Raw genomic sequence first — 57,671 nt, forward strand, 5'->3', positions numbered from 1 at the left:
GAAATCTCAATTCCGCTGCACCGCAAGGGCCATGCGATCTGGACACCGATTGCCACGGAAGGCACCGTTGCCCAGATGGAAGGGCTGAATTACGGTTCCAACTGGAAGGGGCTTTACGTCACCAGCCTGATGCGGGCGCAAAGCGACTGGCGCGATCATGCGGCGGATTTTCCCGATGATGTGAAATCGGTTCTGCTTGCGGCGCATTACTTCCGGGGTCAGTATCATGGGCAGACCTATGGCAAGGCACAGAACCTGGTCCGCCGTCTCAAGGCGGCTTATCTGGCGGTGCTTGCGGATTACGATATGCTCCTGATGCCGACCGTTCCCCTCAAGGCCCCGAAACTGCCCGAACCGGGATGCGGTCCGGCGGAATGGGTCGGACGCGCGCTGGAGATGAACGCAAATACCGCGCCCTTCAATGCCACGGGCCTGCCCGCGATCAGTCTGCCCTGCGGTCGGGCCGAAGGCCTCCCGGTGGGGATGATGCTGGTCGGACGCGATCATGCCGAGGCCCTGCTCTACCGCGCGGCTGCGGCCTATGAAGCGGGTTTTGACTGGAAGACGCTGTGATGCAGCTTCTCAATACGCGGCGGGAAAGCTGGCCGGTCGGACTGCTCTTCTCAGAGACGAGCCAGACTTCGGCAGTCGAACACAGTCAGGCCTGCGCCACCTTGCTGGCGATAGACGAGGTGAATGCGGCGGGCGGCATCAACGGCCTTCCGCTGGAGGCCTGCCGGCTGCCCGTCGGGCCGCACCCGGATGATTACCGTCTCGCGGCGGAAAAGCTGGCCGATGAGCATGGCGTACGGGTGCTGTTCGGCACCCATATGTCGCATTCACGCAAGGCCGTGCTGCCTGTCGTTGAAAGCCGCGAGGCGCTGCTGTTCTACCCTACGCTTTATGAGGGGTTCGAATTCTCTCAGAACTGCATTTATACCGGGGCCGCGCCGAACCAGAACTCGGTCCCACTGGCGCGGCATCTGCTGCGCCATCATGGCAGGCGGGTCTTCTTCATCGGCAATAACTACGTCTTTGCCCATGAATCCAACCGCATCATGCGCGACCTGTTCGAACAGGCGGAGGGGCAGGTGGTGGGTGAGGTTTACCTGCCCTTCGGCGCCTCGGATGACGACCTGGCGGATGTGATCGCAAAGATCGAGGCGCTGCGCCCCGATGTGATCTATTCGACCGTGGTCGGCAGCGACACGATCCGGCTTCACCGGGCTTTTGCCGGCACCCGCAGCCGGGCAGAGGGGGCGGTGATCGCCAGCCTCGCGACCAACGAGGCAGATCTGGCGCAGATGGATGCAGAGCTGTCCGAAGGCTTCCTTGCCGCGGCGCCCTGGTTTTCCACTTTGCAAAACCCGGAAAGCCAGGCCTTCCGCGCCGGGATGGAGGCCCGTTTTGGCGGGGATATTGCGCTGACCTCCGGGGCGGAAGCCGCGTATTTCCAGGTTCACCTCTTTGCACAGGCGGCACGGCAGGCGGAACTGCCTGCGCTGGATGCGGTGCTGGCCCGGCTGGCAGATGTGCGTTTTTCTGCACCCGAAGGCGAGGTTCGCATTGACGCTGCAACCCATCACTGCTGGCTCTGGCCCAGGATTGGCAGGGTTAATGCCCGGAATGCCTTTGAAGTGATCGAAGACGCCGCAGCGCCGGTAAAGCCCGAACCCTATATGGTCGAGCACAGCTTTGGGGGTGATCTGATCAGCCATGCCTAAGCCCAGCGGCCAGCCAAAGATCAGCGATCTGAAAGGCACCAGGGTTCTGGTGCTGCTGCCGCCCGGGCGCGAGGCTGAGGGGCTGATGACCCACCTGATCCGTATTGGCTGCCTGCCGCGTCTTGACTGGCCGATCCCTGCGAGGCTGCCTGAGGATATCGATGTGGCAATCGTCACTGTCGATTCCGATGCGCGCGCCGATGTCCGGGTTCTGATCACCAGTCTGACCGAACTGAGCCCGCCGATCATTGTTCTTGTCGGCTATGAGGATCCCTCGACTCTGCAACTGGTGCTGGAATTGCGCGCGGCTGCGGTGATTGAACGTCCGGTGAAACCCTTTGGTCTCCTGACCAATCTGATGATCAGCCGGGACATCTGGAAACGTCGCCGGAAGAACCTGGAACGGATCGCGGCCGCCGAACAGCGCCAGGCCGCGCTTTCCGTTGTCGATATCGCCAAGACCCTGCTTTGCAGGGTCCGCAATATCGAAATGGGCCAGACCCACCGCTATCTGCAAAAGGCCGCGATGGATGGCCGCATCTCTATCGAAGCTGCGGCAGAGCGTGTGATTGCCGGGATCATGGCAGAGACATCCGGCCAGGGGCCGCCGCACGATCCGCCTGACTGACTTCAGTTAGTTTCCCACGCGATCCTGACCTCTTTCGCAACGTGCCAATGGCGGCCCGTTGCTGCCCCCTCTGTTTGCCCAAAGGACGAAAAATGCCAGTTCTGCAAGACCCCGGCCTGTTGAAATCCGCCTGTCTGATCAATGGTGAATGGGTCGGTGCGGCCTCTGCCGCGATGACTGTGGTGACCAACCCTGCTGATGGCAGCGAGGTAGGTCAGGTGCCGCAGATGGATCCCGCCGGGATTCCGGCCGTGATCGCCGCAGCTGAGGTGGCGCAAAAGGCCTGGGCGGCACGCCCCGCCGCAGATCGCAGCAGGATCCTGCGCCGCTGGTTTGAGCTTATGTTGCAGCACCAGGACGATCTGGGCCGTATCATGACCGCCGAACAGGGCAAGCCACTGGCCGAAGCCAAAGGCGAGATCGCCTATGCCGCCAGTTTTGTCGAATGGTTCGCCGAAGAGGCGAAGCGGGTCTATGGCGATACGATCCCGGCGCCGAAGGCAAATCAGCGCATCACCGTGCTGCGCCAGCCCATTGGTGTGACGGCGGCCATCACGCCCTGGAACTTCCCGGCGGCGATGATCACCCGCAAGGCGGCCCCCGCCCTGGCGGCGGGCTGCGCGATGATCCTGCGCCCTGCCGATCTGACGCCGCTTTCGGCGCTGGCGCTTGGTGAGCTGGCGCAGCGCGCCGGGGTGCCTGCGGGCGTGTTCCAGATCGTCACCGGTTCGGCCACGAAAATCGGCAAAGTGCTGACCGACAGCGATGTGGTGCGCAAACTTTCCTTCACCGGCTCGACCGAGGTGGGCCGGCTTTTGATGGCGCAATGCGCGCCGACCATCAAGAAGCTGAGCCTGGAACTGGGCGGCAATGCCCCGTTCATCGTGTTTGACGACGCCGATCTGGACGCGGCGGTGGAAGGGGCGATGCTTTCGAAGTTCCGCAATGCCGGTCAGACCTGCGTCTGTGCGAACCGCCTCCTGGTGCAGCGCGGGATCCATGATGCTTTTGTCGCGCGGCTGTCCGAACGGATTGCAGGCCTGAAGGTGGGCGATGGGATGCTGCCCGACACCGATGTCGGCCCGATGATCGAGGCAAAAGCCATTGATAAGGTCGAAAGCCATATCCGCGACGCGGTGGAAAAGGGCGCGGAACTCGTCACCGGCGGCCAGCGTCTCGGCGGGCTTTATCTGCAACCCGCGCTGCTGACCGGCGTGACGCCGGACATGGCCGTCGCCCGCGAAGAGACGTTCGGCCCGATGGCACCGGTCTTTGTCTTCGACACCGAAGAGGAGGCCATCGCCATGGCCAATGACACCATCTTCGGCCTTGCCGCCTATTTCTTCACCCGTGACCATGGCCGGGTGATCCGCGTCTCGGAAGCTCTTGAATATGGCATGGTCGGTCATAATACCGGGCTGATCTCAAACGAGGTCGCGCCCTTTGGCGGGGTCAAGCAATCCGGCCTTGGCCGCGAGGGCTCGAAATACGGGATCGAGGACTATCTCGAACTGAAATATCTCTGCAGCGCGTTCTGAGCTGCCAGCCCCCGGGGGCCAGGTGCCCCCTTCCGCTTTCCTCAAGGGAAGGAACGAAAGATGACGGATCTGATCAAAGCCTTTTCATTTGATACCCCCGGCTCGACGCTGGTGGAATGGGGCGGTGCAGCCCGAATGGGTGAATTGCTGTCGGGCTGGTTCCCGGCGCGCAAACTGCTGATCGTGACGGATAAATTCCTGCATGATGGCGGGCTGCTTGATGCGGCGAAGGCCTCGCTTCTGGCGCATGGCTTCGCGGTTTCGGTGTTCGACGATGTGGTCGCCGACCCGCCCGAGGCGGTGCTGATGGCCTGTGTCGCGCAGGGACGGGCTGCCGGCGCGGATATCGTGATGGGGCTGGGCGGCGGCTCTTCGATGGATATCGCAAAGCTGGTGGCGGTTATGCTGGTCAGTGAACAGCCCCTGTCCGAGCTTTACGGCATCGGGAAAGTAACCGGCCAGCGCCTGCCGCTGGTGCAGGTGCCCACCACCGCCGGGACCGGGTCGGAGGTGACCAATATCACCATCCTTACTACCGGCGAGACGACCAAGATGGGCATCGTCTCGCAACAGCTTTACGCGGACCGGGTGCTGCTTGATGCCGCCCTGACCACGGGCCTGCCGCCGGTGCAGACGGCCGCGACCGGCATCGACGCGATGGTCCATGCGATCGAGGCCTATACCAGCCGTCACAAGAAGAACCTGCTCTCTGACATTTTCGCGCGCGAAGCGCTGCGCCTTCTGTCCGCTCATCTGGTCAATGCCTGCCGGAACGGCCAGGATCGCGCCGCGCGCGAGGGGATGCTGATCGGCGCGAATTTCGCGGGTCAGGCGTTTTCCAACAGCCCCGTAGGTGCGGTCCATGCCCTGGCCTATCCGCTGGGCGGCCATTTCCATCTTCCGCATGGCCTGACCAATGCGCTGATGCTGGGCCCGGTCCTGCGCTACAACATGACCGCCGCCGCACCCCTTTATGCCGAGCTGGCAGATGTGGTGACAGATCCCACCGGGGAGGGCGTGCAGGTCCGTGCCGCTGCCTTTGTCGACTTTATGGAGGATATGATGGATCGCTCCGGCGCACCGCGCCGCCTGCGTGATGTCGGTGTGCCGGAAGACAGCCTGCCAATGCTCGCCAGGGACGCGATGCTGCAGACACGTTTGCTGCAGAATAATCCTGTCACGGTGGACGAGGAGGCCGCGCTGGCCCTTTACCGCCGGGCCTATTGAACGCTGCCCTGGCGCGGCACCACGGCCCCTGTATGTTCCGGCAATGGGATATCAGGAGGACCGGGGAAAAGGAAAGGTTGTCGCTGCAGGGGTGAGCCGGGCCAAAGCCTGGTCACTCCCCTGCAGCGGCTCCGGTGCAGACCTGCTCATCAGGGCGGGGCAGGATCAGGCCGAGGCCTGAACCTGGCTTGAGGGCCGGCTCTTCAACCGGCCCCGCGACGCGTGATCAATCGGCAATCATGCTGTCATTATCGCCCAGTTTCGATGCGAACAGGGCCAGCTCGCTGTTGAGTGGAAGTGCATCGAGCCTGATCTTCATATGCGACTCGGAAATGCGGCATTGCAGCACCAAGAGATGCCGTGTGGCGGCTATGGGCCGACCTCTCCGATCTCCCTAATCAGGCGCCCGAGGCCCTGTTCCTTCAGGAAACCGGAGATGCGTTGTGCCTGGCGCTGCGGGCGCCCCGGGTCAGTGGGTGCGGTCTTTGACGTCCCGCGCTCCGGATCCGGCACCGGGGCTGCCGTCTCATCCATGAACAGCCTGGATAAGCGTTTCAGATGTTCGGCCTGCCGGGCGACAATGCGCTCGCCATTCCGGGCGTTGCTATATTGACAAGTTTTACGAAATAATAAAACGTCATGCCAAATAATGAAACGATCATTCGGATCGGCAACACGGGTTTCAATGATGAGCTATGCAGCCTACAGCGAAGATCAGCGTATGGTGGCCCAGGGTGTGCGTGCCTTTGTCGAAAAAGAGCTGATGCCCCATGAGGATCTGATCGAAAAGGCCGATAAGGTCCCGGAAGATCTGTTCCGCGAGCTGAAAAAGAAGGCAATAGATGCCGGATATTACGCGCTGAACATGCCCGAAGAGCTGGGCGGTGGCGGCCTTGGGCAGCGGCTGCGCGCGGTGGCGGAGATTGAGTTCGGGCGGACCACAAGGGCGCTTAACATCATCTGCAACCGCCCTGCGCCGATCCTGAAAGCCTGCACCGGTGATCAGATCGAGACCTATCTGAAACCGGTGATCCGCGGCGAACGCTGGGAATGCTTTGGCCTGACCGAACCAGGCGCGGGTTCTGACGCGCGCCAGATCGCAACCAGGGCGGTGCGCGACGGCGATGATTACATCATCAATGGTGAAAAGATTTTCATCACCATGGCGATGGTGGCCGATTTCATCATCCTTTTCGCCGTTACCGGCGTCGATGACACTCCGAAAGGGCCGCAAAAGCGGATCACCTGCTTCCTCGTCGACAAATGCCTGCCTGGCGTGAGTGTCAGCCCGCTGGAGCTGGTCGGCAACCGGGGTTTCAAATCCTGCTCTATCGCGCTTGAGGATGTCCGCGTGCCGGCCGCCAATATCATTGGCGAAGAGGGCGGCGGATTTGCCATTGCGAAAAGCTGGATCTTTTCGGGCCGGGTGATGCTCTCGGCCAATATGGTGGGCCTTGCCGAGCGCGCCATGGGCATTGCCGCGCAATATGCCAATACGCGCCGCGCTTTTGGCAAGACCATCGGCCAGTTCCAGGGCACCTCGTTCAAACTGGCCGATATGGCGATGGAGATCGAGGCGACCCGCCTTCTGGTGCTGAACGGCGCCGCGAGGATGGAAGATGGGCTGATCACCCAGCGGGAGGCCTCGATCGTCAACCTCTACGGCTCGGAAATGGCGGGGCGCGTGACCGATAACGCGCTGCAGATGCTGGGCGGCATGGGCGTCTCAAAAGAATGGCCGATTGAGCGGATGTGGCGCGATGTCCGCGTCGAGCGGATCTGGGAGGGAACCTCTGAGATCCATCGCGACATCATCTCGAAAGACGTGCTGCGGGAGTTCCCGGCATGAGCCGCATCAGAACCGAAATCCGGGGTCAGGTGCTGGAGATCGTCTTTGATCACCCGCCCGCCAATGCCTTTGACCAGCAGGCCAGCCGCGATTTCGACGCGGCGCTGACGCTGTTGAATGAAAGCCCTGATCTGCGCGTGGGGATAGTTTCTGCGGCAGGGGGGAAGATTTTTTCGGCGGGCTGGGATCTGAAGGCGGTCGCCGCGGGCGATGATGGCGAGGATTTCGGCCCGAACGGGTTCATGAGCCTGAACCGCCAGGACATGGTCAAGCCGGTGATCGCGGCGATTGACGGGCTTGCGGTCGGTGGCGGGTTTGAATTCGCGCTTTCCGCGACACTGGTCCTTTGCACGGAAAAGACCGAGTTTGGCCTGCCCGAACTGCAACGCGGTTTCATCCCTGAGGCGGGCGGGCTGTGGCGGGCACATCGCCGGCTGCCGGTGAATGTCGCCTCTGAACTCTTGCTGACCGGGCGGCGTCTGACGGCGGCAGAGGGGCATAAATACGGTTTCGTGAACCGGATCACCACTTCTGAGGCGCTGATGGATGAGGCCCGCGCCTTGGCCGCGCAGATCGTCTCGGCCGCGCCGCTGGCGGTTGCCGCGCTGCTCGAGGTGACGCGGGAGGTCGAGGGGCTTTCGGACCGTGAGGCTTTTGAAAAGCTTTACTCTGGCCTGCCGGCACGGGACCGCATCCGGGCCTCGGAAGATTACAAAGAAGGTCCGCGGGCCTTTGCAGAAAAACGCGCACCACGCTGGACGGGGAAGTAAGATGGATTTCGAGATTAGCGAAGAACAGCGCCTGATGCGCGACAATCTGCGCAGCTTCCTGACGCGTGAATGCCCGATTGAATATGTGCGCGAATGTGACGAGGCCGAGCGCTTCCCGACCGAGCTTTACGACAAGCTGGCGGCGGAGGGCTGGCTCTCGCTGCCGATCCCGGTCGAATATGGCGGCATGGGCGGCAGCTGCACCGATCTGGTGGTGTTTCTGGAAGAATTCGCCCGCCATTTCGAGGCTGGTGCCAATCTCTACTATACGACCGTGGTCATCGCGACCGATGCGCTGACGCATTTCGCGACCGAAGAACAGAAGAAAGAGCTGCTGCCGAAACTGGCGCGCGGCGAGATCCGTTTTGCGCTCTCGCTCTCCGAGCCGGGCTCGGGGTCTGACGCGGCCTCGCTGGTGACACGGGCCGAGCTGGACGGTGAGGAATGGGTGATCAACGGGCAGAAAATGTTCTGCTCTGCCGCCCAGGTGGCGGATTACATCCTTCTGATGACCCGGACCGACCCCGAGGCACCGAAACATAAAGGCATCACCATGCTGCTGGTGCCGACCGGCACCAAGGGCATGGAAATCCGGCGGCTGAAGAAGCTGGGCCTGAAGCCGATGGATCTGAACGAGATCTTCCTGACCGACTGCCGCATCCCGAAAGAGAATGTGATCGGCGAGGTGAATGGCGGCTGGATGAATGCGCTGAAGACGCTGGATTATGAGCGCTGCTGTCTGACCGGCGTCAATGTCGGTGCCGCACAGTCGGTGCTGGAGAAAATCCTGCAATATACCGATGAGCGCAAGCAGTTCGGTCAGAAGATCAACAGCTTCCAGCTGACCAAGGCGAAGCTCGCCGATATGGATATGGAGATCGAGGCAGCGCGGCTGCTGCTCTATCGCTCTGCAAACCTGGTGGATCGCGGCATTCCGAACAACAAGGAATCCGCGATGGCCAATCTCTACTCGTCTGAGATGTATGTCCGCGCCGCGCTGAACGGGATGCGGATGATGGGCGGCTGGGGCTATCTGATGGAATTCGACATGCAGCGCCATTTCCGCGATTCGAAGCTGGCCGAAATCGGCGGCGGCACGTCCGAGATCCTGCGCATCATCATCGCGAAAGAGCTGACCAAATGACAAAAGCCCCCGCACTTCGCCTGGCCACGATCGCGGTTCACGCCGGTCACGACCCGGCGGAGGCAATGGGGGCGGTTTCGCCGCCGGTCTATCAGACTGGCACCTTTGTCGCGAAAGACACCGCCGAGCTGATGGCGATCAACAGCGGCGAAAAGCGCGGCTATGTCTATTCCCGGGTGCGCAACCCCACTGTTCTGACGGCGGAACAGCGGGTTGCGGCGCTGGAAGGGGCGCAGTCCTGTGTGCTTTACGCCTCGGGCATGGCGGCGATTGCGGGGGCGCTGGCACCTTTGCTGGAAGCCGGCGACGAGCTGGTGGCACTGCCCGATATCTATGGCGGCACCATCCGCTATTTCCGCGATGTGCTGCCGCGCCAGGGCGTCAATGTGGTCTGGGCGGCCTCGGGCGCGGTGGCGGATGTGCTGGCTGCGGTGACAGAGCGGACGAAGGCGATCTATGTCGAGACCCCGACCAATCCGCTGCTCAGGGTGGTTGATCTGCGGGCGATCTCGGAGCTGGCGGCGCAGCGCGGCATTCCTGTAGTGGTGGATGGCACCCTTGGCGGGCCGATGAACCAGCGGCCTTTGCACCTTGGGGCGGCGCTGGTGGTGCATTCCGCCTCGAAATACCTCAACGGGCATGGTGATCTTTTGCTGGGGGCGGTTTGCGGCAGCCGGGATCTGACGCGAAGGCTGCGCAGCAATCAGCAGGCTTCAGGCGCCATTGTCGACCCACATGCCGCATGGCTTTTGCTGCGCGGCATGACCACCTATGCTTTGCGCATGGCGGCCCATAATGCCGGCGGCCAGAAAGTGGCTGAATTCCTCGCTGCGCATCCCAAAGTGGCAAAGGTGCATTACCCTGGCCTCACCTCCCATCCCGATCACGCGCTCGCCCGGAGCCAGATGACCGGCTTTGGCGCGCTATTGTCCTTTGAGGCGCAGAGCGCGGATGCCGCCCGCCATGTGGTGGATGCCACCCGGCTCTTTGGCATCGGGGCATCGCTTGGCGGTGTGGAAAGCCTGATTTCCCAGCCTGGCAATACCTCGCATTACTCGGTGCCGCAGGCGCAGCGCCTTGCGATGGGGATCAGTGAGAGCCTGGTGCGGATCTCTGTCGGGATCGAGGATCCGGAAGACCTGATCGCCGATCTTTCCCAGGCGCTGGAGGGCTGCTGATGTCGATCCTGATCACCGGGGGCCGCGTTGTCACCCCGAATGGCGTGCAGTTTGCCGATGTGCTGACCGAAGGCGAAAGCATTCGCGCTGTGCTGCCGCAGGGGGAGGGACGCCTTGTTGCACCGGATGCAAGGGTGATCGATGCGACCGGCCGGGTCGTTATCCCGGGCGGGGTCGATCCGCATGTGCATCTGATGGTCGGATTCATGGGCGTGCGTTCGGTCTATGATTTCGGCTCGGGCGGGATTGCGGCCTTGCGCGGCGGCACCACCGCAGTTGTCGATTTCGCGCTGCAACGGCGCGGCGGCTCGATCCTGAAGGGGCTGAACCATCGCCGGGGTCAGGCCGATGCCAATGTGACGGTGGATTACGGGCTGCATGTGATCGTCACCGATGTGAATGCGCAGACGCTTGCCGAACTGCCCGCGCTGCGCGCGGCGGGCGTCACCACGCTGAAGGTCTATACTGTCTACGAGGAAGACGGGCTGAAGCTGACTGACGGCGCGCTTTATGCGCTGATGCAGGCGGCGGCGCAGAATGACCTCTCGGTCGTCCTCCATGCGGAGAATGCCGATATTGTCGAACGGCTGCGGGCCGAGGCGGTTGCGGCCGGCCACGAACATCCGCGCTATCACGCGCTGACCCGGCCGAAGATCGTCGAGATCGAAGCCGTTTCGCGGGCCATCACCTTCTCCCGCGCGACCGGCTGCGGCGTTCATATCCTGCATCTGGTCGCCGCCGAGGCGATTGATCTGGTCATGCGCGCCAGGGCCGAAGGGGTAAAGATCACGGCCGAGACCTGCACGCATTATCTGGCGCTGACCGAAGAGGCGCTGGAGCGCGAGGATGGCTATAACTACATCCTGTCGCCGCCGCTGCGCGATCAGGCAAATCAGGATGCGTTGTTCCGGGGGCTTGCGCAGGGCGGTCTCAGCCTCGTGGCCTCGGATGAGGTCAGCTACAGCGCCGAGGCCAAGCGCAAAGGCCTGCCATCTTTCACCACTGTCGCCAATGGCACCACCGGCATCGAATTCCGGCTGCCGGTGCTCTGGACCCGCGGCGTCGATCAGGGCCGGTTGTCGCTGATGCGGTTTGTCGAGCTGTTCTCGACCCTCCCGGCGCAGATTTTCGGCTTTGAAAAGAAGGGTGTTATCGCCCCGGGCTATGATGCCGACCTGGTGCTGATCGACCCGGTGACGCGTCGCACCATCACGCCCGCCAGCGATTACGGCGACATTGGCTACAACCCTTATAGTGGGCAGGAGCTGACCGGATTTGCCACGGCCACGATCCTGCGGGGGAAGCTCGTGGTCGAGGATGGGGTCTTCCTCGGTCACGAAGGGCAGGGTCGTTTTGTCATGCGGGCCTCGCCCCGCCGCCCGGGTTGAGTGATGGACTTCCGGTCGGATTTCGCGCGGCTGAAGGGCTTTGGGGCAGATCCTGACGGTGGCTGGTCCCGGCTTGCCTTCAGCGCGGCAGATAATCAGGCGCATGACTGGCTGCTGGCCGAAGCGCGCGCGGCGGGCCTTGGCGCGCGTTATGACGCGTTCGGCAATGCCATTTTGCGCCTTGAGGGCAGGGGCCCCAAATTCCTGATCGGATCGCATCTGGATTCGGTGCAGCGGGGCGGCGCGTTTGACGGCGCCATCGGGGTGCTTGCAGGCTTTTCGGTTCTGAAACAACTGAAAGCCGAAGGCTGGCAGGGCCGCGCCATCGAGGTTATCGCCTTTCGCGACGAAGAAGGGCGGTTCGGCCCTTTCACCGGCAGCCGTGCCATGGCAGGGCTGCATGATGAGGCGGCCCTTGCCCGCGCCCGTGCGGCCGATGGCACCGAGCTTGCGCCTTTGATGCAGGAGGCGGGGTTCAGGCCGGCCAATGCTCCCTATGATTTTTCGGATGTGGCGGGCTATCTGGAACTGCATATCGAGCAGGGCCCGGTGCTGGAAGCCGCAGGCATTCCGCTGGGGCTTGTCACCGCGATTGCCGGTCAGGAGCGGCTCGCGCTGCGCTTTACAGGCCAGGCCGATCACGCCGGGACCGCACCGATGGATCTGCGCCGCGATGCCCTGGCCGGAGCGTCGCGTTTCGCGACAGAGTTCCGGGCGATGATCCGCGCCGCCAACGACCCGCATCTGCGCGGCACCATCGGCGTCTTCAGCGTTGCACCCAATCAGGGAAATGTGGTGCCGGGTGAGGTGCGCATGGGCCTTGAACTGCGCGGCCCGGATGGCGGGCAGTTGCTGGCCCTGCGCGGCGCGGTTGAGCAATTGGCGGAAGCGGTCGCGACTGACGAAAAGCTCGATCTGCGGATCCGCCGGGTCTATTCGGATCATCCGGTTCCGATGGATGCGGGCCTTGCCGCAGCGATGTCTGCGGCCGCGAAAGCCGAAGGCATCGCGACCTGCGAGCTGCTGTCCGGCGCAAATCATGATGCCGGGATCATCGGGCGCATCGTGCCCGCGCTGATGCTGTTCGTGCCCTCGGTTGGCGGACGCAGCCATTGCCCTGAAGAAGAGAGCGACCCCGCACATATCGAAGCGGCGATCCGGGTGATGTTACGGATGCTGAGACAGGTCTGAACTGTCTTTTGACATGGCTTCAGGAACAGCATGTTCGTTCTGAATTCGGGCATGTTTGGGGATTTTCTGTCTATTCCCTTTTGACCCGTGCAGCAGGTGCTTGTTTCATTATTAGGAACCTGATTTCATATATCAGACCCAAAGGACGTGAACAGCAATGACGCCGAAGGCCGAAATCAGCGACGATACCCCTGCCGCTGCGCCGGGTCCGGAGCCATTGGCCTTCCAGACCGGGCCGCAATCGCCGCATTGGCCGGCCGGGCTTGCTGCTGATCTGCCGGTGACCGGTGAGAATCTTGCCGCTTTGCTTGAACGCAGCGCCACGACCTGGCCGGCGCGACCGGCGCTTTACTATTACGGCACCGTTTTGCGCTATGACGCATTGCAGGCGGATGTCTGCGCGCTGGCAGCCTGGCTTGTCGCCGACGGGCTGCGCCCGGGTGACCGTGTTGTTCTTGACCTGCAAAATGCACCGCAATTCGTGATCGGATTCTATGCCGTGCTGCGGGCGGGCGGTGTGGTTGTGCCAGTCAACCCAATGAATACAGCGGAAGAACTGGGTTGGATCGTCAGCGACAGCGGCGCCCGTATGGCGATCGTGGCGGATGAATTGCTGGAGCGTTTCGCCGTTCTGAGCGGAGCGGGTGAGCTCGACCGGATTCTGCGCCTGCGCTACCTGGACCGGGTTCCGGACACATCCGATACGCTGCCGGACGTGATGCTCCGCCCCGCACCGGCCGAGGTTCCTGCGATCTCGGTCGATTTCGAGGCCGCAATCCGGGCGGGCCGTGGGCTCAGCCTGCCGCCAATGCCGCCCGGGGGCGAGACGCTTGCGATCCTGCCCTATACATCCGGCACCACTGGCCGGCCTAAGGCCTGCTTTACCAGCCATAGCGCTGCCAGTTTTGTCGCCGAGGCGCAGCGGGTCTGGTATCGCACCGATCACAGCTCGGTCATGACCTGCTTCATGCCGCTGTTTCATGTGGCGGGCATGATCGCCTCGATGGCCGAGGCGATCTGTGCCGGGGCGGCGCTTGTGCTTCTGACCCGCTGGAATCCCGATGCGGTGCCCGGTCTCCTGCGCCGCCATAAGGTGACCTGGTGGTCCGCAGCGCCGACGATGATCGTCGATGTGCTGGGGTCGGAGAACTTTACCGATGATTGTTTCGCCTCGCTGCAGGTGCTGACCGGCGGGGGCGCCTCGATGCCGGCCGCGGTGGCCGAGCGCCTGTTCAGAAAATGGGGGCTGCGCTTTTGCGAGGGCTATGGCCTGACCGAGACCATCTCAGCCACCCATATCAACCCGCCGGATGCGCCAAAGGATCAGTGCCTCGGGCTGCCGATACAGAATACCCATTCGATTATTGTCGACCCCGAAACCCTGCTGCCAGTGCCGCAGGGGGAACTGGGCGAGGTGTGGATTTCCGGCCCGCAGGTCATGCTCGGCTACTGGAACCAGCCCGGAGCCAGCGCTGAAACGCTGGTTACGCTGAACGGCAGGACCTGGTTGCGCAGCGGCGATCTCGGTTATGTCGATTCCGAGGGCTATTACTTCATCGTCGACCGCATCAAGCGCATGATCAATGTCTCGGGCTATAAGGTCTGGCCGGCGGAATGTGAGATGCTGCTCTATCGGCATCCTGCGGTGCATGAGGTCTCGGTGATCTCGGCCCCCCATGCCCGCAGCGGCGAGACGGTCCGCGCCGTGATCGCGCTGAAGCCCGAATATCGCGGCAAGGTGGATGCCGATGAAATTATCACCTTCGCGCGCGGGCTGATGGCGGCCTATAAAGTGCCGAGGGAAGTGGAGTTCCGCGATGCTCTGCCGCGCTCGGGATCGCGTAAGATCGACTGGCGCAGCCTGTGGACCGAGGCCTGGAAAAAGACATGACCGAACAGATCTGGTATGAAACCTTTATCCCCGGCACGGTTCTGCAATCAGCGTCGCGGCTGATCACCGTGCAGGATATTGATGATTATGCCCGGCTGACAGGCGAGGATCATCCGGTTCACATGAATGACACCTTTGCGCGTGAGGCGGGGTTCGCGGGCCGTATCACCCATGGCCTGTTCAATCTGGCACTGATCGAGGGGCTGAAGGCCGGGCTGGGCTGCTTTGACCGCTCTGTCACCGCATCGCTGGGCTGGAGCGACATAAAGTTCTCCGCCCCGCTTTACCCCGGTGAAGAGGTCTGTCTGAAGCTTGAATTCATCAGCCGGCGCGAGACTTCTAAGCCAGGACGCGGCCTCGCGACCGAGCGCGGTTATCTCGTCAAGACGGATGGCACCGAAGTGGTGCGGGGCGATCATCTCATCTTTTTGCTGATGCAACCGGCAGGCGTCAGCGGAACAGAGGGTCACAGCTGATGCATCAGATCCCGCTCCGGCTCCTTTCGGCGATCCCGACGCTGTTCGGGGTTGTGCTGGCCACCTTCCTGCTGACGCGCGTTCTGCCGGGCGATCCGGCGGTGTTCTTTGCCTCAAACCCCTCGATGACCAATGCCGATATCGAGGCGGTCCGCCAGAGCCTCGGGCTGGATCAGCCGCTGCCGCAACAGTTCCTGACCTATCTCGGTGCCATCGCGCGCGGTGATCTGGGGCAGAGTTTCTCAACCGGGCAGCCGGTGCTGACCGAGCTGATCAACCGGCTGCCTGCCTCGGCAGAGCTGACGGTGATGGCCTTTCTGCTGGCGCTCGCAGTTGCCATTCCGCTGGGGCTTGCTGCCGCGCTGCGGCCGGGGTCGCTGATCGACCACCTGTCGCGGATCATTGCGACACTGGGCGTCTCGATGCCCACCTTTGTCACCGGGCTTTTGCTGATCTATCTGTTCTATTTCCTGCTCGGCGTCGCGCCGGAGCCGATTGGCCGGCTTGATCCCTTTATGTTCGAGCCTGACCGCGTCACCGGCTTTCTGACCATCGACGCGCTGATTGCCGGTGATCCGGAAATCTTCTTTGCCGCGCTGAAGCAGATGGTATTGCCGGCGGTCACCATGGCGCTGTTTGCGCTTGCACCGCTGACGCGGATGACGCGGGCGGCAATGCTTGAGGCGCTTGGTGCGGAGTTCATTCGCACGGCGCGGGCCTCGGGCCTGTCAAAACGCAAGATCGTGCTGACCTATGCCTTCCGCAACGCGATGCTGCCACTGATCACCACCATGGGCATGACACTCTCCTATATGCTGGGCGCGAATGTGCTGGTGGAACGTGTGTTCGCCTGGCCCGGCATTGGCAGCTTTGCCATGGACAGCATCATCAACCTTGATTACGCGCCGCTCCAGGGGTTCATGCTGATGATGGCGCTGATCTTCATTCTGATAAATCTCGCCACAGATATCCTTGCGGGGATTGTCGATCCGAGGGCCAGCAAATGAACGCCTCCCTCCTGAAAATCAGGCTGCGGGACGCACGCTATGTGCTGGCGGAAAATCCGCTGAACATTCTGGCACTGGTGCTTTTGCTTGTGATCCTTGGGGCAGCTTTGTTTGGTTCGGTGCTGGCGCCGCATGATCCACTGGCCACCAATTCGGCGCAGGCACTGCAACCGCCTTCGGCGTTGCACTGGTTCGGGACCGACCAGCTTGGCCGGGATATTTTCAGCCGTGTGCTGGTCGCCACCAGGCTTGACCTCACCATCGCCTTCGGGGCGGTGATCCTTTCCTGCGTGGTCGGCTCGCTGATCGGCGCGATGATCGGTTATTGGGGCGGGCCTGGCGATGTGGTTGTGTCGCGGCTGGTCGATGTGCTGATGGCCTTCCCGCTTTTCGTGCTGGCGATGGGGCTGGTGGCGGCGCTTGGCAATAGTGTGATCAATATCATTTACGCCACCGCGATCATCAATCTGCCCTTCTATATCCGCCTGTGCCGGACAGAGGTGCGGGTGCGCCGCAACCTTGGCTATATCGAGGCCGCGAAGGTTGGCGGTTCGTCTGACATTCGCATTATGACGCGGTTTCTGCTGCCCAATATCGGTGCGCCGATTGTGATCCAGGCCTCGGTCAATCTGGGCTGGGCGGTGCTGAACGCGGCGGGGCTTTCCTTCCTCGGCCTCGGCGTCAGCCCGCCAACACCGGAATGGGGGATCCTGGTGGCCGAGGGCGCGCGCTTCATGATGTCGGGCGAATGGTGGGTGGCTCTGTTCCCGGGGCTTGCACTGATGCTGACGGTCTTCACCTTCAACCTGACCGGCGACGCGCTGCGCGACCTGCTTGACCCAAGGATGCGGACATGAGCGCACCCCTGCTTTCCGTCAGGAACCTGACCGTCGATTTCGCCACCCGCCATGGTGATGTCCATGTGCTGGATGATGTCAGTTTCGACATCGGCCGCGGCGAGATCATCGGCATCATCGGGGAGTCCGGCTCGGGCAAGTCGGTCACCGCCTATACGATCATGGGTATTCTGGATCATGCCGCCCGTATCCGCAGCGGCGAGATCGCGTTTGACGGGCGCGATGTGCTGGGGATGAGCGGGCCGGAGCGTGACAGCTGGCGCGGTGCCGAAGCCTCGATCATCTTCCAGAACCCGCGCACGGCGCTGAACCCCATTCGCTCCACCGGCGATCAGATCGCCGATGTCATCGCACGCCACAGCCCCGCCAGTGCCGCCGAGATCCGTCGCCGCGCTGTCGCGGCATTGCGCGAGGTGCGCATTCCGGACCCCGAGCGCCGGATGAAGGCGATGCCCTATGAACTCTCGGGCGGGCTTTGCCAGCGGATCGGGATTGCGATTGCCCTCGCCTGCCGGCCGCGGCTGCTGATTGCCGATGAGCCGACCACCGGGCTTGATGTCACCACCCAGGCGGTGATCATGGATCTGATCCGCGATCTGGCGCAGAGCCAGAGCATGTCGGTCGCGCTGATCACCCATGATCTGGCGCTGGCAGCAGAATATTGCGACCGCCTGGTGATCATGCATGCGGGCCATGTTGTCGAGACGGGTCCGACCCCGGAAATCATAACCGCGCCCCGCCATCCCTATACCAGCCGGCTGCTGCGCTCGGTCCCTTCAATGGTGGAGGATCTGAACGAGCTGCATCCGATCCAGGGATCGCTGCCCGATCTGCGCCGCAAGGATCTGCCACCCTGCCGGCTGGCCGAGCGGTGTGATCGCCGTCTTTCGGTTTGTGATGCCGGGCGGTTGCGGCTGGAAGCCTGCGGCCCCGCGCATTCTGTCGCCTGCAGGAACCCGCTATGACCACCCAGCTGATCGCCGCACATGGCCTGAAAATGCATTTCCCGCAGCGCTCCGGCAGGCTGTTTGCGCCAAAGGTGCATCTTCATGCCGTAGACGGCGTCGATCTTGAGATCGCACCCGGCGAGGCGCTTGGCCTGGTCGGGGAATCCGGTTGCGGCAAATCCACGCTGTCGCGGCTGATCTGCCGCCTGCTTGATCCGACCGAGGGCCGCATCGAGCTGGAGGGAGACGATATAACCGCCGGCAGCGCTGCGCGTTTTGGCCGCTCGCCCGCGCGGCGCATGGTGCAGATGGTGTTCCAGGACCCGACGGAAAGCCTCAACCCCCGCTTTACAGTGTTTGATCTGATCGCGGACCCGGCGCGGACGCTTTTGCCGAAAGAAAGCGCCGGGGCCCTGCGGCGCCGCGTAGAGGATGCGGCTGATGCCGTCAGCCTGCCGCATACCTTGTTGCAGCGCTTTCCGCATCAGCTGTCCGGCGGGCAAAAAGCGCGGGTTGGCATCGCGCGCGCGCTGGTGGTCGAGCCGAGGCTGATCGTGCTGGACGAGCCGACCTCGGCGCTGGATGTCTCGGTGCAGGCGACGGTGCTGCAGCTCCTGGACAAACTGCGGCGCGAGCGCGGCATTGCCATGTTGTTTGTCAGCCATGATCTGAATGTCGTGCGGCTTTTATGTCAGCGCATCGCGGTGATGTATCTTGGTCTGGTGGTCGAACAGGGCACTACGGAAGAGGTCTATCACCGCCCGGCACATCCCTATACCCAGGCGCTGCTTTCGGCGATCCCCAACCTGCGGGGCCGCAAAGGCGAGCGGATCAAGCTGGAGGGCGATCCGCAAAGCCCGTTCAATCCGCCACCGGATCGCTGCCGCTTTGCCGGTCGCTGCCCGGTGGAACAACCAGACTGCACCCGCGCCGCGCCGCAGCTTCTGGGCCATGTCGGCAGTCAGCTGGTCCGCTGCTTCCATCCGGTCTCGGCCGCCGCAGACTGAATTTTCCTGGTGGGAAATGGAAAAGGCGGTCCCGACCGGGACCGCCTTTCCTTTTGTCTCTCAGGCAATCAGCCACGTGAGAGTGGCCGCAGATCCAGCTGACGGTGGAAGGTATAGGAATAATTATCGACCGATTTCGCCAGACCCACATCCAGGGTCGGATGCCAGAGCAGGATGATTGGAACCTCTTCCTTCACCAGCTCGATCATGCGCAGGATATCTGCATCATAAACCGCCTTGTCGGTTTCGTAGCGGGTCTTATCGACCAGCGCCCTGAATTCCGGGTTCTGGTAATTGCCGAAATTCCAGCGGGTATCGCCAAAATAGAAGATGCGGAAGAAGTAGTCGGGATCCGCGAGATAAGAGGTCGAGCCCTCGAAGTAGAAGGGAACCTTCTTCTCCTGCAAAAGCGTGCCAAGCTGACCGGCAGGCACTTTTTCAAGGTTCACTTTGATGCCGATCTTGCCAAGGCTTTCCTGCAGCAATAGCGCAACCGGTTCTGCGACGGTGGCGACAGAGAGCTCATAGGCAAAGCTGGTCTCGAAACCATCTGCCAGACCGGCCTCGGCCAGCAGGGCCTTGGCCTTGTCGAGATCGGTGGAATAGCCCAGCGGTTGCGGGAATGTGGTGGTTTCCGGCTTGCCGGGCGTGCCGCCAAACAGCGGCTGGGCGCGGCCGAACAGGGCCGATTGCAACATGTCTTGATAGGGCAGCGCATAGGCAATCGCCTGACGCACCCGCACGTCATCGAACGGCGCCACGGCATTGTTCATGCCGATGAACTGGAAGTTCGACGTCGGCACTCCGACGACCTTGATATCAGGATTGTCCGACAGCGCGATCACGTCTTTCGGCGGCAGATCCTGTACCACATCTGCATCGCCCTTGATCAGCGAGGCGACACGGCTTTCGGCGGTCGGCACGGTCTGCCACAGCACTTGCGCAAAGCCCGGCTTCGGCCCTGATTTCCAGTCATCGAACCGGCTGAAGAGGATCCGGTCGCCGATTTGCGCGCGCTCGATTTTGAACGCGCCGCCGCCTGCGGGATTGGTCTTCAGCCATTCGGAGGCAAAGGGATCCTCAGCGGTTGCATGCTGCGTCGCGAGTTTGGAGTTGACGATGATCGGATAGGTCAGGGCGATGTTGGGCAGCGCGAAACGGTCGGGCTGCGGCAGGTCCACGCGGAATGTATGCGCGTCGACGACCACGAATTGCTCGGACGTGGTCATCGAACCGGTCGAGAACTGGGCCAGACCGATCGGCGAGGCGACGAGACGGTCGAAGGACCATTTCACATCCTCTGCGGTGACCGGCGCGCCGTCATGGAAGGTGGCATCCTTGCGCAGATGGAAGGTGATCTGCTTCTGATCTTCCGACACTTCAAAGCTCTCGGCCAGTTCGGGCTGAATGTCGAAATAGTCGTAATAGAAGGTGCCATCCTCACGCGGCTTATAGGCGAATTTCAGCAGCCGGTCATAGATGTTCCAGGTGATCTGCAGCGAGTTGCGGTTCACCCCGACAGAGAAGCTGTCGAATGAGTTCGCGGCCCCCTCGCTGAGAACCCGCAGCGCCTCTGCCCTGTCCTGGGCATATGCCCATTTCGCCGGCAGAACCGCGGTTGCACCGAACAGGGCCGAGCTGGCCAGAAAAGCACGACGATTCATGATTGCTCCCGATGGAATGTGATTGCCAGTCTATCGACGTTCTGGGGAGATTATTCCACCAGATATAGCAGTTCACGCAAAACTTGGTTGGTTTGTTCTATTTTTTGGGGCAATGTCGGAATATTAATCTACCGCCTTGCCCATTCTCAGATCTGCTGTCCGGCCCTGTCTGCCAGGTTCAGAAACCGACTTTGTCGCCGCCCTTTGTCGCCAGCATCCGCCGCGCATCAGCCGGGGTCGCGACGGTCTTTTTCAGCCCTTCGATCACCGTGCGGATCATGCTGACCTGTTCGGCATTCGATTCCGCCAGCTTGCCGGGACCGGCATAGAGACTGTCTTCCAGCCCGACCCTGACATTGCCGCCCATGGTTGCGGCCATGGTGGCCATGTTCAGCTGATGGCGGCCGCCGGCCAGCACCGACCACTGATAGGTGCCTGCGCCGAACAGGCGGTCGGCGGTTTCCTTCATGAACATGAGGTTCTCGGGGCCGGGGCCGATCCCGCCCAGGGTTCCGACGATCAGCTGCAGGAACATCGGCACCTGAACCAGCCCGCGATCCAGCATATGGGCGAGGTTGTAGAGATGGCCGACATCATAGCATTCAAATTCAAACCGGGTGCCGCCTTTTCCCATCACCTCAAGGATTGTCTCGATATCCTTAAAGGTATTGCGGAAGATGGCATCGCGTGAGGCCTCAAGATAGCCCTCTTCCCAGTCCTCGATGAACTTGCCGCGATACTTTTCGGCCATCGTATAGGTGCCGAAATTCATCGAGCCCATGTTGCACGAACACAGTTCGGGCGAGGCGGTCGAAGGTGCGAGCAGCCGGTCCGAGATCGACATGAACGTCGAGCCGCCGGTGGTCATATTCAGGATGGCATCGGTCTCGGCCCGAATCGAGCGCAGGATATGCAGCCAGATATTCAGGTCCGGGGTGGGGCGATGGGTCTCAGGATCCCGGGCATGCAGGTGGATCACCGCCGCCCCGGCCTTTGCCGCCCCGATAGCCTGTTCGATGATCTGATCCGGCGTCACCGGCAGATATGGCGACATGGTTGGCGTATGGGTTGCGCCGGTAATGGCGCAGGTGATGATGACCTTGTTGCGGTCTTCTTTCGGGATCATTTGCACATCACTCCGTATATTCCAGGCCGCCGCAGATCTGCATCACCTGGCCTGTGACCGGGCGACCGGCCGGGCCGGTCAGATACAGCACCATTTCGGCGATTTCGGCAGGATCAACCATGGTTTTCATGGAAACCGCGCGCAAAGCGATGGCCTCCATTTCCTCATAGCTGATGCCACGGGTCGCGGCCCGGTCGGTGAAAACGCGTTTGATGCGGTCGCCCGCCACGACGCCCGGCGCGATGGCATTCACGCGGATCTGATGCGGGCCAAGCTCGACCGAGAGGGCGCGCATCAGCGAGATCACCGCAGCCTTGGAAGCGGCATAGGGCGAGCGAAGCCCGAAAGCATATTTTCCCGCAACCGAAGCCATACAGACGATCGAGCCGGAGGCATTCTTCTTCAGATGCGGGATAGCGGCATGGGCCATGTAGAACTGGCCATGGACATTCACGTCAAAGCAACGCCGCCAGGCTGCGGCATCCATGTCTTCCACCGAAGCCGCAGGGCCGGCGATGCCGGCATTGTTGATCAGGATATCAAGCCCGCCCATCGCCCCGGTTGCACGTACAACGAAGGCATCACATTGCGCCTGGTCAGCGACATCGCAGATCATTGTGCCGATGCCGGGCAGCTCAGCAGCGGCGGCGGCCAGCACCTCTTCGCTGATGTCGCAGATCCAGACCGCGGCTCCCAGGGCATGATAGGCTCTGGCGATGGCAAGACCGATCCCGCTGGCGCCGGCGGTGATGATCACCCTTTGCGCAGACCAGTAAGTTGTTGCCGTCATGTCGTCTCCTTATCGTCGGTCCGGAGCAGCGGGTGATATGCCAGTCTGCCGTCCTGAATGTGATCGCGTTTAACCCGCGACGGGGTCGATCGCGGCAAGCCCGCCATCAAGCACCGGCGCATCGCGTTCGGCGGCCCGCGCCGTAAAGCGGATGCGGCCAGGCTCCGTCGTCCAGCAGGACAGGCGCAGCGTCTCGCCGGGGAAAAGCGGGCCGGTGAAGCGGGCGGTAAAGCGGCGCATCCGGGCGGCATCCCCGCCTGCGAAGCGGCGGAGCACTTCAAGACAGGCGATGCCGAATGTATTTGCGCCATGCATGATGGGCCGCTCGAACCCAATCTTGCGCGCTGTCTCCGGATCGATATGCAATGGATTGCGATCACCGAGCAGGCGAAACAGCAGCGGACTGTCGCTGCGGGTGGGCAGGTCGTGGGTCTGGTCAGGCTCCCCCGCAGGCATTGCCTCGCTGGCGAAAGCCTCGCCCTGCGAGCCGCCAAAGCCGCCCGCGCCCATCACGAAGAAATTGGAATAAGAGGTAAAGATACGCTTGCCGCCCTGCCAGACCTCGCTGATCTGCAAGGCAAGCGCCGCCTTGCCCTCGCCCTTGTCGGTCAGGCCGCCGATCCGGGTCCTGACCGTAACCTCGCCCGAGGCAGCAAAGGGGGCTTCCATCCGCAGATCGAGCCCGCCATGCACCACTTTTGCGATATCGACCCCGGCAGGTTGCATCCAGTCGTCAAAGAAACACAGATTCTGGCCAAAGCTCGGGACAACCTGCAGCCCGTCCTCGCGGATATAGCGGAAATCGCCTTCGGCCACCGCCCGGTCTGCGCCGCAGCACAGCGCGTAAAGCATGGCGTCGCGATCCTCATAGGACAGGCTGCGATCCGCAATCGGGGTTCCAAAGATGCGGGAAGGATCCAGAGGCATTGGGGATTCCGGGCTGTTGCCGGCGGAGCCTTGCATTGTTCGAAAAAAATTGCAACAGGGGTTCAAATAGTGGAACGTTTTAACCGACCGCTGCATCAGTGCCGGTCGAGGATCTGAGCTCAGCCGCTGAAGGATGTCGAAATGCCTGCGCCCTTGCCCGAAGCCGTCATCGTCAGCACAGCCCGCACTCCTGTGGGCAAAGCTTATCGCGGCGCCCTGAACGATACCTCGCCACAAAGGCTGGCCGGCCATGCGATAACGGCCGCACTGGAGCGGGCAGGCGGGGCCGGGGCAATCGGGCCTGAGGTCGCGGATGTGATCCTTGGCTGCGCGCTGCAACAGGGCGCGACCTCTTTCAATATCGGGCGCCAGGCCGCGCTGGCCGCCGGATTGCCGGTGACGGTGCCGGGCATGGCGGTTGACCGGCAATGCTCGTCCGGGCTGGTGGCCTTGTCGCTGGCCTGCCAGCAGATCCGGCTGGAGGGGCGGCGGATCGTCGTGGCCGGCGGGGTCGAAAGCTGCTCGCTGGTGCAGACGCCGCAGATGAACCTGCATCGCGCCCGTGACCCGGACCTCAACGCCCGCATCCCCGCGCTTTACATGAGCATGATCGAGACGGCCGAGATCGTCGCGCAGCGTTACGGGATTTCACGCGAGGCGCAGGATGTCTTTGCGCTGGCCTCGCAGCAGAAGATGGCGGCGGCCCAGGCAGCGGGCCATTTCACCGCCGAAATCGCTCCGCTCACCGTCCTGCAAAAGCGGACCGACCGGGAGAGTGGCGCGGAGACGCTAGCCGAGGTCCACTTCTCGCAGGATGAATGCAATCGCCCGCAAACCCGCGCCGAAGACCTTTCCGCGCTGCCGCCGGTCCTGAAGGCGGGGCAGCATATCGCGGTGGGAGTTTCTGTCACAGCCGGCAATTCAAGCCAGGTATCCGATGGCGCAAGCGCGCTTGTAGTGATGTCGGGCAGCGAGGCGGCGGCGCGCGGGCTGACACCCCTTGGCACGCTGCGCGGCATCGAAATCGCAGGCTGCGCACCCGATGAGATGGGAATCGGCCCGGTCTTTGCGATCCCCCCGCTGCTGAAACGCTTTGGCCTTACGGTCGCGGATATTGATCTGTGGGAGATCAATGAGGCCTTCGCCGCCCAGGCGGTTTATTGTGGCGACCGGCTGGGGCTGCCTTTTGACCGGCTGAACGTTAATGGCGGCGCTATCGCCATGGGCCATCCCTATGGCATGTCGGGCGCAAGGATGAGCGGGCATATCCTGCTGGAGGGCCGGCGGCGCGGCGCAAAATGGGGCGTGGTCAGCATGTGCATCGGTGGCGGCATGGGTGCGGCCGGGCTTTTTGAAATCTTCTGATCAGGGCGAGCCATCATGCAAAAGATCCCGCTTTCTGCCAGCGTCCATGCCGAGATCCGGGATGGCATCCTGCTGATCATCACGGATAATCCGCCGGTGAACGTGCTTTCTGCCGATGTGCGGCGCGGGCTGATGGCGGGGTTTGACCTCCTGGAAAGCCGCGAGGATCTGCGGGCCGCCGTGCTGCTTTGCGAGGGGAAAAGCTTTTTCGCCGGCGCAGATATGACGGAATTCGGCGGTGAGATCGCGATGCCGGATCTGCCCGCGCTGATCACCCGCCTGTCGCAGCTGTCGCGGCCGGTGGTGGCTGCAATGCATGGCACGGCGCTTGGCGGCGGGTTTGAACTGGCGCTGGCGGCAAGTGCGCGGGTGGCGGTGCCCACAGCCGGCATGGGCTTGCCCGAGGTGACGCTGGGTCTTTTGCCCGCAGGTGGCGGCATCGCGCAGGTGACGCGGCTGGCGGGCGTAGAAGTCGCGCTGGATCTGGTGCTTTCGGGGCGCCGCATCGGGGCAGAAGAGGCCCGGCAGTCTGGGCTGATCGACCAGATCGCAGAAGGAGATCTGCGCGAGGCGGCGACGGCGCTGGCCGCGGCGCTTCCCGTGCGGGCCGGACCCAAGGCCGATCCGGATGCCGTGAGAAAAATTGCGGAATACCGGCACAGGAATGTCGCGAAACTTGCCGGGCGTGACGCGCCCGAAGAGATCCTCCGGCTGGTTGAGATGGCGGCGCAGGAGCCGGATCGCGACCAGGGGCCAGAGGCGCGCGAGGCGTTTTTCCGGCTTGAACAGGGTGAGCAGTCACGCGCGCTGCGTCATGTCTTCGCCGCCGAGCGTCGCCTGAAAGACCTGCCCTTCCTGCCGGCTGAAACGCAAAGCATGCCGGTCGCGACGGTGGGTGTGGTGGGGGCCGGGACGATGGGCAGCGGCATTGCCACGGTGCTGGCAACTGCGGGGTTCAATGTGCTGCTCTGCGATTCCCTGGCCACCGGGCTTCAGCGCGGTCTGCAGGCGGTGGCCGATAATCTTGCGGGCGCAGTCCGGCGTGGCAAGATGGATGAAGCGGCGCGTGCGGCGGCGCTGTCGCGGCTTTCGGGGCATGCGGAGCCGGAGGCGCTGGCCGGTGCTGATCTGGTGATCGAGGCGGTTTTTGAACGCCTTGACGTCAAGACCGCGCTTTTTGCCCGCCTTGACGCGATCTGCAAGCCACAGACGATTCTGGCCAGCAATACCTCATTTCTGGATATCGACGTTATGGCCGCTGCCACCGGACGCCCGGATCGGGTGCTGGGGATGCATTTTTTCAGTCCGGCCCATGTGATGCGGCTGCTCGAGGTGGTGCGCGGCGCAAAGACCAGTCCCGAAGTGATCAGGACTGCGGTCGATATGGGGCAGCGCATGCAGAAAATCACCGTGTGCGTCGGAAACTGCCACGGCTTCATCGGCAACCGTATCCTGCTTGCACGGCAGACGGCCGCGATGGAACTCTTGCTGGCGGGTGCCTCTCCCTATGATATCGACAGGGCAATGACCGGCTTTGGTCTGCCGATGGGGCCGTTCCAGATGGCGGATCTCGCGGGTCTTGATGTCGGCTGGGATCGCGACGGCAGCGCCGGGCGGTCGATGGAGGAGGTGTTCTGCGAAGCGGGCCGCTTTGGCATGAAGAACGGCCTTGGCTATTATGACTATGATGAAAAAGGGCAGGGCAGGCCCTCGGCGGATGCCATGGCGCTGATTGGCGCTTTCCGGGCGCGCCACCCTGAGAAACTGCGCGATGCCGCGCCTGAGGCGCTGCTGGATCACCTGCTGGAGCCAATGCTGGAACAGGTAGACGCCATCATCGGCGAAGGGATTGCGCTGCGGCCCTCAGACATTGATGTGGTCTGGGTGCATGGCTTTGGCTGGCCCCGCTGGAAGGGCGGCCCGGCCTGGCATCGCGGCTATCGCTGAGCGCGCTGCGCGGCTTACGACAGTGGCTGATGACCAAGCTGCGCCGAGAAGCTGATCGCAGCCCGGCGCACCACGTCTGAAATCGCCGCCAGTTTCTCTGTGCTGAGCCTGTAGCTGGGCATCGAGACGCCGATGGTCGCATAGGCTTTGCCATCGGTGCCGATCACCGGTGCGGCGACCCCTGAGATTCCGTCGCGATATTCGTCACGGCCAATCGCACAGCCAGCCGCCCGCATCTCGGCCAGTTGCGTCAGCAGCACTTTCGGGTCGGTGATGGTGTGATCGGTAAATCGCTGCATCACCGGCCCGAGTTCCATGACCTTCGGCGGCTCCTGTTGCATCAGAAACGCCTTGCCGAAGGAAGAGGCGTGCAGCGGCGACCGGCTTCCCAGCGGCGCAATGGCCTGAAGAGGCTGGGCGCAATCCACCTTTTCGATGATGATCACTTCCTGGACATCGGCGCGTGCAAGCAATGCGGTTTCATCCACGGCTGCGGTGATCGTCTGCAGATGCGGCCGTGCCATGATGCGGATATCGCTGCGCTGAAAAGCCCGCACACCGACTTCCCACATCTTCACCGTCATCAGATAACGGCCATTGGGCTCATCCTGGGTGACATAGCCCATCTGCGAGAGGGTTTCGAGCAACCGGTAGGTGGTGCTTTTGTTCATCTCGATAGAGCGGGACAATTCCGCCAGCCGCACCGGCGCATCGTAGCGCGACAGATGTTCAAGCAGAGTTAGGGCTTTGCCGACGGTACCAGACATCTATACGCGCTCAAATCCGACTGAGGGAATTCACTCCTGGGGATGATTAGCCACAAGGTCCGGATGCCGACAAGCAGCTTTTACGGTTTGGCCTTTGGCTCAACCGCCTCAACAGGGTTGCCGGCCCGTTTCCAGTCGCCGAATCCGCCAAGGATATGGGCGACCGGGGCAAGGCCCATATCCTGCGCCGTTTTCGCCGCCAGCGCAGAGCGCCAGCCTGAGGCGCAGTAAAACACAAAGGTCTTGTCTTCCTGAAAGACCGGCTTGGCATAGGGGCTTTCGGGATCAATCCAGAATTCGAGCATGCCGCGCGGGCAGGAGAAAGCCTCGGGGATCTTGCCCTCGCGGGTCAGTTCGCGCGGATCACGCAGGTCGACAAAAACCACATCATCGCGGCCGTAAAGCGCCAACGCCTCTTCGGTTGTCAGGGTTTTGACCTGCTGATTGGCCTCGGCGACCATGTCTTTGATATGCCGGGTGATCGTCGATGGCATGCTGCATTCCTGCTGTAAAAGACGGGGAGAGGCCGAAGCCGGGATCTCGTGGCCGGTTGCCGGTCGGATTGAAAAAAGCCTAGCCTGGACCGCATTATTCCGCAATAAAAATAGAACGACGTTTTGAATAATGAACCACCGTCGCCGGTGCGTTGTCGTCTGGCCTCAGGTCCGCGCTTGCGCAGCCGGGCAGAAAGGTGTTTCGACAGGCAGCAGGCCCAGGTGAAAGAAAAGCGGAGCGGCACCGATGTCTGTCACCCTGAACCATTGGGGAATTGACCGTCCGATAGTTGAAGAGGGCCGCCTCACCGGTATGAGGCCGGCAGAAGGTGATCCCTCACCTTCGCGCATCAGCGAGAATTTCGTGGGGTCGGTCAGCGGTCCGATGCGGATCACGCAACCCATGATCCGCAAGGGGTTTCTCGAGGGCGATGGCGGCGCAAAGCGCGGTGAGGACAGTTTCGTCGCGGTCAGCTGGGATGAGGCGAATGCCCGCGTCGCGAAAGAGCTGCGCGAGATCATTGCCGAACATGGAAATGAGGCAATCTTTGGGGGGTCTTATGGCTGGGCCAGCGCAGGGCGCTTTCATCATGCGCAAAGCCAGATCCACCGTTTCCTGAACCTGCTCGGCGGCTATGTCCGCTCTGTCAACACACACAGTCATGCCGCCGCCGAGGTGGTGTTGCCGCATCTGATCGGCAATCAGGATGGTATGGCCGACAACCAGACTCCATGGGAGCTGATCGTCGGCCATACCGAGCTTTTCGTGGCCTTTGGCGGGCTCGCGGTCAAGAACGCCCAGGTCAGCGCCGGGGGCGTCAGTCAGCACAGGGTGCCCGATCAGCTGCAGCGCGCGCGCGCTGCCGGCACCCGTTTCGTTAATGTCAGCCCCCTGCGTGATGACACGCCTGCGGAGCTTGATCCGGAATGGCTGGCGCTGCGGCCGAATACCGATGTGGCGCTGATGCTGGCGCTGGCGCATGTGCTGGAAGCCGAAGGTCGCGCCGACCATGCCTTTCTGGACCGCTATACCACCGGCTATGACCGCTTCCGGGCCTATCTGATGGGTCAGAGCGACGGGATCGCGAAAACCCCCGCCTGGGCGGCGGCGATCACTGGTCTTGCGCCAGAGGTGATCACCAGTCTCGCGCGCGAGATGGCACAGAAGCGCACGATGCTCTCGATGGCCTGGTCTTTGCAGCGCGCAGATCACGGCGAGCAGCCGGTCTGGATGATCGTGACGCTGGCCGCGATGCTGGGCCAGATAGGCCTGCCCGGAGGCGGTTTTGGCACAGGCTATGCGGCGGCGAACCGGGTGGGAAACATCTCTTTGCCTTTCGCCTGGCCTGCATTTCCTCAGCTGAAAAATCCGGTCCGCAGTTTTATTCCGGTGGCCCGGCTGGGCGATATGCTGGAACAGCCGGGTGCGGCCTTCGATTATAATGGCGCCCGCTATCACTACCCGAAAATCGAGCTGATCTGGTGGGCGGGTGGCAATCCCTTCCACCATCAGCAGGATCTGGGCAGGCTGCACCGGGTCTGGAGAAACCCCCACTGCGTCATCGTGCAGGAGCCGTTCTGGAACGCGATCGCCAAACATGGCGACATTGTCCTGCCCTGCACCCTGCCCCTGGAGCGCAATGATCTGGGCATCACGAAAGGCGAGCCGCATCTTGTCGCGATGAAGCAGGTGGTGGCGCCTTTTGCCCAGTCCCGCAATGACTTTGACATTCTGGCGGGCATTGCCGCCGCCATGGGGATGAATGAGGATTTTACCGGCGGCCTGGATGAGATGGGCTGGCTGAACCGGCTTTACGATGAAAGCCGCGAGGTGGCGGCGCAGAATGGCTATACGCTGCCAGAGTTTCACCGTTTCTGGCAGGATGGCGAATTTGCCTTTACCGCCACCACGCGGCCGCGCGCGTTGCTGCAGGCTTTCCGCGAAGACCCGCTGGCGCATCCTCTGGCAACGCCCTCGGGCCGCATTGAGATCTTTTCCGAGCGGGTGGAAGGGTTTGGATATGCGGATTGCCCTGGCCATGCCACCTGGTTCGAGCCCGGGGAATGGCTTGGCAATGCGCCGCAGAACGGGTGGGGCGATGCCCTGCATCTGATCTCGAACCAGCCAGACCGCAAGCTGCACAGCCAGCTTGACCTGGGCAGTTATTCGCGTGAGGCAAAGATCCGTCAGCGTGAACCGGCCAGGATAAATCCGGCCGAGGCGGCGCGGCGCGGCCTCGTATCGGGTCAGGTGGTGCGGGTCTGGTCAGAGCGCGGTGCCTGCCTGGCGGGGCTGGTCATCTCGGATGCGATTGCGGATGGTGTGATCCAGATGTCGACCGGCGCCTGGCTTGACCTTTCGCACGAGGGGCTGGACCGGCATGGCAATGTCAATGTGCTGACGCGTGATCTGCCGACTTCCAGTCTCGCCCAGGGGCCGACGGCCCATACAACGCTGGTCTGGGCAGAGCCCTGGCTGGGCGAATTGCCTCGTATTGAGGCGTTTTCTCCGCCCGAAATCAGTGGCAACGACCAGCTCACATGATCTGGGCTGGCGTCGGCCACGCTTGCTCCTGATGAGATTTGCGCCAGATCTTCCGGTTCTGTGTATCGACCCGGCGGGATCTGCTTATGTCAGCTGCCAGTCTGCATGCCTCTGCCGCCAGGCGCCTGACGCCGTATGGGCCGTGCGGAAGGGCGTTCCACGCATTGTCGCCATAACGCCCAGGCGACCAAACCTCCTGAGGCGAAATTCCTGAACTCGTCAGGCGGGATTTTCGGGGCTGTTCCGCATTTGACTGGCGATGATCGGATTGCGCAAAGGGCAGATGGCCAATTCGTCGGGCATGACGAAGTCGAGACGTGTGAGGCGCCCGGCAATACGGGCTGCTGCCGCCGCGGGTCACCTGCTGTGCAAGATCCATGCTGTGGGGAATGATGCTCTCTCCGGCCTCAATCAAGATCGCAACGCCATTTACGCCGACTTCAGCCAGCCTCAGGCGCAGAAATTAACTTGACATACGGTATACCGTGTCTTGTATGTAAAGCGCGGTCCCCGTGACGACCGGCCTTCGGGAGATTCCCGACTGGCTCGTTCACCACGGCCCGTACTGACAGCGGGCTCAGATCTGCGGGTCTGAAACCTCCTTATTCATGCCGAGGCGCATATGAGAATTTCGCGAGTGGAGGCCATCGGCCTCTTTGGAAAATCCCCGAAAGGCGGCTGGTCGAATGAAATCAGGCCGGAAGACTCGATCCATGCGCTGATCCTTGTGCAGACCGATGACGGACAGGTAGGGATCGGCTCGGTCTTTACTGACGCGCGGCTGGTCAGGGCCGGACTGGATGTGCTGCGCGCATTGCTGATCGGCGAGTCGGCCCTGGAGCCGATGCGCGTCAGCGAGAAGCTGCATCAGAACACGTTCTGGATGGGACGCGGCGGCACGCTGACGCATGTGATCTCGGGCATCGACATCGCGCTTTGGGATCTGTTCGGCAAGAGCTGTGGCCAACCGCTGGCCCGGCTTTTCGGCGGCAGCTATCGCAACCGGGTGATGGCCTATGCTTCGATCCTGATGGAAGAGCCGGATCTGATGCGCGAGCGGACCGCTTATTACCGCGCGCAGGGTTTCCGGGCGATCAAGATCGGTTGGGGGCCGTTCGGGCGTCGGAATGACCGAAAGCTGGATGAGGCCATCATACGCGCCGCCCGCGAAGGGGCCGGGGATGACTGCCGGCTGATGGTGGATGCAGGGGCCAGCGATGCCTATTGGCCGAACGGTCTGAAATGGGCGCTGAACACAGCACAAATGCTCAGAGATTACGACGTGACCTGGTTCGAAGAGGCGCTGCATCCTGATGCTCTGGATGATTTTCGTCAGCTGCGCCTGCAAAGCCCGGTCCCGATTGCCGGCGGCGAATGTCTCACCCGGCGGCAGTCCTATCTGCCGTGGTTCGAGGCACGGGCGCTGGATATCGTGCAACCGGATGTGACCAAAGTCGGCGGTATCACCGAACAGCTGCGCATTGCGCGGATGGCGAATGATTTCGGCATTCAATATATCGGCCATGGCTGGAACACGGCGGTGGGCCTTGCCGCAGACCTGCAACTTGCGGCTGCCTTCCCCGATACCGATATGGTCGAGTTCATCGGCGGATCTCCCTATATCGATGATATTGTAGAGAAACCCTGGGCGTTGGATGACGAGGGCCTGCTTGAGATCCCGGACGCGCCCGGCCTGGGTCTGCGCCTGCTGCCGGATGCGGTGGCCGAGCTTTCGGCTGATGCCGAGGCGGCAAAACTTCTGGCAGGTGCAGCATGAAGATCGAAGCAGTAGATTTCTTCTATGTTGCCATGCCAGAGGTCACCACGGCGGCGGATGGAAGCCAGGACGCCCTGGTCGTTCGGGTGCAAGCCGGTGGATTGACCGGCTGGGGGGAATGCGAAGCCTCGCCCCTGGTGTCAATCGCGGCCTTTGTGACCCCGATGTCCCACGGCGCCTGCCAGCCGGTATCGGCTTCGGTGCTTGGGCAGATCTTGGAAAAGCCTTCCGATATCGCAGAGATAGCGGCGCAGGTGGCTTACAGATCAATGGATTTGCTTCAGGCGGCGCATACCTGGTCCGGTATCGAAATGGCGCTCTGGGACCTTTTGGGTAAGGCGCGCGGGGAGCCGGCCTGGAAATTGCTGGGCTATGAAAGGGCCTATCCCAAGCTTCCCTATGCTTCGACACTGTTCGGCACGACCCCGGAGGAAACCTTTGAACGCGCCCGTGCAATCAGGGCCAGGGGGTTCCGGGCTGCTAAGTTCGGTTGGGCTCCCTTTGGCGATTCACTCGCGGGGGATCTTGCCCAGGCCGACGCGGCCCGTGAGGGACTGGGAGAGGAAGGTGTTCTGCTGATCGACGCCGGCCAGATCTTTGGCGATGACGTTGAAAGAGCGGCGGCCCGGCTTGAGGCCCTGTCCCGTAACAGAGTGACCTTTTTCGAAGAGCCCTTTGGCGGTGCCTCTCTGGTCGCCTATCGGGGTCTGGTTGAAAAGGCCCGGGGAACCGGGGTGGGGATCGCGGGGGGCGAAGCCGCGCATAACCGTGAAATGGCTGAACATCTTATCGAATTCGGCGGGGTGAACTTCATCCAGATCGACTGCGGTCGGATTGGCGGCCTTGGCCCGGCCAAAGCAGTGGCGGACTACGCCGCTGCCCGGGGCGTGACCTATGTGAACCACACCTTCACATCGAACCTGGCGCTTTCAGCCTCGTTGCAACCTTTCGCAGGGCTGGAAGAGCACCGCATCTGCGAATTCCCCACCGAGCTGCGCGACGTGGCACGCGACCTGACCCTGACCAAAATCACACCGGATGCTGAGGGATTGATCCATCTGCCCGAGGGACCAGGCCTTGGGGTTGAAATCGACGTTTCGGTACTCGAGCGCTACCGCGTTCCGGTTGAGATCCGGGTGGGTGGCAAGACGATCTTTTCGGCCTGAGAGAGGACTGCGCGGAATGAACAACATTGATCTGAATGGAAAAACGGCAGTCGTCACCGGTGGCTCGCAGGGGATTGGCCTGGCGGTCGCAAAGCGGCTTGCCGCCTCGGGTGCGAGGGTTGCGGTCTGGGATCTGAATGCCGATACGGCTGCCGTCGGAGGGGCCGTAGCGATCAGGGCCGATGTGGCAGATGCGGCTTCAGTCGCTGCTGCAATGGCACAGACCGAAGCCGCGTTGGGCCATGTCGATATTCTGGTCAATTCTGCCGGAATAGCGGGTCCGAACCACCGTTTGACCGACTATCCCGACGCTGACTGGCGTCGTGTGGTTGAGATCAACCTGATCGGCACCTTCAATGTGAACAAGGCCATCGTGCCCGGAATGGAAGCGCGGAATTACGGGCGGATCGTGAACATCGCCTCTATTGCGGGCAAAGAGGGCAATCCCAATGCCTCGGCCTATTCTGCGTCGAAAGCCGGGGTTATCGCTTTGACCAAATCGCTGGGCAAAGAACTGGCCGGCAAGAATATTGCGGTGAACTGCATCACCCCGGCCGCAGCCCGCACACCGATCTTCGACCAGATGAGCCAGGAGCACATTGATTACATGCTCTCGAAAATCCCGCGAGCGCGCTTCCTCGAGGTCGATGAAGTGGCCGGGATGGTGGCCTGGCTGGTCTCGGAGGAGAACTCCTTTACCACCGGCGCGGTTTTCGACCTGTCCGGCGGTCGCGCTACCTATTGATCCTGATCTCGCGCCGTAAGGCGCGCCGCAAAAGCTTCTGAGGAATACCGCCTATGAAACTGCAACGTTTAGAACAATCCGGTCGCATCATCCCCTGTTTGCTGGACGGTGCGGGGGCTGCGCGCGATGTCTCGGGCATCGTAACGGATTTTACCGCAGAGAATGCGGCTGATCTGGCATCGGTTCTCGCTGCAGTCGCAGTGGATAGCCTGCCTGTCATTGACAGCGCCACTGCGCGGCTTTTGCCGCCCATCGCACAGCCGCCGAACATCTGGTGCATCGGGTTAAACTATTCTGATCACGCCGCTGAATCTGGCATGCCGGTCCCGAGCGAACCAATCCTGTTCAGCAAAGGTTCGACAACCTATTGCGGCGCGGATGATCCGGTCTATTGGTCCGAATCCATGACCAAACTCGACTGGGAGGTGGAGCTTGGCATCGTCATCGGCAAGGGGGGCCTGAACATCGCCCGCAAAGACGCGCTCTCGCATGTTCTGGGCTATACGATTGTCAATGACGTGTCCGAGCGAGCCTGGCAGATCGAACGCGGCGGGCAGTGGATCAAGGGCAAAAGCTATCCGCACTTCTGCCCGACCGGTCCATTTATCGCCTCGGCTGATGAACTGGGCGACATCGCGGCGCTGGATCTTTGGCTCAGCGTGAATGGTCAGCGGATGCAGACCGGCACGACCGCGAAGATGATCTTCGATCCTGCCACGATCATCTCTTACATGAGCGCCTTCTGCGAGCTGAGGCCCGGCGATCTGATCTGCACCGGCACCCCTCCTGGCGTGGCCCTGGGCATGAAAGAGCCACGCTGGCTGAAACCCGGCGATGTGATGGAAGTGGGCATCAAGGGACTGGGTGTGCAGCGGCAGATTGTGACCCCGATCTCGCAAAGGGGCGCGAAATGACCGGCGCTTTGAACCTTGTCCCGACGGAGCGTCTGGCCGGCAAAGTGGCGGTTGTAACGGCGGCGGGGCAGGGCATCGGCCGCGCGGTCGCCGAGCGGCTGGCAGCCGAAGGCGCGCGGGTTTTTGCCTCGGATCTGAACGAGGCGGCATTGGCGAGTTTCTCGGCTGGCGAACGCAGTAAACTGGATGCAACCGACGCGAATGCTGTCGCTGACTATTTCGCGGGCTTTGAACAGGTCGATATTCTGGTTCACGCGGTTGGCTATGTGCATCAGGGCAGCATCGAAGAATGCGAAGCTGAGGAATGGCATCGGTCCATCACGATAACCCTGAACAGTGCCTTTCACGTCCTTGGCGCGGCAGTCCCCAGGATGAAACAGGCCGGGGGATCGATCATCACCATTGGCTCGGTGGTCTCTTCGATCAAGGGCTTCCCGCGTCGGGCGGCTTACGGTGCCGCCAAAGGCGGCGTCATCGCCCTGACCAAATCCATCGCTGCGGATTATGTCGGGCACCGGATCCGCGCCAATTCTGTCTGCCCCGGAACGGTTCATTCGCCATCTTTGGAAGAGCGGATCACCGCGTTGGGTCAACAGATGAGCTCTCGTGAGGCCGCGCTGAAATCCTTTGTCGATCGTCAGCCCCTGGGCCGTCTTGGCACGCCAGAAGAGATCGCGGGGATCTGCGCCTTCCTGGCCTCGGATGAGGGGGCCTTTATCACCGGTCAGGCCATCAATGTCGACGGAGGCATAACCATCTGATCCCGGGCCCGGGACGATTACGATGATTTCACCATCCTCTTGAAGAAGAAAGGAGGCGTGACGCCGCCATAAGCCCGGCTACGGTCCGACCGTAATCTCTGTCCAGTTAAAAATAACCGAAACCAACAGGAAAGTATGACCCCATGACCACGGCAATCAAACTAGGGTTCTCCCTTGCCGCGACGCTGACCTTCGCGGCCCCCGTGCTGGCGCAGGATGCAGCCGCCCGCTTTGAATTCACCCCGGGTTTTGAGGCCTGCGCCGGCGACACCTCGCTGTCGGATGCGCAGACCAATGGTATCACCCTCGGGATCAGCCCCAGCCCGCCCTATACCTCGCTTGATCCTGCGACGGGCAAGGCGTCGGGCATCGATGTCGAAATCGTCGAGGCAGCACTCGGCTGGCTTGGCATTGACAAGATCACGTACGAAGTCGCGCCGTTCCCTTCCCTGACGCCGTCGCTGATTTCCGAGCGGATCGACATGGTTGCGGCCAACATCCACGTCACTCCCGATCGTCTTAAGGTTATCAGCTTCACCGGCCCCGGCTGGTGGTATGGTCCGGCAATCACCGTCGGCAAGGGCAATCCCAAGGCGATCCACTCTTTTGAGGATCTGAAGGACCATAGCGTGGGTGCCATCGCGGGTTCGGCGGCTGATGAGTACCTGCGCTCGCTGGGCGTTGACGTGGTCCCGTTCCAGACCGACGCTGACCAATTCATAAGCCTGTCGCAGGGCCGCGTCGACGTGATCCTGGAAGACGACATCAAGGTGGCGACCTATATCGCCGAAAACAAAGACGAGTCGATTGAGATGGTCGCAGGGGTGGAAATCCCGGATGAGCTGATCTTCCAATACGGCTATGGCTATGCGCGCTACGGTATCCGCATGGAAGATTGCATGCTGCGCAGCGCCATGTCGATGGCGCTGGCCGAAGTGCGCGGCAATGGGCAAGTATCGGGCGTGCTGAGGAATTATGGTCTGACTGACCGTAATCTCTTCTACTTCCCGGTTTCCAACTAACCCCTAAATTACGGGGCGCGCAGACGCGTTTGCGTGTGTCGCGCCCCGGTTCACCGAGGTGGCCCGATGGATCTTCTGAATTTTTCAGTGGTGGCGGAATATTATCCCACCCTGCTGAAAGGCTTCGCCGTCACGATTGGCATGACGCTGGTTGTGATTACCCTGAGCTTGACGCTTGCCATACCTGTCGCACTCGGCCGGATGTCCGAGAACTTCCTGATCCGCTTCATTTCAGGGGTCTATGTCGAAGTGTTGCGCGGCACGCCGCTGGTGCTGCAACTGGTCTATCTCTATTTCGTGCTGCCCGGTGTGGGCATACGGCTAAATGGGCTTACGGCCGCCATGCTTGCGCTGACGCTGCACTACACGGCCTATCTCAGCGAGGTCTATCGTGCAGGCATCCTGTCGGTGCCAAAGGGTCAGTTTCAGGCCTATGCCGCCCTTGGCATGTCACGGCAGCAGGGTTTCATCCGGATCATTCTGCCTCAGGCCATCCGCACGGTAACACCGGCCCTGGGCAACTATTTCATCTCGCTGTTTAAAGATACCGCCCTGGCCTCGGTGGTGACGGTTCAGGAGTTGTTATTCTCGGGCCAGATCATCGCGGCGCGTACCTACCAGTATTTCACCATCTATACGGTCTGCATGATTATGTATTTCAGCGTCGGCTATCCGGCTGCAATCTTTGTCCGAAAACTCGAGGCCCGCATTTCCAGGGGTTATGCAGGCACGAAAAAGCGCCGCGCAAAGGGAGGCCGGGTATGATCAGGCTTGAAGGGATTGAGAAATCTTACGGCCCGCTCAAGGTTTTGAACGGGGTCTCTCTGAATGTCGCGAAGGGGGATGTGGTTTGCATCATCGGTCCGTCAGGATCGGGCAAGTCCACGCTGCTGCGCTGCGTGAACTATCTGGAGCAGCCGGAGGCAGGCCAGATCACCCTTGATGGAAAACTGGCCTACCGTGACTTCAGGAATGGTCGGATGATCTCGCGCTCAAGAGCCGAGATTGATGAAACAAGGCGCGAATTCGGCATGGTGTTTCAGGATTTCAACCTGTTCCCGCATATGGATGCGCTGGCGAATGTCACCGAAGCTCCCATGCGGGTCCGCAAGCTGCCGCGGGCGCAGGCGGAGGCGAAGGCGCGAGATCTGCTGGAGCGGGTGGGCCTTGGTGCCAAGATCGATGCATGGCCCGAGGAACTGTCAGGTGGCCAGAAACAAAGGGTTGCCATTGCGAGGGCCCTGGCGATGGAGCCAAAGGCGATGCTCTTTGATGAGCCGACCTCCGCACTTGATCCCGAACTGGTGGGTGAGGTGCTGGAGGTTATGAAGGCGCTTGCGGCCGAGGGCATGACGATGCTGGTGGTCACCCATGAGATGGGTTTTGCCCGTCAGGTCGCCGATCGGGTGATCTTCATGGATCAGGGGGTAATCGTTGAAGACGCCCCACCTCAGGAATTTTTCGACACCCCAAAAATGGAGCGGACCAGGGCTTTCCTGCGTGTGACACAACGCGAATAGAAGCAGGGTTTCGCGGTTTTTCAGGCTGCGCTTTTCATTTTGGTGCTGCCGCCGCATAAATGGCCCAAGAGTTCAGTACGTGTAATCTAGAAATACTCAATGAGGGGTTCCCGGTTTGGAGACCAGAATTCGGCCGCGAGATGCCCAGGTGACAGCCTCAGCGCGACCAAGCGCGCTTTCGGCGATTCCCCGGCCCCGAACCACCGCAGACGAGGTCGAGGAACGCATCGTCCTGGCCATTGCGCTTGGAGAGAAAAGCCCGGGCGACCGGATCACCGAAGCCGAGCTGGCAGCCACGCTGAATGTCAGCCGGATGCCCGCGCGGGAAGCCTTGCAGAAACTTCACCTGCGGGGCGTATTGGTCGAGAGCGATCAGCGGGGCCTTAAGGTTGCCGATTACTCGGATGCGTTCATTGATAATCTTTATGAAGTCCGCCATTCGATCGAACGGGTGGTATTGCGGCGCGTCATGTCTGAGAATTTTGACCGCTCTGAACTTTTGGAGGAGCTGGAAGAGCATATTTCCCAGATGCGTGACCTGGCGGGGTCTGACGATACTTTGCTGCTTGGGAAGACAGACCTTGCCTTCCACCGTGCCATTCTGAGACATTCCGGCAACGAGCTCGCGGCAAAGATCTGGGAAGGCCTGGCCCAGCATTGTCTGATTGTCTTTCTGCGCGATTGGGCGCGTGTCGCAGACCGTACCAGCGAAGTTGCGCTCCACCGTCACTTCGCAGATTTCATCGCCAATGGCGAATTAGAGGATATCGATGTCCTTCTGAGGGAGCATTACACCCCGGCGCATGACCGGGAGTAAAGCTTCAGCAGCATAAGCGCGGCATCGGGGTCACCGATGAGACCCGGTTGATCTGGTAGGTGCCATCGGCTGGGCCGGCTGTGTCAGGGGAACACCACTGCTCAGATTATCTGGCAGTTACCCGAGCTTCCAGCAAGCGCAGGGCAACACGGCCAGGACCTCAGGCAGCTTTACCCGGATGAGAGCCAGGGCCGGTTTCAGAGCGAGCCATGAGACGACGTAATGCAGACCTGCGATCGACCTGCTGAAGTTTCATTCCGCAGCAATCGGAGCCGGTAGCTGATTTGATCCACTTCCCAGGGTCGGATCGCTCGCGGGCAGAGTTTTCCGACCTCGTGCTTTGCCCCCGCGTCTGGACCGCCGCGATCCGGAGTTTCGCTGCTCTGATCCCGGGTCGGGCAGGTTGCGCTGCGGAAATACGGTGCGGAGCTGGCATTTCTCCGGACGGGCGAGGGGCAGGCTGCGACTCACCCGATACGGATCTGGTAAGCCCGCGATCCTGTATTCGGTAACATACAGAAATCATGTGATAATATTTCTCGCTGCCCCGGCATGTCAGATCCTGGCCGAGGCGCTGATCTGGCCCTGAGCCGTGGTCTGACCTGATCGAAAATTTAACTGCTTGACCCGAAGAAAGGAATCATCCTTATATGCAAACGTTCCCAGAGAACGTTTGCATTAGTCTGACGCAAACTTTTCCGGGGCGAGGGAGGAGATCTATGTCTGATGCGACCGGCCGCGAAAGCGGCAGCCCGGCATTTGCGGGGGCGGTGGCGCTATGTGCCGAAAGCCTGCGTAAGGCTTACGGGGCGACCGTTGCGCTGGAACATGCCGATATTTCGCTGGCAGCGGGCCAGGTCCATGCGCTTCTGGGCGAGAATGGCGCTGGTAAATCGACGCTGGTGCGGATCCTGACCGGCGCAGTGCGTCCGGATCAGGGCGAGATGCAGATCGGCGCGGCGGCCTATGCGCCGGGCTCGATCCTTGCGGCCCAAAGCATGGGCGTGGCGACCGCGTTTCAGGAGCTGAGCCTCGTGCGCAACCTGACCGTGGCGCAGAACCTGCATTTGCCACATCAGCCAAAAGGTGGCTTTGGCATCAATTCCCGCCGCCTTGGCGAGGAAAAGGCCGCGGCCACCCTGGCTAAATACGATATGGGCCGCATCAGCCCGCGCAGTCTGATCGCCGATCTGCCGCTGGCCGAGCGCCAGCGCATCGAGATCCTGCGCGCGATGGAACATGCCTCAAAAGTGCTGATTCTTGACGAGCCGACTGCTTCGCTGGCTGAGACCGACTGGCTGTTCGATCTGATCCGCAAGAGTACCGCCCGCGGCCTTGCGGTGCTCTATATCTCGCACCGCCTGCCAGAGGTGCGTGAACTGGCGACGCGGGCCACCGTTCTGCGGAACGGGCGTTCGATTGCGAGCGTCGATCTGGCGGCGGCGGATGATGACGATATTTTCGAGATGATGGTCGGCCACAAGGTCGATCACGCCCGCCCGGCCCGCGCGTCACGTGCGACGGCCACGCACCGGATTGAGGTGAAAGACGTAACAGGCCGGGGCGTGAACGGCGCCGGTTTCACGCTCGGCACGGGCGAGGTTCTGGGCGTCGCGGCGCTGGAGGGCCAGGGCCAGCGCGGGCTCTTCCGGATGCTTGCCGGGCTGGAGCCGGTCAGCAGCGGCGAGATCCGTGTCGATGGAAAGCCCGTCACGCTGCGCAGCCCGCGCCAGGCGCTGGCCGCCGGCAGCGGCATCGCCTTCCTGCCCGAAGAACGCAAGACCGAGGGCATCCTGGCCGGCCTTTCTACCGCCTCGAATGTGGTGCTGCCGGTCTTGGGCCGTATCTCGCGCGCACTGATTGTCGGGCCGAAAGCAGAGGCAAAACATGCGCTTGAGACGGCTTCGAGGGTCGATCTCAGCCCGCGTTATCTGGGTTTCGCCATCGGAGACCTCTCGGGTGGCAATCAGCAGAAGGCGCTGATCGCGCGCACCATGGCGACGGGCGCCCGCACATTGGTGCTTTACGACCCGACGCGGGGCGTCGATGTCGGCACCAAACAGGCGATCTATGACGCGATCCGGGCCTTTGCCGATGAGGGCGGCTCGGTGCTGTTCTACTCATCCGAACTGCCCGAGATCGTCCAGCTCGCCGACCGCGCGCTGGTGTTTTACGGCGGCCGCGTGAACGGCATTTTCGAGGGCGAGGCGATCACCGAACAGCGCCTTGTCGCGTCCATGTTGGGCCAGGGAGCGGAACATGCTTCCCGCGCAAAAGGGGAGGCGGCATGAGTTCCGCGACTGAACAGAGACAAATGAAACGAAAGCCGGTGCTCAAAAGCCTTCTGACCGAGGGCGCGGTGCTGATCGTGCTGATCTATGTGATCCTTTACGCGATCAATGTCTGGCAGCAGCCGCGCGCCTGGTCTCTGGGAGCCTTTGGCAATCTGGTGAACAATTCGGTGCCGCTGGCGCTTGCCGCCGCGGGCCAGACCCTGGTGGTATTGTCGCGGGGCTTTGACCTTTCGCTCGCCGGGGTGGTCTCGCTCACCAATGTGGTGATGGCGGTCTATCCCCTGCAGGGACCAGGAGGGGCGCTGGCCTCGCTGGGGATCTGTCTCGGCATCGGTGCGGTGGTTGGCGCGGTCAATGGCTGGCTGGTGGCGGGGCTGCGGCTCCAGGCCATCGCGGCGACTTTGGCGACGATGATCATCTGCCAGGGCATTGCACTGGTGATCCTTGATGCGCCCGGCGGCCAGGTGGCCGACTGGGTGAGCTATGAGCTGACCGACCGGCTCTGGGGTGTGGTGCCGGTTTCGGGGCTGGTCGTGCTGGCGGTGATCCTCGTATGGAGCTTCGCCCGCCGCACCGACTGGGGTGTCGCGCTTTACGCCATTGGCGAGGATGAGCAGGCAGCGCGGCTTTCCGGCGTGCCGGTGGCGCGGGTGCGCTTCCTGACCTTTGTCGGCGCCGGAATGCTTTACGGGCTGGCGGGTTATATGCTCTCGGCGCAGACCGCGACCGGCAACCCCAATGCCGGGACGCCATTGCTGATGCTGGCTTTTGCCGCCGTGGCGCTTGGCGGCACCGCTTTCACGGGCGGCAAGGGCGGGCTTTTCGCCTCGGTCATGGGGGCGGGCACCCTGATGCTGTTGCAAAAGGTGCTGTTCTCCAGCGGCGTCGCCTCTTTCTATACCGGGATTTTCCAGGGCGCGGTGCTGATCCTCGCGGTGGTCTTCAGCGGTGTGCTGGCGGGGATCGGGCGCGGCACAGGCATTGGGAAGCGCTGAGATGAAACAGATGAGTACTTCCACTTCAGCCGAAAAATCCGCAAGTTACGCAGCCGCCCCCGACCGGCGTGGCGCGGCCAGGATCTCGCGCGAGACGATCTCGACGCTCGTGGTCTTTGCGATCTGCATCCTCATGCTGCTTGGCTCGCGCTTCATCAGCCCGAATCTCGGCTCCTGGGCGCAGGTGCAGACCGTGATGGTGCTGGCCTCCTTCCTGGTGGTTCTTTCGTTCGGCCAGGGGCTGGTGATCCTGACCGGCGGGCTTGACCTGTCACTGCCCGCGCTGATCACCCTTGGCGGGGTGCTGGCGACCAGTCTCGTGGGGGCGGGAAATCCCGGTGCCTGGTATCTTCTGCCGCTTGTCGTGGTGATCTGCGCCGGGGTGGGGCTTGCCACTGCCATCGGCGTCGTCTGGCTGAAAGTGCCGCCCTTCATCATGACCATGGCCACCTCGATCATCGTGGCATCGGTCGCGCTTGGCATGACCAAAGGGACGCCGCGCGGGGCCTCGCCGGAAGCGCTGACCTGGCTGATGAAATCGCAGCTTGCCGGCGTGCCGCTGCCGGTGGTGTTCCTGATCCTCTTCGTGGCGTTCGGCTGGCTGGTGCAGTCGCGCTCCACGCTCGGCCGCTATCTCTACGCGCTTGGCACCAATCCCGAGGCCGCGCGCATCGCCGGCATCCCGATGCTGACCGCACAGGTGGCGCCCTATGTGATCAGCGCCGCCTGCGCCGGTTTCACCGGCATGATGCTGGCCGGCTACTCGAACGGTGCCACGCTGCGAATGGGTGACAATTACATGCTGCCCTCGATTGCGGCGGTGGTGATCGGCGGCTCGTCGATCCTTGGCGGCTCGGGCTCATTCCTCGGCACCGTCGGCGGCGCGATCCTGCTGACGACGCTCGGCACCATCATCTCGGCGATCGGGCTGCAATTCGGCCTTCGCACGATCATCGAAGGCGCCATCATCCTCGTCGCATTGCTGCTGCTGCGCGACGAGGTGTTCGAGAAGATCCGTGGCCTGGTCCGCAAGGGCTGAGGTCAGGGGAGGGCGGCGCCTGCCTGAGCGGGCGTCGGATGCAGAGACCAACAGATTTTCAGGAGGAGAAACGAAACCATGACCACCACATTCGCGAAACTCTCGCTTTCGGCGCTGGCTCTGGCCACTGCAGGTGTGCTTGCCGCCGGCCCGGCTGCGGCAGAGGGCAAGAAATACAAGATCTATCTTTCGCTCTCCTATTCCGGCAACTCCTGGCAGTCGGAGGCGGCGAATATCGTTAAGGCCCTTGCGGCAACAGCGCCCTATAACGAGACGGTCGAGCTGATCGAAGTGATCTCGGGCACCGATCCCCAGGCGCAGATCTCGGCCTATGAGAGCATGATCGAGGATGGTGCCGATGGGATCATCACATTCCCGATCTCCTCGACCGCGCTGAACCGCACCATCAAACGCGGTTGCGATGAGGGGGTCCTGTTCTTCACCTATGACGCAACCGTCACCGAGCCCTGCGCTTACAATGTCAGCTACATCACCTCGGGCTTTGGTGAGAACTCGGCTCAGGCGCTGGTCAACGAACTGGGCGGGAAGGGCAAGATCTTCCTGTCGCGCGGCGTGCCTGGCAATTCGGTCGACAAGCGCCATACCGATGGCGCAATGCATGTCTTCAACCAGTATCCCGGTATCGAAGTTGTAGCGGAATACTATTCCTACTGGGACGACCGCACCACGCAGCAGGAAACGGCCAAAGCGCTGGCCGCGCATCCGGATGTCGACGGCATCTGGGCCCAGGCCGGTGAATTCGGTGCCATCCAGGCGCTGCTTGATGCAGGCGACCGTCTTGTCGCGATGACCGGTGAAAACTCGAATGGCTTCCGCCTCGCGCTGGCAGATCCCGACATGCAGGCCAAGGGCCTCAAAGGTGTCTCGGCTGGCTCGCCACCGGCGCAATCGGGCTATGCGTTCAAACTGATGATGGAGATCCTTGAAGGCAAGCGCGAGCTGGAGCCGATGAATATCGAATTCCCGCTGCCCTGGGTGCCGGCTGCCGATGTGAAGATCTGTGAAGGCGAGAAATTCGAGAATGGCTGCAACGCTTTCCCGGCCGACCGCGTTCCGTCTTCCTTCGTCACCCAGGTGCTGGACCCGGTGCTGCTGCCCGAGCTTTCCATCGACTCGGCGCTGAACGGCACCCCGGTTGAGGGCGCAACCATCCAGGCACTGCCCGCAGATGTGCCGGCAGGCGCCAACGAGCCGGGCATCAACTGCCAGGACTGCGAGCCGCCCGCTGATCTCTACAAGCTGACCAAGGTCGAGCCGACCGTTCAGCCCTGACCCTTGTCGGGCCGGCTGAGCCCGGCCCGCAACCCCTGCGCGCGGGGACCGCTCCCGTCCCCGCGCGTGCCTTTCCCGACTGGCCACCACACAGGAACCGGACCACCATCATGAGATACCTCAAGCAGGGACAGACGGCCGAAGCGATCTCGGCGAATGATGCCGTCGTTAAGGAAACCGTCGAGACGATCCTTGCCGATATCGAGGCGCGCGGTGATGCCGCCGTGCGCGAGCTGGCAGGCAAATTTGACGGCTATGCGCCGGCAAGCTTCCGCCTCTCAGACGCTGAAATCCAGCAGGCGATTTCGGAAGTTTCGCCCCGCGATCTGGAGGATATCCATTTCGCGCAGACCCAGGTCCGCAACTTCGCAAAGGCGCAGCGCGATTGCCTGAAGGATCTGGAGGTCGAAACTCTGCCTGGCGTCTTCCTTGGCCATCGCAATGTGCCGGTCGAAGCCGTGGGCTGCTATGTGCCGGGTGGTAAATACCCGATGGTCGCCTCGGCACATATGTCGGTTCTGACGGCCAAGGTTGCCGGCGTGAAGCGGGTGATCGCCTGCGCGCCGCCCTTCCATGGCAAACCGCATCCGGCCATCGTCGCGGCGATGCATTTCGCCGGCGCCGATGAGATCTATTGCCTCGGCGGCGTTCAGGCCATTGGCGCCATGGCGATCGGCACCGAGAGCATCGCGCCAGTCGATATGCTGGTCGGCCCCGGAAATGCCTTTGTCGCCGAAGCAAAGCGTCAGCTTTTCGGCCGCGTTGGCATCGACCTCTTCGCCGGCCCGACCGAGACGCTGGTGATCGCCGATGACACCGTTGATGGCGAGATCTGCGCGACCGACCTTCTGGGCCAGGCCGAACATGGCCCGACCAGCCCGGCGGCGCTGATCACCACCTCGGAAAAGCTTGCCAATGACACCCTGGCCGAGATCGAGCGCCAGCTTGGCGTGCTCCCGACCGCCGATATCGCCCGCAAGGCCTGGGAGGCTTACGGCCAGGTGATCCTGTGCGACAGTGAAGAGGAGATGCTGAAAGTCGCCGATGATCTGGCCTATGAGCATGTCCAGGTCATGACCCGCGACCCGGATTACTTCCTGAAAAACATGCAGAATTTTGGCGCGCTCTTCCTTGGTCCGCGCACCAATGTTGCTTATGGTGACAAGGTGATCGGCACCAATCACACGCTGCCAACCAAAAAGGCCGCGCGCTATACCGGCGGGCTGTGGGTCGGCAAGTTCATCAAGACCTGCACCTATCAGCGCGTCACCACCGACGCCGCTTCGGCGATGATCGGTGAATATGCCTCGCGACTTTGCATGCTTGAGGGCTTTGCGGGCCATGCAGAACAGGCGAATATCCGCGTTCGCCGCTATGGCGGTTCAAACGCAGCCTGAAGACCGGAGGAAGGGTTATGAGTGACGACAGCATTAAGGGTGGTTCGCGCAAGCGGGTGACGGTCAAGGATCTTGCCCGTTCACTCGGGATGTCGGTTTCGACCGTCTCACGCGCCTTCTATCCCGATGCCATCGTTGCCCCGGAAACCCGCCGCCAGGTTCTGGAAGCCGCGGAAGAGATGGGCTACCGGCCCAACCCTTTCGCACGGTCGATGATCACAAGGCGGACGCGGATCGTCGGCCTTGTGGTCGCGGGCATCACCAACCCCTTCTATCCGGAGGTGATGACCCGGCTGACCACTGCGCTGCAGGAGATCGGCATGAATGTCATGCTGGTCTCCGCCGAAGCGCCCGAGCGGATCGACGAGGCGGTGGAACAGGCGCTGACCTATCAGCCTGATCTGATCATCATCCTCGCGGCCACCATGTCGTCGCGCGCGGTGCAGGAATGCACCGCCGCCGGCACCGCCTGTATCTTTTTTAACCGTTTGTCCTCGGACCCGGCCGGACATGGTGTCACCTGTGACAATATCACCGGCGCCCGCATGGCCGCCGATCACCTTATCGACAAGGGGCACAGGCGGCTTTGCTATGTCGCGGCTTTTCCCGATGCTTCGACCAATATCGAACGCTGGCAGGGCTTTCGCGACCGTGCGCTGGAGCGCGGCCTGGCCGAGCCGCAAAAGGTTGAGGTCGGGAATTTCAGCTATGAGGCCGGGTTCTCGGGCGCTGAGGCCTTCGCCGCGCTGTCGGAACGCCCGGATGGCGTATTCTGCGCCAATGATATCGTCGCCATCGGCTTTGTCGAAGGCGTGCGGGCGCGGCTGGGGATCGGGGCCCCGCTAGATATCTCGGTGGTCGGTTTCGATGATATCGCCATGGCCTCCTGGCCATCGCATTCGCTGACAACGATCCCGCAGCCGATTGACCAGATGCTGGCGGTCACCGTCGATCTGGCGGCGCGGCTGGCGGCTGATCCGGCGACGCCGGTCGAATTGCACCGCATCGCCCCGAAACCGCTGATCGAACGTGGCACCACCGCGGGGAGACAAGAATGAGCGGCCATCCTATCCCCCGCCCGCAGGGTGCCGCGCTGTTTGAGCGGCTCGCGGTGCTGCACCGCCCCGATTGCACCGCCCCGATGCAGCCGCCGCCCACTGAGATCCTGCCTGACGAGGGCGAAATAGCGCGGGCGCTCGCCTCCGACGCTGCCGGGCGCTACGGCGTCGCGGCCCGCGCCGTTTTCAACGATCTGCGTCGGCTGGTCGGGCAGCTGGCCGGACTTCTGATCCTCGCGCGGCTCACTTCGCGCCCCGATCACGCCGGTCTGCCCGAGGTGAAAGCCTGCCGCGAGCGCGAAGCGGAGATTGCCGCGCAGCTCGCCGCGCTTGCCGCCCCCGGCCCGCTTGCCCCTCATCGCGACCGGCTTTCTGCCAGCGCCGGACTTTGCCGTGCGATCCTTGACGGGCTGGTTGCCTGGCGGGCGGATGCGCCGGGGGCGGACGCCACTTTCGACGCGCTCAATGCGCAGATCCGCCGTGCATATGCCGTGTTGGAAACCTGCGCCGAGACGCGCGCCGGACTGCAGATGATTGATTTCAGCCATGCCTGCTGCGCCTGCGGCGGGCATTGATCCGGGACAGTTCAGGGAGGAAATGATGTCCGATTATTCGATCTGGGTTTGCGAATATTCGTTCGTGAAAGACTATCACAAGAGCGGCGTGCTCTATGGCGCCCATAACCAGGGCTATGTGAAGCTTCCCTATTGCTATGTCGTGATCAAGGGCAAGGATCACGTCGCCATGGTCGATGTCGGCTATAATGACAAGGCTTACGGCAAGACGCTGGGCGACCGCTTCAAGGTCGAGAACTGGCGCAGCCCGCGTGAGGTTCTTGCCGGGATCGGGCTGACGCCCGAAGACGTCGATACCGTCTTCATCACCCATGCGCATTTCGACCATTTCGGCAATGTAGAAGACTTTCCCAACGCCAAATTCTACATCCAGGAGCGCGAGATCGCGAAATGGGTCTGGGCGATGTCGCTGCCGGAGCGGATGCGCTGGATGATGGTCGCGGTCGATCCCGGCGATATCGTACGCGGGGTGGAGCTGGCACGCGACCGCCGGCTGATCACCGTCAATGGCGCCGTCGAGAATGTTCTGCCGGGGATCGATCTGCATCTGGCCGAAGACAGCCACACCTATGGCTCGATGTGGGTCACGGTCCGGAATGACGGTCAGACACAGTCGGCAGACCCCTGGGTGCTGGCCGGAGACCTGGTCTATGTCTTTGAAAACGTGAAGGGCCCGGGTGCTGCCGTCGATGCCGGCGAGATCTATGTCCCGGTCGGCCTCGCCGTCGGCAGCCAGACCAATCTGGTGCTGGCGACGGAAGAGATGATGAAGCAGGCCGGCTATGACGCTCATCGTGTGATCCCGGTCCATGAGGAGCGGCTGCGCGACACCTTCCCCTCGCGCATCACCAAAGACGGGCTGCGCATCTCGGAAATCTGCCTCGCCGATGGTGAGGCCTCGAAAGTCGCATAATGTCAGGAAAAGCTGTAATAGGGATTGTCGGGGCCGGGCTGGTCGGCTCCGGCTGGGCGGTGGTCTTCGCCCTCGCCGGGCATCAGGTGCTGGTGTTTGATCCGTCGCCCGAAGTGCGTGCGAAGGTGATCCCCTGGGCGCAGACCGCGCTGAGCGAGCTGGCTGAGGTTGGGCTGGCCGATGATGCAGGCGCTGCGCTGGCAAAGATCAGCGTGGTGGAAAGCCTGTCGCAAGCCGTCAGCCCCGCCGATTATATCCAGGAATCGGTCTTTGAGCGGGTGGATGTGAAGACAGAGGTCTGCCGTCAGATCGGCCCGCTGCTGAAACCGGGTGCGGTGGTAGGCTCGTCGTCTTCCGGAATTCCGGCCTCGGCTTTCACCGAAGACTGTGCGAACCGCAATCGCTTCCTGATCTCGCATCCGGTCAACCCGCCACATCTGGTGCCGGTGGTGGAACTGGTGCCGGCGCCCTGGACCGACGCGGATGCCGTCACCTCGACCCGCGCGCTGATGGAGGCGGTGGGCCAGGTCCCCGTCTCGCTGACGCGCGAGATCGAGGGCTTTGTGCTGAACCGTCTGCAAGGCGCGCTGCTGAACGAGGCCTGGGCGCTTTATGACGCGGGCTATGCAACGGCGGCGGATATTGATGCGACCGTGGCACATGGGCTCGGCCTGCGCTGGTCCTTCATGGGGCCGTTCGAGACCATCGACCTCAATGCGCCCGGGGGCGTGGCGGATTATGCGGCGCGGCTTGGCCCGCTTTATCATTCCATAGCGGAATCGCGCCGCGACCCGCAGCCCTGGTCTGCTGACCTCATCGCCCGCATTTCCGCCGAGCGCCGTGCGGCGCTGCCGGAGGGCGAGCTTGCGGCCCGCAGGGCCTGGCGTGACGGGCGCCTGACGCGGCTCGCCGCTTTCAGGGCGCGGGAGGGTGCGAAATGAAGATCGACCTTACAGGCAAACGCGCCTTCGTCACCGGCGCGACCGGCGGGCTCGGGCGCGCCATCGCCATCGGTCTCGCCGCCTCGGGCGCGCGGGTGGCACTTGGCTATAACAGCGCCGCAGCCGGGGCCGAGGCACTGGCGGCTTCGATGCCGGGCGAGGGGCATCTGCCTTTGCGCGCACCGGTCACCGACAGCGCCGCGCTGGCAGAGGCGGCGGCAGAGATCCGGGCGGCGTTTGGCGGGCTGGATATTCTGGTGAACTGCGCAGGCATCACGCGTTTCGTGCCGCATGGCGATCTTGACGCGCTGGAGGATCAGATCATCGACGATATCCTCGCGGTGAATGTGCGCGGTCTGATCGCCACGACCCGCGCCATGCGGCCGATGCTGGATGCGTCCGACCGGGGCGCGGGCGGCAAGGCGGTGATCGTCAACATCTCTTCCATCGCGGCCCGGACGGGGATGGGGTCGAACATCGTCTATTGCGCGTCAAAGGCGGCGGTCGACAATATGACGCTGTCGCTCGCGCGGGCGCTGGCGCCGAAGATCCGGGTGCTCTCGGTGGCGCCGGGGCTGGTCGATACCGATTTCGTCAAATCACTGAGCCAGGACTGGCGCGACGAACAGGCCGCGCGCACGCCGCTGGGCGATCTGGCACAGCCGGAGCATATCGCCGATGCAGTGGTCGCGGCGGCGGGGCTTCTGACCTATTCGACCGGCACGGTGATCGCCGTGGATGGCGGCAGACCGCTCGGCTGAGGCCGGGCCTTTTAACGGAGAAGATGATGACCCGGACGGGTGCTGTGGCCGTGATCGGTCTTGGCTCGATGGGGCGTGGCGCGGCTTTGTCGCTCTTGCGCGCCGGGCTGGAAACCCATGCCTTTGATATCCGCCCCGAGGCGCGGGCGGATTTCGCCGCACAGGGCGGTTGCGCCCATGAGACCGCTGCTGCGGCAGTCGCGGCGGCGGAGGTGGTCTTCCTTTTCGTCGTCAATGCCGATCAGGCCGAAGACGTGCTGTTCGGCACCGGCCAGGCGGTCGCGGTGGCACAGTCTGGTACCGTCTTCGCGGTCTCGGTGACGCAGGATCCGGCGCGGGCCGAAGATCAGGCGCGCCGGTTGCGCGAGGCCGGGATGCTGCCGCTGGACGCCCCGGTTTCAGGTGGTTCCGCGAAGGCGCTGGCAGGCGAGATGAGCGTGATGGCTTCTGGCCCCGAAGCGGCGTTCCTCAAGGCCGGCCCGGCGCTTGACGCGATTGCGGCCCGGGTTTTCCGGCTGGGCGCGGCGCCCGGGGCTGCATCAAAGATGAAGATGATCAACCAGTTGCTGGCCGGGGTGCATATTGCGGCTGCGGCCGAGGCGATGGTGCTGGCGCGCGCCGCCGGCCTCGATCTGCATGAGGTGATCGGGGTGATCGGCGATTGCGCCGGGATGAGCTGGATGTTTGGCAACCGCGCGCCACATATCGCCGATGGCGACTATACGCCGCATTCGGCGGTGGATATTTTCGTCAAGGATCTCGGTATCGTGACCGGCGCGGCTTTGGGGCTTGGTGCCAGCGTGCCGCTTTCCGACAGCGCGCTTGCCCTGTTCCGCGAAGCCGCAGCTGCCGGGCTCGGGCGCGAGGATGATGCGGCGGTGGCGAAGGTGCTCGCCGCGCGGGCCGGGGTCGCGCTGCCCGGCAGCGGGGGCTGATCGGGATGCGCTTTTCCGCAAATCTCGGATTTCTCTGGGCCGATCTGCCGCTTCCCGAGGCGATCCGCGCCGCCGCGCAGGCCGGCTTCGACGCGGTCGAATGCCACTGGCCTTATGAGACGCCGGCGGCCCAGGTGAAGGCGGCGCTGGAGGAGACCGGGCTGCGGATGCTCGGCCTCAACACGCGGCGCGGGGCGACTGGTGAGAACGGGCTGGCGGCGCTTCCCGGGCGCGAGGCAGAGGCGCGGGATGCGATCCTGGAGGCGCTCGCCTATGCCGAAGCGATTGGCGCCGGGGCGGTGCATGTGATGGCCGGGATCGCCTCGGGGCCGGAGGCCGCTGCTGCGTTCCGCGCCAGTCTTGCCTTTGCCTGCGCGCAGGCAGGCGGTCGTACCATTCTGATCGAGCCGCTGAACCCATATGATGCGCCGGGCTATTTCCTCAACAGCGCCGAACAGGCCGCGTCGCTCATTGAAGACCTCGGCCATCCGGCGCTGAAGCTGATGTTCGACTGTTATCACCTGCAAATCTGCGGCGGTGATATCTGCCGGCGGTTCGAGCGCCTGCTGCCGCTTATTGGCCATGTCCAGATTGCCTCGGTGCCGGACCGGGGCGCGCCGGATCATGGCGAGCTGGACTACTCTGCCGTGCTGGCCCGGATCGGCGCGCTTGGCTGGGCGGCGCCCATCGGGGCGGAATACCGGCCCGGCAGGATGACCGCCGAAACGCTGGATTGGCTGCCCGCCTTCCGCGAGATCCCCGTCAGCGCCTGAGGAAACCTGTCAGCAGATCGGCGCCGCCGAAGCCGCCGGATTTCGAGACCAGCAAACGCCCGTCGAACTGGCCGCCGATGAAGCGCGAAACAGGGATGCCCGGACCGGCCTCGCCGATACAGTCGAGGGCTTCGGTGCCGGTCTGAGCCAGAACAAGGCTCAGACAATCGCCGCCGGTCACGAAGACCGCGCCTGCACTGCAGGGGTCCAGACGCGCGAGGCTGTCGCGCAGCCGCGCATGGGTCTCGTGCGCATCGGCGCTGCGCGGCACCGGGTCCAGCAGGACAGGTTTCGCGCTGTCCGCGTCGGGCCCGCCCCCTGAAGCCGGACGGGTCAGGGGGGCAAGTGCTGCCGCCTGCGCGCGGGTGGCGGGATGCGCTGTCCCGAGGATGAAAAGCCCGACCTCCGGGCGCGGCGGGGGCGATGAGGGGGTGGCCAGCGCCTCGGCCAGCCCCCGGCTTCCCGCCCAGAGCGTGCCTTGCATCCCGGTCCAGGGGCGGATGGCCGCGCGCAGTTGCGCCGCGTTTTGCGCATCCGGCACATGGATTTCCCGCTCCGGCGCCAGCCGGGCGAAAGCCGCGCGCAGATCGCCCTGTGCGGTCTCGCGCCAGGTCCCGCCGTTCTGCACCAGCTGGCGCCCTTCCCTGGTGATCCGGCCCATTTCGGGGAAGGCCGGCGCAAAGATGCAACGCGTGAAACCGCCGGCTGCCATCATCGCCAGCGTCTCGGCCAGCGGGTGGCCGCGCAGCACGCTGTCGACCTTCTTGAACCAGAGCGCCGACGGGTCCGCCATCCGACGTGTAGCATCACGCACCAGCCCGCAGGCGAGCGGCTCTGCCAGATCGCGGCTTTCGGTGCTGTGGCTCAGCGCGGGCGCATCGCCGCCGGCTGACAGCGTCAACCGCACCGGCGCGGAATCGCTTGCAAAGGGCGCCGCTGCATCCAGCGCGCCGGTCAGATCATCTGCGATCAGCCGCAGCCTCACGGCAGTGCCGCCAGATCGACCTGGGGAACAGCATGTTGCAGCACCGCCAGCTGATCAAGCCCCAGCCGGTCATCCGTCACCAGCCGGTCCAGCTGTCTCAGAAGACCAAAGCTGCAAAAGGCGCGTGAGAAGATCTTCGAGCTGTCCGCCAGCAGCACCGGCCGGTCGGCGGCGGCAAGGATCACGCGTTTGAGCTGAGCCAGCTCGACCGAAGTATCCGACATCTCGGTCTCGCTGACCGCATGGGCGCCGACGAAAGCCAGATCGGCGCGCAGTCGCCGCATCAGATCGAGCGTATCCGCCCCCATCAGCGTGCCGGAACCGGGGCGCAGCTCTCCCCCGGTGACGATCAGGCGGATCTGCGGCGTCTCCGCCAGCGTCGCGGCGATGGCGAGATCATTGGTGACGGCGGTAAAGGCCGTGCCGCTGTCGCGCGCCGCCCGCGCCGCCGCCGCGGTGGTGGAGCCGCTGTCGAAAATCGCGGTCATGCCGGGGCGGATCAGCTGCGCCGCCTCGCGCCCGATTGCCGCCTTTGCCCCGCTTTCCAGCTCGGAAGCGATGGCGCGGCCGAGCTCGGGCCCGGCGCGCAGGCTGCCGGTCAGCAGCGCGCCACCGCGTGTGCGTTCCAGATGCCCGGCTTCAAACAGCATGTCGACATCGCGGCGCAGCGTCGAGACAGAGACCCCAAGCGCGGCTGACATCTCTTTCAGCCCCGCCGCCCCGTCACGGCGCAGGAATTCGATGATCCGGGCCTGGCGCAGGGCTGGCAGCATGGGGCGTCTTTCCGGTGCGGTTGGGGTGCAGGATATTCTGTAATGTCGCGGCGAATATTTCAATACATTCCATATTGCGCCGGAATATACTTCCAATATCTTTCATATAGTGTCAAAAGATTTCAGTTCGATGCAGCCCGAGGTCCCAATGTCCCGCCCGCTTCTTGCCATCACGCTTGGCGATCCCGCCGGAATTGGCCCGGAAATCACGCTGCGCACACTGGCGCAGCTGCAGGACAGGCTGGATCTGGGCGCATTCGCGCTGGTGGTGATCGGCGATCCCGGCGCGCTCGCCATGGCGGGGGAGGTCACCGGATTGCAGCCGCCACCTGTGATCAGCGAAGCGCAGCTTGCCGGGCTGCAAGGGGCCGCGATCCTGCCGACCCCGGCGCCGGACGCTGAGATCCGCTGGGGTGAGGTCACGGCGGCGGCGGGGGAGCAGGCCTATCAGGCCATCGCCATCGCGGTGCGCCTTGCCATGGCGGGGCGGATTGACGGCATCGTCACGGCACCCCTGAACAAAGAGGCGCTGAACCTCGCCGGGCGCCACTATGCCGGCCATACCGAGATGCTCGCCGACCTGACCGGGGTGAAGGGCAGCGTGATGATGCTGGCGCATGGCGGCATGCGGGTCAGCCATGTCTCGACCCATTGCGCGCTGGAGGAGGTGCCGGGACGCGCCACGGCGGCCCGCATCTCCCATGTCACCGATCTGACGCTGGCGACGCTGAGGCGGATGGGGATGCCGGCGCCGCGCGTGGCCATTGCCGCGCTGAACCCGCATGCCGGCGAGGGAGGGATCTTCGGGCGTCATGATATCGACGTAACGGCGCCGCTGGTCGCGGAGTACCAGGCGAAAGGCGAGAAGGTTTTCGGGCCGGTTCCCGGCGATACGGTCTTTGTGCGGCTGCGCGGCGGGGATTTCGATGCGGTCGTGGCGATGTATCACGACCAGGGCCATATCCCGGTGAAGCTGCTCGGCTTCTCGGTTGACCCGGCCACCGGGCGCTGGACGGCGCTGAACGGGGTGAATGTAACGCTCGGCCTGCCGGTAATCCGCACCTCTGTCGATCACGGCACCGCCTTTGACATTGCCGGCAAAGGCATCGCCGAAGCATCGAGCCTGATCGAGGCGGTGGATTACGCCCTCACGATGATATGAGCCCTATCGTCCTGCCCCCCCGTTTTCGGGGTTGGTTTCTGCCATAGCATGTACAGGATCGGCCAGGTTGCCGCCCTCACCGTTCTTAAGACGCGATGAGATCCTAAATCCCAGGCGGAAGGCCCGGACATCGTCAATGAGGTCAGGAAGCTTCCTCCATGGCTCCAGAGCCAGGCATCCTTCCTGCTTCGTGCCTCTTGAGCCTGCGAAGCAGGGTGGTGACTGCGCGTGGCGCGCCTGATGTCCGTCAGAACCCGCTCGGCAGGCGCTTTCATCTTGACGGGTTTCTTCAGCGTTTTCAATTTCATCCGGGGTCAGGATGAGCCAGAATCTCTCCACTGTGCAATCACGCCAGACTGATCCATCGGGCTGATGGCGGAAAATCCTGTCCCCCTCGCGTGAAAAACCCGGGTAAGGCCCCTGCACATCCAGGGGCCATTACCTGCGACCACTCAGCCGCAGCACCAGCACGTAAAGCGCGGGGACCATGAAGAGGGCGATCACCGTCGAGGCAACCATACCGCCCAATACCCCGATCCCGATCGCATGCTGCGCAGCCGCGCCAGCGCCGGTGGCGAGCGCCAGGGGCAGCACGCCAAGGGCAAAGGCGAAAGAGGTCATCAGGATCGGCCGCAGCCGCGCTTCGGCGGCAGAGCGGGTGGCGGCCAGCAGCTCCATCCCCTGTTTTCGTCCTGCCTCGGCGAATTCGACGATCAGGATCGCATTGCGCGCGGCAAGGCCGATGGTCGTTAAGAGACCGACTTTGAAATAGACATCGTTCGACTGCCCGAACCCCCAGGCCGCAACAAGTGCGCCAAGGATGCCCACCGGCACCGCCAGCATCACCGAGAACGGGACCGACCAGCTTTCATAAAGGGCCGCCAGCGCAAGGAATACCACGAGCGCCGACATGGCGAAGAGGATCGGCGCCTGGTTCCCCGAAAGCCGCTCCTGATAGGAGAGGCCGGTCCAGGCGATGCTGTAGCCGGGCATATCTTCCAGCAATGCCTCGAGCCCCTCCATCGCCGCGCCTGTCGAAATCCCCTCTCCCGGGTTTGCCGAGATCGAGATCGCCCGCGTGCCGCCATAGCGGTTCAGCGTGGGCGAGTTTTCGGACCAGGTCTGGGTCATGAAACTGGCAAAGGGCACCATCTCGCCGGCGCGATTCCTCGCATGCCACACGGCCACATCTTCGGGCTGCATCCGCCATTCGGCGGCGCCCTGGACGATCACCGGCCGCAATTCGGCCCCGAGTTCGAAATCGTTCACCTCCCGGCCCGAGAAGATCACCGAAAGCATGGCATTCACCTCGGACACCGTGAGCCCCATTGCCCGGGCGCGGCTCTGATCGACATCAAGGCGCAAAGCGGGGCGCCGGCTTGGCTCATGGCCGCGAAAACCCGAGGCGATGCCGGCCTCCTGGGCGCGTGTGGCGAGAAGCATTGCGGCCTCTTCCATCGCGGCCTGGCCCTGACCTGCCTGGTCGATCAGATAGAAGGAAATGCCGGCGGAACTGCCGACCCCCTGGATCGCCGGTGGCTGGGAAAAGGTGATATTGCCGGCGCGATGGCCGTTGAAATGGGCATTCGCGACCCGTTCCAGCCGGGAAGCAGACAGGCCGGGGCGTTCGGCAAAAGGTTTCAGCCTGATGTAAAGCATGGCGGTATTCGGCCCGCCCCCGCCCCAGGTAAAGCCAAGCGCGGTCATCACAGTGTCGACGGTCGCGCCTTCTTCCTCCATCAGCCAGTCAACGACTTCTTCGGTCACGGCACGGGTCTGCGAGGTGGTTGATCCTTCGACAAGGCGCAGCTGCACCATCATCACGCCCTGATCCTCTTGCGGGACAAAAGACGACGGCAGCTGACGAAACAACTGGAACGAGCCCCAGCTGATCGCGCAGAGCAAAAGCAGCACAAGGAAAGGCCAGCGCATTGCCAGCCCGGCCGCATGGCCGTAGCCACGCGTCACTTTGGCCATGCCGCGGTTGAACTGGCGGGCAAACCAGTTGCCGCCATCATGTGCGCGCGGTTTCAGAAGCGCCGCACACATCGCGGGCGACAGGATCAGCGCCACGGCCAGAGACAGCACCATTGCCGAGATGATCGTGATTGAAAACTGCCGGTAGATCACCCCGGTCGAGCCCGACATGAAAGCCATCGGCAGAAAGACCGAAGACAGGACCAGCACGATCCCGACCAGCGCCGATGAAATCTGCCCCATCGACCGGCGTGTGGCGCTTACCGCATCCAGTCCCGGCTCATGCTCCAGCTGGCTTTCCACATTCTCGACCACCACGATGGCGTCGTCGACCAGAAGGCCGATCGCCAGCACCATGGCAAACATGGTCAGGGTGTTGATCGAATAGCCAAGCCCGGAAAGCACGCCGAAAGTGCCCAGAAGCACCACCGGAATGGCAATTACCGGGATGATGGTCGCGCGCCAGCTTTGCAGGAAGATCAGGATGACGATGAACACAAGCGCCACGGCTTCGGCCAGCGTCTTCCAGACAGTCTGGATCGAATCCTCGATAAAGGGCGAGGTGTCGAACGGATAGGCAACCTCGACCCCTTCGGGCAGCGCGCTTTGCAGGCCCGCAAGCGTCTCACGT

The 57,671-nt window shown here is 62.8% G+C and carries 51 protein-coding genes (2 of these 51 cut by a window edge); 42 read left to right on the top strand and 9 right to left on the bottom strand.

The window, feature by feature from the left end:
• From M3484_RS13130 to M3484_RS13210, 17 genes are all read left to right on the top strand, one after another.
• Window positions 1-573, top strand: partial view of an amidase gene (locus M3484_RS13130; RefSeq protein WP_349306276.1) — the 3' end only. 942 nt of this gene lie to the left of the window's left edge; only the last 573 of its 1,515 coding nucleotides appear in the window; its start codon lies off the left edge, out of view; it ends in the stop codon at window positions 571-573.
• On the top strand, window positions 573-1,724 hold the full coding sequence (locus tag M3484_RS13135; RefSeq protein WP_249497220.1) for a transporter substrate-binding domain-containing protein: 1,152 nt from the start codon (window positions 573-575) through the stop codon (window positions 1,722-1,724). Before M3484_RS13130 ends, M3484_RS13135 begins: the two co-directional genes overlap by 1 nt.
• Entirely contained in the window at window positions 1,717-2,352 is a 636-nt protein-coding gene (locus M3484_RS13140) for an ANTAR domain-containing response regulator (protein ID WP_249497221.1), read from the top strand. The genes M3484_RS13135 and M3484_RS13140 overlap by 8 nt, the downstream gene beginning before the upstream one ends.
• Window positions 2,353-2,444: 92 nt before the next feature.
• Window positions 2,445-3,890: an NAD-dependent succinate-semialdehyde dehydrogenase gene (locus M3484_RS13145; RefSeq protein ID WP_283258427.1), complete on the top strand. Its 1,446-nt coding sequence runs from the start codon at window positions 2,445-2,447 to the stop codon at window positions 3,888-3,890.
• 72 nt (window positions 3,891-3,962) lie between these two features.
• Complete coding sequence (locus M3484_RS13150) at window positions 3,963-5,117, top strand: iron-containing alcohol dehydrogenase (protein WP_502942464.1); 1,155 nt, start codon at window positions 3,963-3,965, stop codon at window positions 5,115-5,117.
• Between the two features lie 688 nt (window positions 5,118-5,805).
• Entirely contained in the window at window positions 5,806-6,966 is a 1,161-nt protein-coding gene (locus tag M3484_RS13155) for an acyl-CoA dehydrogenase family protein (protein WP_092904822.1), read from the top strand.
• On the top strand, window positions 6,963-7,736 hold the full coding sequence (locus tag M3484_RS13160) for an enoyl-CoA hydratase-related protein (protein ID WP_249497223.1): 774 nt from the start codon (window positions 6,963-6,965) through the stop codon (window positions 7,734-7,736). Before M3484_RS13155 ends, M3484_RS13160 begins: the two co-directional genes overlap by 4 nt.
• A gap of 1 nt (window position 7,737) precedes the next feature.
• Complete coding sequence (locus M3484_RS13165; protein WP_092904710.1) at window positions 7,738-8,880, top strand: acyl-CoA dehydrogenase family protein; 1,143 nt, start codon at window positions 7,738-7,740, stop codon at window positions 8,878-8,880.
• On the top strand, window positions 8,877-10,058 hold the full coding sequence (locus tag M3484_RS13170; RefSeq protein WP_249497224.1) for a trans-sulfuration enzyme family protein: 1,182 nt from the start codon (window positions 8,877-8,879) through the stop codon (window positions 10,056-10,058). The genes M3484_RS13165 and M3484_RS13170 overlap by 4 nt, the downstream gene beginning before the upstream one ends.
• On the top strand, window positions 10,058-11,446 hold the full coding sequence (hydA, locus tag M3484_RS13175; protein ID WP_249497225.1) for a dihydropyrimidinase: 1,389 nt from the start codon (window positions 10,058-10,060) through the stop codon (window positions 11,444-11,446). The genes M3484_RS13170 and hydA overlap by 1 nt, the downstream gene beginning before the upstream one ends.
• Window positions 11,447-11,449: 3 nt before the next feature.
• A complete protein-coding gene (locus tag M3484_RS13180; protein WP_249497226.1) occupies window positions 11,450-12,637 on the top strand; it encodes a M20 family metallo-hydrolase in 1,188 nt (395 codons plus the stop codon).
• 157 nt (window positions 12,638-12,794) lie between these two features.
• A complete protein-coding gene (locus M3484_RS13185; protein WP_249497227.1) occupies window positions 12,795-14,528 on the top strand; it encodes an AMP-binding protein in 1,734 nt (577 codons plus the stop codon).
• Entirely contained in the window at window positions 14,525-15,004 is a 480-nt protein-coding gene (locus tag M3484_RS13190) for a MaoC family dehydratase (protein ID WP_249497228.1), read from the top strand. The genes M3484_RS13185 and M3484_RS13190 overlap by 4 nt, the downstream gene beginning before the upstream one ends.
• Entirely contained in the window at window positions 15,004-16,011 is a 1,008-nt protein-coding gene (locus M3484_RS13195; RefSeq protein WP_249497229.1) for an ABC transporter permease, read from the top strand. The genes M3484_RS13190 and M3484_RS13195 overlap by 1 nt, the downstream gene beginning before the upstream one ends.
• On the top strand, window positions 16,008-16,868 hold the full coding sequence (locus tag M3484_RS13200) for an ABC transporter permease (protein WP_092904696.1): 861 nt from the start codon (window positions 16,008-16,010) through the stop codon (window positions 16,866-16,868). Before M3484_RS13195 ends, M3484_RS13200 begins: the two co-directional genes overlap by 4 nt.
• Complete coding sequence (locus tag M3484_RS13205; protein ID WP_249497230.1) at window positions 16,865-17,833, top strand: ABC transporter ATP-binding protein; 969 nt, start codon at window positions 16,865-16,867, stop codon at window positions 17,831-17,833. Before M3484_RS13200 ends, M3484_RS13205 begins: the two co-directional genes overlap by 4 nt.
• A complete protein-coding gene (locus M3484_RS13210) occupies window positions 17,830-18,822 on the top strand; it encodes an oligopeptide/dipeptide ABC transporter ATP-binding protein (RefSeq protein ID WP_249497231.1) in 993 nt (330 codons plus the stop codon). Before M3484_RS13205 ends, M3484_RS13210 begins: the two co-directional genes overlap by 4 nt.
• Window positions 18,823-18,890: 68 nt before the next feature.
• On the opposite strand, the gene M3484_RS13215 is transcribed toward M3484_RS13210, so the two are convergent.
• The 4 genes from M3484_RS13215 to M3484_RS13230 all read right to left on the bottom strand — a co-directional run bounded on the left by M3484_RS13215 (window position 18,891) and on the right by M3484_RS13230 (window position 23,329).
• Window positions 18,891-20,486 (bottom strand): ABC transporter substrate-binding protein, encoded by a 1,596-nt coding sequence (locus M3484_RS13215; RefSeq protein WP_092904691.1) that lies wholly within the window; start codon window positions 20,484-20,486, stop codon window positions 18,891-18,893.
• 178 nt (window positions 20,487-20,664) lie between these two features.
• Window positions 20,665-21,609, bottom strand: a complete 945-nt coding sequence (gene kce / locus M3484_RS13220) for a 3,5-dioxohexanoate:acetyl-CoA acetone transferase (protein WP_502942465.1) — start codon at window positions 21,607-21,609, stop codon at window positions 20,665-20,667.
• A 10-nt stretch (window positions 21,610-21,619) separates the two neighbouring features.
• On the bottom strand, window positions 21,620-22,402 hold the full coding sequence (locus M3484_RS13225) for an SDR family oxidoreductase (RefSeq protein ID WP_249497233.1): 783 nt from the start codon (window positions 22,400-22,402) through the stop codon (window positions 21,620-21,622).
• Between the two features lie 69 nt (window positions 22,403-22,471).
• Window positions 22,472-23,329, bottom strand: a complete 858-nt coding sequence (locus M3484_RS13230) for a MaoC family dehydratase (protein WP_171909736.1) — start codon at window positions 23,327-23,329, stop codon at window positions 22,472-22,474.
• Between the two features lie 153 nt (window positions 23,330-23,482).
• Here M3484_RS13230 and M3484_RS13235 point away from each other — a divergent pair, with 153 nt between their 5' ends.
• Window positions 23,483-24,694 carry an acetyl-CoA C-acyltransferase gene (locus M3484_RS13235; protein WP_092904818.1) on the top strand — a complete coding sequence of 404 codons (1,212 nt, stop codon included), beginning with the start codon at window positions 23,483-23,485 and terminating at the stop codon, window positions 24,692-24,694.
• A gap of 15 nt (window positions 24,695-24,709) precedes the next feature.
• Window positions 24,710-26,641: a 3-hydroxyacyl-CoA dehydrogenase NAD-binding domain-containing protein gene (locus M3484_RS13240; RefSeq protein ID WP_249497234.1), complete on the top strand. Its 1,932-nt coding sequence runs from the start codon at window positions 24,710-24,712 to the stop codon at window positions 26,639-26,641.
• Between the two features lie 14 nt (window positions 26,642-26,655).
• On the opposite strand, the gene M3484_RS13245 is transcribed toward M3484_RS13240, so the two are convergent.
• Together M3484_RS13245 and M3484_RS13250 are read right to left on the bottom strand one after the other, a co-directional pair.
• Window positions 26,656-27,408, bottom strand: coding sequence for an IclR family transcriptional regulator (locus M3484_RS13245; protein WP_249497235.1), 753 nt, complete (start codon window positions 27,406-27,408; stop codon window positions 26,656-26,658).
• Between the two features lie 80 nt (window positions 27,409-27,488).
• The gene (locus tag M3484_RS13250) at window positions 27,489-27,902 is read right to left on the bottom strand and encodes a rhodanese-like domain-containing protein (protein WP_249497236.1); all 414 of its coding nucleotides are present in this window, start codon (window positions 27,900-27,902) and stop codon (window positions 27,489-27,491) included.
• A 247-nt stretch (window positions 27,903-28,149) separates the two neighbouring features.
• On the opposite strand from M3484_RS13250, the gene M3484_RS13255 reads away from it, so the two are divergent.
• From M3484_RS13255 to M3484_RS13360, 22 genes are all read left to right on the top strand, one after another.
• Complete coding sequence (locus M3484_RS13255; RefSeq protein WP_249497237.1) at window positions 28,150-30,447, top strand: molybdopterin-dependent oxidoreductase; 2,298 nt, start codon at window positions 28,150-28,152, stop codon at window positions 30,445-30,447.
• 622 nt (window positions 30,448-31,069) lie between these two features.
• A complete protein-coding gene (locus M3484_RS13260) occupies window positions 31,070-32,224 on the top strand; it encodes a mandelate racemase/muconate lactonizing enzyme family protein (RefSeq protein ID WP_249497238.1) in 1,155 nt (384 codons plus the stop codon).
• A complete protein-coding gene (locus tag M3484_RS13265) occupies window positions 32,221-33,390 on the top strand; it encodes a mandelate racemase/muconate lactonizing enzyme family protein (protein ID WP_249497239.1) in 1,170 nt (389 codons plus the stop codon). The genes M3484_RS13260 and M3484_RS13265 overlap by 4 nt, the downstream gene beginning before the upstream one ends.
• Window positions 33,391-33,406: 16 nt before the next feature.
• Window positions 33,407-34,135: an SDR family NAD(P)-dependent oxidoreductase gene (locus M3484_RS13270; protein ID WP_092904673.1), complete on the top strand. Its 729-nt coding sequence runs from the start codon at window positions 33,407-33,409 to the stop codon at window positions 34,133-34,135.
• Window positions 34,136-34,188: 53 nt separating this feature from the next.
• The gene (locus M3484_RS13275; protein ID WP_249497240.1) at window positions 34,189-35,049 is read left to right on the top strand and encodes a fumarylacetoacetate hydrolase family protein; all 861 of its coding nucleotides are present in this window, start codon (window positions 34,189-34,191) and stop codon (window positions 35,047-35,049) included.
• Window positions 35,046-35,810, top strand: a complete 765-nt coding sequence (locus tag M3484_RS13280; protein WP_249497241.1) for an SDR family oxidoreductase — start codon at window positions 35,046-35,048, stop codon at window positions 35,808-35,810. Before M3484_RS13275 ends, M3484_RS13280 begins: the two co-directional genes overlap by 4 nt.
• A gap of 143 nt (window positions 35,811-35,953) precedes the next feature.
• Window positions 35,954-36,832: a transporter substrate-binding domain-containing protein gene (locus M3484_RS13285; RefSeq protein ID WP_249497242.1), complete on the top strand. Its 879-nt coding sequence runs from the start codon at window positions 35,954-35,956 to the stop codon at window positions 36,830-36,832.
• A 66-nt stretch (window positions 36,833-36,898) separates the two neighbouring features.
• Window positions 36,899-37,597 carry an amino acid ABC transporter permease gene (locus M3484_RS13290; protein ID WP_249497243.1) on the top strand — a complete coding sequence of 233 codons (699 nt, stop codon included), beginning with the start codon at window positions 36,899-36,901 and terminating at the stop codon, window positions 37,595-37,597.
• Window positions 37,594-38,352: an amino acid ABC transporter ATP-binding protein gene (locus tag M3484_RS13295; protein ID WP_092904665.1), complete on the top strand. Its 759-nt coding sequence runs from the start codon at window positions 37,594-37,596 to the stop codon at window positions 38,350-38,352. Before M3484_RS13290 ends, M3484_RS13295 begins: the two co-directional genes overlap by 4 nt.
• A 148-nt stretch (window positions 38,353-38,500) precedes the next feature.
• Complete coding sequence (locus M3484_RS13300) at window positions 38,501-39,169, top strand: GntR family transcriptional regulator (protein WP_171909735.1); 669 nt, start codon at window positions 38,501-38,503, stop codon at window positions 39,167-39,169.
• 719 nt (window positions 39,170-39,888) lie between these two features.
• A complete protein-coding gene (locus tag M3484_RS13305) occupies window positions 39,889-41,460 on the top strand; it encodes a sugar ABC transporter ATP-binding protein (protein WP_249497244.1) in 1,572 nt (523 codons plus the stop codon).
• Between the two features lie 23 nt (window positions 41,461-41,483).
• The gene (locus M3484_RS13310; RefSeq protein WP_249497245.1) at window positions 41,484-42,458 is read left to right on the top strand and encodes an ABC transporter permease; all 975 of its coding nucleotides are present in this window, start codon (window positions 41,484-41,486) and stop codon (window positions 42,456-42,458) included.
• A gap of 10 nt (window positions 42,459-42,468) precedes the next feature.
• The gene (locus M3484_RS13315) at window positions 42,469-43,497 is read left to right on the top strand and encodes an ABC transporter permease (protein ID WP_249497246.1); all 1,029 of its coding nucleotides are present in this window, start codon (window positions 42,469-42,471) and stop codon (window positions 43,495-43,497) included.
• A gap of 78 nt (window positions 43,498-43,575) precedes the next feature.
• On the top strand, window positions 43,576-44,790 hold the full coding sequence (locus M3484_RS13320) for a sugar ABC transporter substrate-binding protein (protein ID WP_249497247.1): 1,215 nt from the start codon (window positions 43,576-43,578) through the stop codon (window positions 44,788-44,790).
• Window positions 44,791-44,897: 107 nt separating this feature from the next.
• Window positions 44,898-46,187, top strand: a complete 1,290-nt coding sequence (gene hisD, locus M3484_RS13325) for a histidinol dehydrogenase (RefSeq protein WP_349306277.1) — start codon at window positions 44,898-44,900, stop codon at window positions 46,185-46,187.
• 17 nt (window positions 46,188-46,204) lie between these two features.
• A complete protein-coding gene (locus tag M3484_RS13330) occupies window positions 46,205-47,245 on the top strand; it encodes a LacI family DNA-binding transcriptional regulator (RefSeq protein WP_249497249.1) in 1,041 nt (346 codons plus the stop codon).
• Complete coding sequence (locus tag M3484_RS13335; RefSeq protein ID WP_249497250.1) at window positions 47,242-47,820, top strand: hypothetical protein; 579 nt, start codon at window positions 47,242-47,244, stop codon at window positions 47,818-47,820. The genes M3484_RS13330 and M3484_RS13335 overlap by 4 nt, the downstream gene beginning before the upstream one ends.
• A 25-nt stretch (window positions 47,821-47,845) precedes the next feature.
• Entirely contained in the window at window positions 47,846-48,733 is an 888-nt protein-coding gene (locus tag M3484_RS13340) for an N-acyl homoserine lactonase family protein (RefSeq protein ID WP_092904647.1), read from the top strand.
• Window positions 48,733-49,674 (top strand): 3-hydroxyacyl-CoA dehydrogenase, encoded by a 942-nt coding sequence (locus M3484_RS13345; RefSeq protein ID WP_249497251.1) that lies wholly within the window; start codon window positions 48,733-48,735, stop codon window positions 49,672-49,674. The genes M3484_RS13340 and M3484_RS13345 overlap by 1 nt, the downstream gene beginning before the upstream one ends.
• Complete coding sequence (locus tag M3484_RS13350) at window positions 49,671-50,435, top strand: SDR family NAD(P)-dependent oxidoreductase (protein WP_092904643.1); 765 nt, start codon at window positions 49,671-49,673, stop codon at window positions 50,433-50,435. The genes M3484_RS13345 and M3484_RS13350 overlap by 4 nt, the downstream gene beginning before the upstream one ends.
• A 26-nt stretch (window positions 50,436-50,461) precedes the next feature.
• Complete coding sequence (gene ltnD, locus M3484_RS13355; protein WP_249497252.1) at window positions 50,462-51,370, top strand: L-threonate dehydrogenase; 909 nt, start codon at window positions 50,462-50,464, stop codon at window positions 51,368-51,370.
• A gap of 5 nt (window positions 51,371-51,375) precedes the next feature.
• Entirely contained in the window at window positions 51,376-52,143 is a 768-nt protein-coding gene (locus M3484_RS13360; protein ID WP_249497253.1) for a hydroxypyruvate isomerase family protein, read from the top strand.
• Here the strand turns inward: M3484_RS13360 and M3484_RS13365 are convergent.
• Together M3484_RS13365 and M3484_RS13370 are read right to left on the bottom strand one after the other, a co-directional pair.
• Complete coding sequence (locus M3484_RS13365) at window positions 52,133-53,128, bottom strand: four-carbon acid sugar kinase family protein (protein ID WP_249497254.1); 996 nt, start codon at window positions 53,126-53,128, stop codon at window positions 52,133-52,135. The two genes, M3484_RS13360 and M3484_RS13365, sit on opposite strands and share 11 nt — an antisense overlap.
• Complete coding sequence (locus M3484_RS13370; RefSeq protein WP_249497255.1) at window positions 53,125-53,901, bottom strand: DeoR/GlpR family DNA-binding transcription regulator; 777 nt, start codon at window positions 53,899-53,901, stop codon at window positions 53,125-53,127. Before M3484_RS13370 ends, M3484_RS13365 begins: the two co-directional genes overlap by 4 nt.
• Window positions 53,902-54,049: 148 nt before the next feature.
• On the opposite strand from M3484_RS13370, the gene pdxA reads away from it, so the two are divergent.
• Window positions 54,050-55,063 (top strand): 4-hydroxythreonine-4-phosphate dehydrogenase PdxA, encoded by a 1,014-nt coding sequence (pdxA, locus tag M3484_RS13375; RefSeq protein ID WP_249497256.1) that lies wholly within the window; start codon window positions 54,050-54,052, stop codon window positions 55,061-55,063.
• A gap of 438 nt (window positions 55,064-55,501) precedes the next feature.
• Here the strand turns inward: pdxA and M3484_RS13380 are convergent, their stop codons facing one another.
• Window positions 55,502-57,671, bottom strand: the 3' portion of a protein-coding gene (locus M3484_RS13380) for an efflux RND transporter permease subunit (protein ID WP_249497257.1). The gene runs 917 nt beyond the window's last position; only the last 2,170 of its 3,087 coding nucleotides appear in the window; its start codon lies off the right edge, out of view; the stop codon is at window positions 55,502-55,504.

The organism is Pseudomonas sp. GX19020 (assembly GCF_023371075.1).
Taxonomy (GTDB): domain Bacteria; phylum Pseudomonadota; class Alphaproteobacteria; order Rhodobacterales; family Rhodobacteraceae; genus Pseudogemmobacter.

Bases quoted from the DNA above. Each gene is read 5' to 3' on its own strand.
- M3484_RS13135 (WP_249497220.1), top strand. From the start codon at position 573: ATGCAGCTTCTCAATACGCGGCGGGAAAGCTGGCCGGTCGGACTGCTC.
- M3484_RS13140 (WP_249497221.1), top strand. From the start codon at position 1,717: ATGCCTAAGCCCAGCGGCCAGCCAAAGATCAGCGATCTGAAAGGCACC.
- M3484_RS13145 (WP_283258427.1), top strand. From the start codon at position 2,445: ATGCCAGTTCTGCAAGACCCCGGCCTGTTGAAATCCGCCTGTCTGATC.
- M3484_RS13155 (WP_092904822.1), top strand. From the start codon at position 5,806: ATGAGCTATGCAGCCTACAGCGAAGATCAGCGTATGGTGGCCCAGGGT.
- M3484_RS13160 (WP_249497223.1), top strand. From the start codon at position 6,963: ATGAGCCGCATCAGAACCGAAATCCGGGGTCAGGTGCTGGAGATCGTC.
- M3484_RS13165 (WP_092904710.1), top strand. From the start codon at position 7,738: ATGGATTTCGAGATTAGCGAAGAACAGCGCCTGATGCGCGACAATCTG.
- M3484_RS13170 (WP_249497224.1), top strand. From the start codon at position 8,877: ATGACAAAAGCCCCCGCACTTCGCCTGGCCACGATCGCGGTTCACGCC.
- hydA (WP_249497225.1), top strand. From the start codon at position 10,058: ATGTCGATCCTGATCACCGGGGGCCGCGTTGTCACCCCGAATGGCGTG.
- M3484_RS13180 (WP_249497226.1), top strand. From the start codon at position 11,450: ATGGACTTCCGGTCGGATTTCGCGCGGCTGAAGGGCTTTGGGGCAGAT.
- M3484_RS13185 (WP_249497227.1), top strand. From the start codon at position 12,795: ATGACGCCGAAGGCCGAAATCAGCGACGATACCCCTGCCGCTGCGCCG.
- M3484_RS13190 (WP_249497228.1), top strand. From the start codon at position 14,525: ATGACCGAACAGATCTGGTATGAAACCTTTATCCCCGGCACGGTTCTG.
- M3484_RS13195 (WP_249497229.1), top strand. From the start codon at position 15,004: ATGCATCAGATCCCGCTCCGGCTCCTTTCGGCGATCCCGACGCTGTTC.
- M3484_RS13200 (WP_092904696.1), top strand. From the start codon at position 16,008: ATGAACGCCTCCCTCCTGAAAATCAGGCTGCGGGACGCACGCTATGTG.
- M3484_RS13205 (WP_249497230.1), top strand. From the start codon at position 16,865: ATGAGCGCACCCCTGCTTTCCGTCAGGAACCTGACCGTCGATTTCGCC.
- M3484_RS13210 (WP_249497231.1), top strand. From the start codon at position 17,830: ATGACCACCCAGCTGATCGCCGCACATGGCCTGAAAATGCATTTCCCG.
- M3484_RS13215 (WP_092904691.1), bottom strand. From the start codon at position 20,486: ATGAATCGTCGTGCTTTTCTGGCCAGCTCGGCCCTGTTCGGTGCAACC.
- M3484_RS13225 (WP_249497233.1), bottom strand. From the start codon at position 22,402: ATGACGGCAACAACTTACTGGTCTGCGCAAAGGGTGATCATCACCGCC.
- M3484_RS13230 (WP_171909736.1), bottom strand. From the start codon at position 23,329: ATGCCTCTGGATCCTTCCCGCATCTTTGGAACCCCGATTGCGGATCGC.
- M3484_RS13240 (WP_249497234.1), top strand. From the start codon at position 24,710: ATGCAAAAGATCCCGCTTTCTGCCAGCGTCCATGCCGAGATCCGGGAT.
- M3484_RS13245 (WP_249497235.1), bottom strand. From the start codon at position 27,408: ATGTCTGGTACCGTCGGCAAAGCCCTAACTCTGCTTGAACATCTGTCG.
- M3484_RS13250 (WP_249497236.1), bottom strand. From the start codon at position 27,902: ATGCCATCGACGATCACCCGGCATATCAAAGACATGGTCGCCGAGGCC.
- M3484_RS13255 (WP_249497237.1), top strand. From the start codon at position 28,150: ATGTCTGTCACCCTGAACCATTGGGGAATTGACCGTCCGATAGTTGAA.
- M3484_RS13260 (WP_249497238.1), top strand. From the start codon at position 31,070: ATGAGAATTTCGCGAGTGGAGGCCATCGGCCTCTTTGGAAAATCCCCG.
- M3484_RS13265 (WP_249497239.1), top strand. From the start codon at position 32,221: ATGAAGATCGAAGCAGTAGATTTCTTCTATGTTGCCATGCCAGAGGTC.
- M3484_RS13270 (WP_092904673.1), top strand. From the start codon at position 33,407: ATGAACAACATTGATCTGAATGGAAAAACGGCAGTCGTCACCGGTGGC.
- M3484_RS13275 (WP_249497240.1), top strand. From the start codon at position 34,189: ATGAAACTGCAACGTTTAGAACAATCCGGTCGCATCATCCCCTGTTTG.
- M3484_RS13280 (WP_249497241.1), top strand. From the start codon at position 35,046: ATGACCGGCGCTTTGAACCTTGTCCCGACGGAGCGTCTGGCCGGCAAA.
- M3484_RS13285 (WP_249497242.1), top strand. From the start codon at position 35,954: ATGACCACGGCAATCAAACTAGGGTTCTCCCTTGCCGCGACGCTGACC.
- M3484_RS13290 (WP_249497243.1), top strand. From the start codon at position 36,899: ATGGATCTTCTGAATTTTTCAGTGGTGGCGGAATATTATCCCACCCTG.
- M3484_RS13295 (WP_092904665.1), top strand. From the start codon at position 37,594: ATGATCAGGCTTGAAGGGATTGAGAAATCTTACGGCCCGCTCAAGGTT.
- M3484_RS13305 (WP_249497244.1), top strand. From the start codon at position 39,889: ATGTCTGATGCGACCGGCCGCGAAAGCGGCAGCCCGGCATTTGCGGGG.
- M3484_RS13310 (WP_249497245.1), top strand. From the start codon at position 41,484: ATGAAACGAAAGCCGGTGCTCAAAAGCCTTCTGACCGAGGGCGCGGTG.
- M3484_RS13315 (WP_249497246.1), top strand. From the start codon at position 42,469: ATGAGTACTTCCACTTCAGCCGAAAAATCCGCAAGTTACGCAGCCGCC.
- M3484_RS13320 (WP_249497247.1), top strand. From the start codon at position 43,576: ATGACCACCACATTCGCGAAACTCTCGCTTTCGGCGCTGGCTCTGGCC.
- M3484_RS13330 (WP_249497249.1), top strand. From the start codon at position 46,205: ATGAGTGACGACAGCATTAAGGGTGGTTCGCGCAAGCGGGTGACGGTC.
- M3484_RS13335 (WP_249497250.1), top strand. From the start codon at position 47,242: ATGAGCGGCCATCCTATCCCCCGCCCGCAGGGTGCCGCGCTGTTTGAG.
- M3484_RS13340 (WP_092904647.1), top strand. From the start codon at position 47,846: ATGTCCGATTATTCGATCTGGGTTTGCGAATATTCGTTCGTGAAAGAC.
- M3484_RS13345 (WP_249497251.1), top strand. From the start codon at position 48,733: ATGTCAGGAAAAGCTGTAATAGGGATTGTCGGGGCCGGGCTGGTCGGC.
- M3484_RS13350 (WP_092904643.1), top strand. From the start codon at position 49,671: ATGAAGATCGACCTTACAGGCAAACGCGCCTTCGTCACCGGCGCGACC.
- ltnD (WP_249497252.1), top strand. From the start codon at position 50,462: ATGACCCGGACGGGTGCTGTGGCCGTGATCGGTCTTGGCTCGATGGGG.
- M3484_RS13360 (WP_249497253.1), top strand. From the start codon at position 51,376: ATGCGCTTTTCCGCAAATCTCGGATTTCTCTGGGCCGATCTGCCGCTT.
- M3484_RS13370 (WP_249497255.1), bottom strand. From the start codon at position 53,901: ATGCTGCCAGCCCTGCGCCAGGCCCGGATCATCGAATTCCTGCGCCGT.
- pdxA (WP_249497256.1), top strand. From the start codon at position 54,050: ATGTCCCGCCCGCTTCTTGCCATCACGCTTGGCGATCCCGCCGGAATT.